Origin of the sequence: Streptomyces sp. NPDC004111 (assembly GCF_042874215.1) — a bacterium.
GTDB lineage: Bacteria > Actinomycetota > Actinomycetes > Streptomycetales > Streptomycetaceae > Streptomyces.
This window is the reverse complement of the sequence record NZ_JBIAMU010000025.1, coordinates 1-56,213: the sequence shown is the minus strand read 5'-3', so window position 1 is coordinate 56,213 and position 56,213 is coordinate 1. Positions and strand designations below refer to the sequence as shown.

Below are 56,213 nucleotides of genomic sequence, written 5' to 3'. Positions count from 1 at the left end.
TGACGCGTACGGCACCACATGTACGCGCTTACGCGGGAAGGTGCGTGGTCGCAGTGTGTGGGGCCGGTCGCTCGCGCGGCCGGCCGGGTGGTTACTGTGCAGTCACTTAGCTGGTGACGGCACAGTCAACCGATCCCGGAGGCACCCCATGGCTTCGCTCGACCCCGTACTCGACAAAGACGGCGTGCAACTCACCGTCGAGGACGCCGTAGCCACGGTGACCCTGGCCAACCCGGCCAAGCGCAACGCCCAATCTCCCGCTCTGTGGCGGGCGTTGACGGAGGCCGGGAGGGTATTGCCCGGGAATGTCCGGGTGGTCGTGCTGCGCGGAGAGGGCAAATCCTTCTCCGCCGGTCTCGACCGGCAGGCGTTCACTCCTGAGGGCTTCGACGGTGAGCCGTCCTTCCTCGACCTCGCGCGTGGTTCCGACGCGGACCTCGACGCGGAGATCGCCGCCTACCAGGAGGCTTTCACCTGGTGGCGCCGCCCCGACCTCATCAGCATCGCCGCTGTCCAGGGCCATGCGATCGGGGCCGGTTTCCAGCTCGCCCTCGCCTGCGACCTGCGGGTCGTCGCCGAGGACGTGCAGTTCGCCATGCGCGAGACCAGCCTCGGTCTGGTGCCCGACCTCACCGGCACCCACCCCCTGGTGGGTCTCGTCGGCTACGCCCGTGCGCTGGAGATCTGCGCCACCGGCCGCTTCGTCCACGCGGCGGAGGCCGAGCGCACCGGCCTGGCCAACCTCGTCGTGCCCGGCGACGAACTCGACGGCGCCGTCAGCGACTTGGCCGCCGCCCTCCTCGCCGCACCGCGCGACGCGGTCGTCGAGACGAAGGCCCTCCTCCAGGGGGCCGCCGGCCGTACGTACGAGGAGCAGCGCACCGCCGAGCGGGCCGCCCAGGCACGCCGCCTGCGCGACCTCGCGGGCCTCTCCGACTGATCCACGGAAAACGGGCCGGACCGGTCCACCCGGGGCCACCGGACCCGGCGGCCCCGGACCGGGACTGCTCCGCCCGCCCGGACCGCGGGGCCGCCCCGGTGCCTTCTCCGGCCTCACTCCGTCACATCGGTGACCAGCACGGACACCGACGGACGTCCCGGCACCGCGTCCGCCACCGCGGCACGGACCGCCAGCGCCACGTCCAGCGCCCGGTGCCCGCCGGTCACCGCCAGTTCGACCCGGACGTGCGGCCCGGCGGGCGCCGCCGCGTCGTGGTGCACCGGGCGGCCGCCGAGCACCGGGGACAGCCGGGCCACCCCCGGGACGGCCGCGGCGGCCCGAGCGGCCAGGGCCTCGGGTCCTTCGCCCCCGGCGGGGTCCTCGGGGCCGGCCGGGGCCCCGGGCGGTGCCTGCGCCGGGCCGGATCGCCCGGTCGGCCCAGTGGCGGGCGGCCCTTCCCCGGATGCGTCCAGCAGCCCCGTCACCCGCAGATCCACCTCGGTAACCACCAGGCCCAGCCGCTCGGCCGCGGCCGTGTGCAGCACGGCCCGCAGCCGCCGCGCCGTGGCCGGCAGGGGCTCCTCGGGCGCCGCCTCGCACTCCGCCCGTACGGCCAGCGGGCCCGGCGGCAGTGAGCCGGGCGGGGGAGGGACGACGGGGCTGCCCCGCTCCGCCCCCGGCTCGGCGGGGCCCACCCTGAGCGGGCCCAGGACCACGCCGTCCACCGTCGCGCAGGCACGGCGCAGCACCTCCACGGCCGCGCTCTCCGCGAGCCAGCAGCCGTCCGCCGCACCGCCCAGTGGCAGCAGCCTCCCCAGGCCCAGCCGCTGCCGTACCGCCCGTGCCAGTCCACTGTCCGGTGCTGTGGGTGCCATGTCACCAGCCTGCCGCATCCCCGGCGCGATATCGGGCAATCGGACCTAATGTGGCAACGGAGTCCAGTACCGCGTACCCCTAGGAAAGGGATGAACGGCGATGGCTGACACCGAACGACAGAGCGCCACCCGGCCCGGCGGCCTGGCGAAGGAGGTACCCGGCGGCGGCCGGTCCGCGGCGGCCTCCGGGGCGAGCACTCCGCAGCGCGGTGGCGGCGATCCGGCGACTCGGGGCCGCACCACCATCGCCGACGGCGTGGTCGAGAAGATCGCCGGGCTCGCCGCCCGCGAGGTGCTCGGCGTCCACGCGATGGGCGGCGGCCTCTCCCGTACCTTCGGCGCGGTCCGCGACCGGGTGCCCGGCGGTGGGGCCAAGGCCGTCACCCGGGGCGTGAAGGCCGAGGTCGGCGAGGTGCAGACGGCGCTCGACCTGGACATCGTCGTCGAATACGGCGTCTCGATCGCCGACGTGGCGCGCGCGGTCCGGGAGAACGTGATCTCCGCCGTGGAGCGGATGACCGGCCTGCAGGTCGTCGAGGTCAACATCGCGGTCGGCGACGTGAAACTGCCCGACGAGGAGGAGGACGAGCCGGAGCCGAGGCTCCAGTGACGTCCCGCCGCACCGGATCCCGGCGTACGGCGCCCCACGGCTGCCGCGCGGGGACACCGCGGCCTCGTCCACCGCGCGTACCGGCGCTCCTTCCCTGAGCGCCCCGGCCGCGCGTACTCCGTCCACGGGCACCTCGTCCATGGGCATCACGACCACTACGAGCACTTCGCACACACAGGAGTGAGGGCGGTTCGATGAGTCTGTCCCTGGTCGGCCTCGCGGTCGGCATCGCGCTCGGTTTCGCCGGTTACTTCGGCGGATTCGGCGCCTTCGTGATCGTCGCCGCACTGGGCCTGATCGGCTTCCTGGTCGGCCGGTACCTGGAGGGCGACCTCGACCCCGGCGACCTCTTCCGGTCGCGCGACCGCGACCGCGACGACCGGCCCCGGACCAGGCCCCGGCCGCGGTGACCCCGGTGGCGGCCGACGGGGCGGCGGCACCCGGGCCCACGGCCGCCCACGGCGCCGTGCCGCCCGGTGAACGCGGTGCGCTGCGGATCGCGGACCGGGTCGTCGCGAAGATCGCCGGACGGGCGGCCCGCGAGGTGCTCGACGCACCGCCCGAGGAGGGCGGCGCGCCGCACGCCGAGGTGGCCGTGCGCGATGGCGTGGCGCGGGTGCGGCTCGGTGTCGAACTCGGCTACCCGGCGGACATCGCCGGGCAGTGTGCCCGAGTGCGTCGCCAAGTCGTCTCCCGGGTAAGCGAGTTGGCGGGCATGGAGGTGCCCGAGGTGACGGTGACGGTCGAGCGGCTGCACCGGGTGGCCCCGGAGAGCGGGAGGACGCGGTGAGCGAGCACGTGCCCACGCTGGGGACGGAGAAGAAGCCCGGGTCCGAACGGCGGCCGGGCGGCCGGCGGTTCTGGTCCGCGCGCCGCGTTCCTGCCCTGCTCGCCGCGGCGGTGCTGCTCGGCGGCTGCGGGCTGCTGCTCTACGACGTGGTGTCGGTACGGTCCGGGCAGCCCGGTATGCGCTGGCGCCGCGAACTCGCCCACTCGCTGTCCCAGCGGCCGTTGGACCAGATGTGGGTGCAGGTCGGCGCGGGACTGGCGGTCGCCCTCGGACTGTGGCTGGTGGTGCTCGCGGTGACGCCGGGGCTGCGGTCGCTGCTGCCGATGCGGGCGGACAGCGCCGACGCGGAGGTACGGGCCGGGCTCCAGCGGGGCGCGGCGGCACTGCTGCTGCGGGACCGCGCGATGGCGGTGCCCGGGGTGCAGGGCGCCCGGGTACGGGTGGGGCGCGGCCGGGTGACGGTACGGGCGGTCTCGCACTTCCGGGAGATCGCCGACGTGCGCGAGGACCTGGGCGAGGCCATGCGGGCCGGGATCGCGGAGCTGGGTCTCGCCCGTGAACCCGGGCTCGCGGTGCGGGTGGAGCGGGGCACGGCGGGCGGAAAGCGGTGAGGCGGCCATGCTGAAAACGGTGAACAGGGTGCTGCTGGGTCTGCTGGGGCTGGTGCTTCTGGCTGGCGGCGGGGCGGCGCTGGTGGCGGGCCTCGGGGTGGACGTGCCGTCCTGGTGGCCCTTCTCGGGACGCCAGGACGTGCTGCTGAGCGCGGCGGACCGGACCCGGTGGCGGGACGAGGGCTGGTGGTGGCCGACCGTGATCGCCGTCCTGGCGGTGGCCGTCCTGCTGGCGGCGTGGTGGCTGCTGGCGCAGCTGGGCCGGGCGCGGCTCGCGGTGGTACGGGTGCAGGGCGGGGACACCGGTCCGGTGCTGCTGCGCGGCCGGGCGCTGGAACGGGTGCTCGGCGAGGACGCCGGGGCGATGCCCGGTGTGGCACGGGCCCACGTCGCCCTGACGGGCCGTCGGGACACGCCGCAGGTACGGATGGGGCTCACACTGGGCGATTCGGCGGCACCGGCGGAGGTGGTGGCGGAGCTGGCCAGGGTCGGGGTGGTGCGGGCGCGGGGATCGGTGGGGCTGGAGCGGTTGCCTACGGAGGTTCGGGTGCGGGCGGGGCGGCGGAATCCGCATCGGACCGCGTGAATTTTTCGGCGGGGGCGGGGGGTGCGGGGCCGGTGCCGGTGGCGGGCGGGACCGGGAAAGGGGTGCGGCTCCGGCGGGGGCCGCCCCCTTGCCCGCCCGTTCCGCCCCCGGGGAGCGGCCCCGCCGCCCAAGGGGGCTCGGGCGGCCCCGCCGCCCAAGGGGGCGGGGCGGGCGGGGGTGGGGGATTAGAAGCCGTGGCGGGCGCCGCCGTCTACGGGGAGCATCGTTCCTGTGAGGTAGGAGGCCGCCGGGGACAGCAGGAACGCTGCCGTCCGGCCGAACTCCTCCGGCGTTCCGTACCGGCGCAGCGGAATCTGCGACTCGTTGTGGGCGCGGGCCGCCGCCGGGTCGGGGGCCAGGCCGTCCAGCGAGCGGACGCGGTCCGTGTCGATGCGGGCCGGCAGCAGTCCGACCACCCGGATGCCCCGCGGCCCCAGCTCGTCGGAGAGCGACTTGGCGAATCCGGCCAGTCCGGGCCGCAGGCCGTTGGAGATGGTCAGGCCGGGGATCGGCTCGTGGACGGAGCCCGAGAGCACGAAGCCGATGACACCGCCTTCGCCGAGCGCGTCCGCGGCCGTACGGGCCAGCCGTACCGCGCCCAGGAACACCGCCTCGAAGGCGTCCCGCCACTGGGCGTCCGTGTTGTCCGCGGCGGACCCCGCCGCAGGTCCGCCCACGCTGATGAGGATGCCGTCGAAGCCGCCGAACCTCGACCGGGCCTCGGCGATCAGCCGCTCCGCCGTCTCCGGGTCCGCGTTGTCAGCGGCGAACGGCTCGGCGTTCGGGCCGAGTTCGGCAGCCGCGTCCGCGAGTGCCTGCTTGTCGCGCGCCGTCATGACCACCTTCGCGCCGTCCGCCGTCAGCTCGCGCGCGGAGGCGAGACCGAGACCCCGGCTCGCTCCGGTGACGACGTACACACGGTCCTTCAGTCCAAGATCCATGGCGCTATCCTGCACCCTCGGCGTCGTCGGCCGCCTGCCGGGCCTCCTCGCGGGCCAGCGCGAGCGCCGTCCCCACCAGACCGATGTGGCTGAACGCCTGCGGGAAGTTGCCCAGCTGCCGGCCGGCCACCGGGTCGTACTCCTCGGCGAGCAGCCCGACGTCGTTGCGCAGCGAGAGCAGCCGCTCGAAGAGCGCGCGGGCCTCCTTCACCCGGCCGATCAGCAGCAGCGCGTCCGCCAGCCAGAACGAGCACACCAGGAACGCGCCCTCGCCGCCCGGCAGCCCGTCCACCCGGTGGCCGCGCGACCCCTCGTCCGAGCTGTAGCGGCTGATGAAGCCGCCCTCGCGGCCGAGTTCGGCGCGTACCGCCTCCACCGTGCCCACCACCCGGGGGTCGTCCGGCGGCAGGAAGCCGACCTGGGGGATGAGGAGGGTCGCGGCGTCGAGTTCGGTGGAGCCGTAGGACTGGGTGAAGGTGTTGCGTTCCGGGTCGTAGCCCTTCTCGCACACCTCGCGGTGCACCTCGTCGCGCATCGCCCGCCAGCGCGCCGCGTCGCCCGGCAGCGAGGGGTCCTCCTCCAGGGTGCGCACCGCACGGTCGGCGGCCACCCAGGCCATCACCTTGGAGTGCACGAAGTGGCGGCGCGGGCCGCGCACCTCCCACAGCCCGTCGTCGGGCTCGCGCCACATCGACTCCAGGAAGCCGAGCAGACTGAGCTGGAGGTTCCAGGCGTGCGGCTTGGCGGCGAGACCGGACTTGCGGGCCACGTAGAGGGAGTCGACGACCTCGCCGTAGACGTCGAGCTGGAGCTGGTCGGCGGCGACGTTGCCGATGCGGACCGGGGCCGAGCCCTCGTACCCGCTCAGCCAGGGCAGTTCCAGCTCCGGCAGCCGCCGCTCGCCGGCCAGCCCGTACATGATCTTCAGGTCGGCGGGGTCGCCGGCCACCGCGCGCAGCAGCCAGTCCCGCCAGTCCGCGGCCTCGTCGAGGTACCCGGCGGACAGCAGCGACCCCAGGGTGAGGGTGGAGTCGCGCAGCCAGCAGTAGCGGTAGTCCCAGTTGCGGACGCCGCCGATCTCCTCGGGCAGGGAAGTGGTGGGGGCGGCGACGATACCGCCGGTGGGGGCGTACGTGAGGGCCTTGAGGGTGATCAGCGAGCGGCGCACCGCGTCCTGGTAGGGGCCGGTGTACGCGCAGGTGCCGGACCACTTCTCCCAGTCCTCCAGGCTGTGTTCCAAAGCCTCGTACGGGTCGATGAGGTCCGGGCGGGGCTCGTGGGACGGGTGCCAGGTGAGGACGAACGCGACCCGTTCGCCCTCGCGGACGGTGAAGGAGGAGCGGGTGCTGTACTGCTGCCCCCACGTCTTGACCTTGACCTCGTCGGGCTGCGGCACGGTGCGCAGCCAGATCGCGTCGGGGCCGGCGACCGCCACCCGGTGGCCGTGGGTGCGCCGCATCCACGGGACGATGTTGCCGTAGTCGAACCGCAGCCGGAGCGTGGAGCGCATGGTGACCTCGCCGGACAGCCCCTCGACGATGCGCACCACGTCGGGTGCGGTGTCGCGCTGCGGCATGAAGTCGGTGACCTTGACCGTGCCGCCCCGGCCGGTGCCCGGACGGGTCTCCCACACCGAGTCCAGGACCAGTGAGTCGCCCCGGTAGGAGCGGGAGGTGCAGGCGCCCTCGCCCTCGGGAGCGAGGCGCCAGTGGCCGTTCTCCTCGTCGCCGAGCAGCGCCGCGAAACAGGCGGCGGAGTCGAAGCGGGGCAGGCAGAGCCAGTCGAGGGAGCCGTCGCGGCCGACCAGGGCCGCGGTCTGGAGGTCCCCGATGAGCGCGTAGTCCTCGATGCGTTGGGTCACGCTCAGGCGTCTTCCCGGTGCCGGACGGGATTAACCAGTACGTCCGAGGGGTGGGCGGCAGCGGGGGACGGGCGGGCCGGTGCGGCGGTGGGCGGGGGCCCGGGACGTGCCGGGCGGAGGCGTTACGCCGAAGTGGTGGCGGGCTTCTCCGCCGGGTCGGCCGGGTCCGCCGGGTCGGCCGGTTCCGTCGGGCCGGCCGCACCGGTGGCGTCCCCGGCAGCCGCGGCGGCGTCCCGGTCGCGCTTCTCCCGGCGCACCAGAACCACCAGTCCCACGGGGACCGCCGCCGCGAACAGCCACCACTGGATCGCGTAGGCCATGTGCGGGCCGATCGACTCCGAGTCCGGCTCGGCGATCGGTTCGGGGCTGTTGTCCGCCGGGGCCGGGTCGGTCAGTTCGAGGTAGCCGCCGAGCACCGGGTGGCCGAGCAGCGCGGACTGCTGTGCGCTGTTGATCAGCATGACGTGCCGGGGCGGCAGCCCCTTGAGGTCCTTGATGCCGCTGCCGGCGGCCGTCTCGTCGGCCTTGAGGCGTCCGGTGACGGTGACCTCGCCCTTGGGCGGGGCCGGAATGTGCGGGAACGCCTGCTGGTCGGGGCCGAACGGCACCCATCCCCGGTTGACCAGGACGGTGCCGCCGCCCTTGAGGTTCATCGGGGTCAGGACGTGGAAGCCGACCTGGTCGTCGGTGGAGGTGCGGCGCCGTACGACGACCTCGTGCGCGGTGTCGAAGGTGCCCGTCGCGGTCGCGGTCCGCCAGTAGTCGGCGCGCGGCACGGTGTGGCCCGGCGAGGTCAGCTCGCCCACGGGCTTCGGCTTCGCCGCGACGTTGCCCGCGATCAGCTGGTTCTGCGCGACCTTGTGCTCGTGGCGGTGGAGCTGCCAGAAGCCGAGCTCGACCATCGTGGGGACGAGGACGAGAACCAGGAGGGTGAGGATCACCCACTGCCGGGACAACAGGAAGCGGTACACGCTTTGACGGTACCTGGCGTGGAAAGGCCCCCGGTGGGCGGGTTGCCCCCGGGGGCCGTGGGAGGGACGGGCGGGGGCTCAGACCTTGTCGACGATGCCCACCTTCCCCTCCGCGCGGGAGCAGTGCGCACCGCAGTACCACTGGCCCTCGACCTCGACGCCCTGGCCGATGATGCGGCACCGGCAGTGCTCGCAGATCGGGGCCATCCGGTGGATGGCGCAGGAGAAGCAGTCGAAGACGTGGATCGCGCCCTGCGCGTGCACCTCGAAGGACATGCCGTAGTCGTTTCCGCAAACCTCGCAACGTGCCATGCGCCACAGGGTGCAGTGCGGGCCCCGGGAAGGCGCGCGGGGCACGCCCGGCCGGCACCCGCGCGTCACCCGTCCGACGGTGCGGAACCGGCCGTCACCCGTCCGACGGTGCGGGCGCCACGTCGCGCAGCAGGTGTGTGTACGCGGCCTCGTCGACGACCGGGGTGCCGAAGGACTTGGCCTTCACCGTCTTGGAGGTCGCCGAGTCGGGGTCGTTGGTGACGAGGAGGCTGGTGAGCCGCGACACACTCGTCGCGACGTGCAGCCCCGCCTCGACCGTACGGTCCTCCAGCAGGTCCCGGTCGACGGAGGTGTCGCCGGAGAACGCCACCCGCATCCCCTGCATCAGCGGCTTGTCCGCCTGGTAGCGGCCGGGGTTGGGGTAGGGGCAGGCGGGCCGCTTGCGGGACGGCCGCCAGCTCGCCGGGGTGCCGCCGAACCCGCCGCCCGCCGAGCCGCTCCCGCCGTACGAGGCCTGGTAGCCGATCCGGGGCCTGGCGGGCGCGTCCGACCACTCGGTGAGCGGCCGGCACTCCAGCAGCGGCAGCCGCACCCCGCCCTGCGCCGCCGCGTGCAGGCTCGGGCGGAACGCCTCGGCGAGCACCCGCGCGTCGTCGAGCGCGTGGTGGGCGTTCTGCTGCACGACGCCGAAGTGCGCGGCCAGTGAGGCCAGCTTGTGGTTGGGCAGCGGCAGCGCCAGCTCCTTGGCGAGCGCGATGGTGCACAGCCGCTGCCGCACCGGGGCGGTGTGCCCGGCCCTCGCGTACTCCCGGGCCAGCATCGACCAGTCGAACATCGCGTTGTGCGCGACGAGCACCCGGCCGTCCAGCCGTGCGGACAGCTCGCCCACGATCTCCGGGAACAGCGGCGCGCCCTCAAGGACTTCACTGGTCAGCCCGTGGATCCAGGTGGGTCCGGGGTCCCGCTCGGGGTTGACCAGGGTGTACCAGTGGTCGATGACGTCGCCGTGGGTGTCCAGGCGGTAGACGGCGGCGGAGATTATCCGGTCGTCGCGGGAGAGACCGGTGGTCTCCACGTCGACGACCGCGTACCCGTCCGGGTAGGCGGTCGGCCAGGTTGCTGCCGCGGTGGTCTGGTCATCGAGCATGGTCACAGAGAATACGGGCCGGGACTGACAGTCCCCTATTCGGCCGGGGCGGCCACCCGAAAGGGGCCCGCCGGGGCCGCCCCGTACGCGCCGCCCCGTTTGTTCCTTCTCGTCCCTTATTGTTCCGCCCGGTCTGCGGGGCTCCCGCCCCCGCTTCCCGCCCCCTCCAGCAGTGCCCCCGCCAACGCCCGTACGGACAGCACGAACAGCCGCTCCGGGTCGGCAGGCCGGGCCAGGGCGCGGGCCAGGGCCGGATCGTGCTCGGTGTGGTCCGAGGACCACAGGGTCTCCGCGCGGCCTGCCGACCACAGGTCGCTCTCGGCGGGGGACTGCACGGGGGAGCGTTCCCGGTTCCGCTCCACCAGGACGTGCCCCACCACCTGGAACTGCACCGCGCGCACCGCCTGCGCGGCCCGCGCCCCGCGCAGCCCGGCCGCGTGCACCTCGTGCACCAGGGCCCGCTGGGCGGGCAGGAACATCCGCTCGGTGAGCCCGCGTTCGTGCACCATCGCGATCAGGTGCGGCCGGGCGCGCAGCTCCCGGCGCAGGGCGCGGGCCACCGAGACGACCCTCTCGACGGGGGTGCGGCCGCGCGGGGTGAGTGCGCCCATCTCCCGCACGGTCCGCTCGACGAGCGCGTCCAGCAGCGACTCGCGGTTGCCGACGTGCCAGTAGATCGAGGTCACCGCGGTGCCCAGCTCGGCGGCCAGCTTGCGCATGGTGAGGTGCTGCGGGCCGTGCTGCACCACGAGCCGTGCCGCGGTGTCCAGCACGTCCTCGCGCGTCAGTGCGGATCTGGCCATCGCTTCCCCCAACTCTCCCTCGTGCACGGGCCTTTACCCTTCACGCTCGCTGTTGTAACAGTGTTACAGCAGACCCGACCTGTCCGGGGCGGCAGCCCCGGACGACCCGAGGACAAGGGTGGTACGGCATGGCACGCGTACGGTACGGACCGCGCACCGAGGCCGAGATCACGAAGGCCCGCGCCAAGAGCTCCAAGCTCCCCGACATCTGGTCCACCGGTGTGGTCGCCGTGTGGGAGAGCGACCCCGACGTGGTGGCGGCCGTCCTGCCGCCGCCCCTCAAACCCACCGGACGCCCCCTGGTGCGGGCCAACATCAGCAAGGTCGACCTCCCCGGCTACCCGCTCGGCGCCGGCTCGGTGGCGGTCGCCGCCGAGTACGGGGGCCGCGAGGGCTGGTACCCGCTGGTGATGCCGATGACCCACGAGCGCGCCCTGATCGGCGGCCGGGAGGTGTTCGGCGAGCCCAAGAAGCTCGGCGAGGTCACCGTCGAGCGGGACGGCCTGGTCGTCAGCGCCTCCCTCGCCCGGCACGGCATCGCCTTCGTCGAGGTGCGCGGCGCGGTGAGCGAGCGGCTGGCGGTTCCCCCGGAGCCGGTGGAGAAACTGGACTTCTACTTCAAGTTCCTGCCCGCCGTCGACGGGCGGGGCTTCGACGCCGACCCGGTCCTGGTGCAGTGCACCCGCCACGAGAAGGTCCGCAGCCTGGAGCGGGTCTCCGGCGACGTGGTGCTCCGCGAGTCGATGTACGACCCCGTCGCCGACCTCCCGGTACGGCGGCTGGTGGAGATCACCATCGGTGAGAAGACCAGCGACCAGAGCGGGAAGGTGGTCGAACGGGTCGACGCGCAGGCCCTGTTGCCGTACATCCACCAGCGCTACGACGACCCGCAGCAGATCCTCGACGGCCCGCCGGAAGGGAGCGTCTGATGGAGCTGCGCAGGGATCAGGTCGCCGTCGTCACCGGGGCGGCGAGCGGCATCGGGCTGGCGATGGTGCGCCGGTTCGCCGCCGAGGGGCTGCGGGTGGTGCTCGCCGACGTGGAGGAGGACGCGCTGGAGAAGGCCGCCGCGGACCTGCGCGCGGACGGCGCCCGGGTGCTGGCCAGGGTCGTCGACGTCAGTGAGCGCGACTCCGTCGTCGCGCTGGCGGACGCGGTGTACGACGCCTTCGGCGCGGTGCACGTCCTGTGCAACAACGCGGGCGTCGGCTCCGGCGCCGAGGGCCGCATGTGGGAGCACGACCCCAACGACTGGAAGTGGGCCTTCGCGGTCAACGTGTGGGGCGTCTTCCACGGCGTCCAGGCGTTCGTCCCCCGGATGCTGGAAAGCGGCGAGGCGGGCCACGTCGTCAACACCTCCTCCGGGGACGGCGGCATCGCACCGCTGCCCACCGCGTCCGTGTACGCCGTCACCAAGTCGGCGGTGGTGACCCTCACGGAGTCGCTGTACGCCCACCTCAGGGCGGAGCGCGCCGAAGTGGGCGCCTCGGTGCTGTTCCCCGGACCGCACATGCTGCGCACCGGACTGTGGGAGTCGCACCGCAACCGCCCCGAGCGGTACGCCAAACAGCGCCCGCGCAGGACGCCGTACCGCAGCCTCGACCAGTGGGAGGCGGCGATGAAGGAGGCGGGGCACGAGATCGAGTTCACCCCCGTCGAGGACGTCGCCGCCACCGTCGTGGACGGGATCCGGGCCGACCGCTTCTGGATGCTCCCCGCCGGCGAGCACAGCGACCGGCAGATCCGGGCGAGGTCGCAGTCGATGCTCGACCGCGCCAACCCCGCGTACCTGGAAAAGTTCATCCTCGATTAGGAGGTGGGCACCGTGAGTGCCGATCGCGACCCGTACCTGATCATCTCCTCCGACTGCCACGCCGGACTCCCCACCGAGCAGTACCGGCCCTATCTGGACAGCGCCTTCCACCGCGAGTTCGACGAGTTCCTCGGGCAGCGCGACGCCCGCCGCGAGGCGATGACCCGGCTCGGCATCCGCAACGAGGCATTCGCCGACAAGTGGTTCAAGGACAACGAGGAAGGGCTGCGCGGCGGCTGGGACACCGCGCAGCGGCTCAAGGAACTGGACGGCGACGGGGTGGCCGCCGAGGTGGTCTTCCCCGACGCGGACGCCGTCGACAGCCAGACCGCCGCGCCCTTCGGCGTCGGGCTCGGGCTCTCCGGCGACCAGGACCCGGAGCTGGGCATGGCGGGCGCGCAGGCGCACAACAGGTGGCTGGCCGAGTTCGTCGGCGAGCACCCCGAACGGCACTGCGGGGTCGCCCTGCTGCCGATCACCGGCGACGTCGACAAGGTGGTCGCGGAGGTGCACCGGGCCAGGGAGTCCGGGCTCGGCGCGCTGATGATCCCCTCGATGTGGGTGGACCGGGCGCCGTACCACGACCGCAGGTACGACCCGGTGTGGGCGGCGGCGGCCGAGACCGGGATGCCGGTGGTCACCCACTCCGGGGCCGCGCCCCGCCACGAGTACGGCGACCACCTGGGCATCTACGTCAGCGAGGTCACCTGGTGGCCGTCCCGGCCGCTGTGGTTCCTGCTCTGGTCGGGGGTCTTCGAGCGGCACCCCGGGCTCCGGTTCGGGATCGCCGAGTCGGGCTGCTGGTGGCTGCCCAACCAGCTGTGGTTCATGGACCGGCTCTACCTGGGCGCGCACGGCGGGAAGAAGCTGTCGCCGTTCGCCGAGCTGAAGCGCCCGCCGAGCGAGTACCTCGACCGCCAGGTGTTCGTCTGCGCCACCAACACCAAGCGCCGCGAACTCGCCCAGCGCTACGAGATCGGCGTCGACAACATCCTGTGGGGCAGCGACTTCCCGCACCCCGAGGGCACCTGGCCCAGGACCCGCGAGTGGCTGCGCAACACCTTCCACGACATCCCGGTGGCGGAGACCCGCCGCATGCTGGGCCTCGCGGCGGCCGACGTCTTCGGCTTCGACACCGCGAAGCTGGCCCCGCTGGCCCGCCGGATCGGCCCGACCCCCGGGGAACTGGGCCAGCCCGAGGACCAGACGGCCGTCGAGCTGAGCTGGTCCAGGTCCCGCGAAGTGGGCCGCCACTGGATCACCGAGCACGACTTCCCGCAGATCGGGGTCCTGTGATGGACCGCTACACCGTCATCTCCGCCGACTGCCACGCCGGCGCCGACCTCCTCGACTACAGGCCGTACCTGGAGAAGAAGCACCACGCCGACTTCGACGCCTGGGCGGCCACCTACGTCAACCCCTACGAGGACCTCCTCGCCGACACCGCCGACCGCAACTGGAACTCCGCCCGCCGCCTCGCCGAGCTGGAGGCCGACGGCATCGTCGCCGAGGTCGTCTTCCCCAACACCATCCCGCCCTTCTTCCCCGCCGCGGCTCTCCTGGCCCCCGCGCCCACCCGCGCCGAGTACGAACAGCGCTGGGCGGGACTGCGCGCCCACAACCGGTGGCTGGAGGACTTCTGCGCGGACGCCCCGGGCCGCCGGGCGGGCGTCGCACAGATCCTGCTGAACGACGTGGAGGAGGCGGTACGGGAGATCAGGCGCACCAAGGAGGCCGGCCTCACCGGCGGCGTCCTGCTGCCGGGCGCCCCGCCGGGCTCCGGCGTCCCCGAGCTCTACTCCGCCGTCTACGACCCGATCTGGGCGGTCTGCGAAGAACTCGACGTGCCGGTCAACCACCACGGCGGCTCCGCGTCCCCGCCGCTCGGCGACGAACCGGCGGCCCGCGCCGTGTTCATGGTGGAGACGACCTGGTTCTCCCACCGGGCGCTCTGGCACCTGATCTTCGGCGGCGCCTTCAAACGGCACCCGGGGCTGAAACTGGTCCTCACCGAGCAGGGCTCCGGCTGGATCCCCGGCATCGTCGAGATGCTGGACTACTACCACGCGCGGCTCGTCTCGGCCGCGACGAGGGCGGCCACCGCCGAGTCCAAGTTCGGGGCCGGGCTCGCCGGCTCGATGGGGGCCAGCCCCAGCGAGGTCTGGCGCGACAACTGCTTCGTCGGCGCCAGCTTCATGCGCCCGCACGAGGTGCCGCTGCGCGACCGGATCGGCCTCGACAAGATCATGTGGGGCAGCGACTACCCGCACGACGAGGGCACCGCCCCCTACTCCCGCGAGGGCCTGCGCATCGCGTACGCCGGACTGCCCCGGGAGGAGGTCGCCGCCATGGTCGGCGGCAACGCCGCCCGGGTCTACGGCTTCGACCTGGCGGCCCTGGACGCGCTCGCCGCCAAGGTCGGCCCCACCGTGGCGGAGATCGCCCGGCCGCTGGAGAAGGTGCCCGCCGACGCCACCAGCCCCGCCTTCGCCCCCGGCGGATCGGTGCGCGTCTGGTGACCCGGTGACGCGCCTTCGCACCGCCCGGCACGCACCCCGCGGTGTCGGTACCTCCCCGGCGGGCCCGCACCTGGCATCGTCCCCGGCATGACGGACGACACCAGCACGGACAGCGGCCCGGTGGAACCGCACCACGAGGACCTCGGCTCCCGCCTGAACTGGCTCAGGGCCGGGGTCCTCGGTGCGAACGACGGCATCGTCTCCACCGCGGGCCTGGTCGTCGGCGTGGCCGGCGCCACCGACTCCCGCGAGGCACTCCTGACGGCCGGACTCGCGGGACTGCTCGCCGGCTCCCTGTCGATGGCGGCGGGCGAGTACGTCTCGGTGTCGACCCAGCGCGACTCCGAGAAGGCCGCCATCGCCCTGGAGAAGCGCGAACTGCGCGAACAGCCCGAGGAGGAGCTCGACGAACTGACCCGGCTCCTGACGGACCGGGGCCTGGCCCCCGAGCTGGCCCGCGAGGCCGCCGAGCAGCTCACCGAGCGCGACGCGCTGCGCGCCCACGCGCGCGTGGAGCTGGGCATCGACCCCGACGAGCTGACCAACCCCTGGCACGCCGCCTGGGCCAGCTTCATCGCCTTCACCGTCGGCGCCCTGCTCCCGCTCCTGGCGATCGTGCTGCCCCCGCAGTCCTGGCGGCTGCCGGTCACGGTCCTCTCGGTGCTGGCCGCGCTGGCCGTCACGGGCTGGGGAAGTGCCCGCCTCGGCGCCGCCCCGGTGCGCCCCGCGGTGTGGCGCAACGTGGCGGGCGGTGCGCTCGCGATGGGTGTGACGTACCTGGCGGGCACCCTGCTGGGCGCGGTGGGGGCCTGACGGCACGCCCCGGCAGCACGGCGGTACCGGCCCGTGGCGCTGTTCGCACGGTTCCGTCCCGGCCTGGGTTCGGCCACCATGGGACGTATGCCGAACCACGCGCGAAACGAGACAACTCCCCGTCCCACTCCGCGATTCGAGGCACTGGTCGCCGAGGCGGGCCGGATAGCCGTCGGCCTCGGGCACAGTCACACCGGCGCCGAGCACCTGATGCTGGCCCTGCTGCGCGACCCCGACGCCGTACCGACGCAGGTGCTCGCCGAACTGGCCGACCCCGCCCAGGTCGACAAGCGGCTGCTCGACCTGGTCACCTCACCGACGTACCACGAGAACCGGCACACCGACCGCCCCCACCCCTGAGGCACACCGGCCCCCAGAGGACGCACACACTCCTGACGGAACTTCTTACATACTCATAGGTAACAACCTCTAGTCGGGCCCCCGTCCACGCCTCTATCGTGCGGACATGCCGAACCTGCCCGATGTCGTGCTGTGGTCGATACCCGCCTTCGTCCTGCTCACCGTGCTCGAAATCGTGAGCTACCGCCTCCACCCGGACGACGAGTCCGAGGGGTACGAGGCCAAGGACGCCGCCACCAGCATCACCATGGGGCTCGGCAGCATCGGCTTCGACTTCCTGTGGAAGATCCCGATCGTCGCGATCTACACCGCGGTGTACGAGCTGACGCCCGCCCGCATCCCGGTGCTCTGGTGGACGATCCCGCTGATGCTGCTCGCCCAGGACTTCTTCTACTACTGGTCGCACCGGGGCCACCACGTGGTGCGCATCCTGTGGGCCTGCCACGTGGTCCACCACTCCAGCCGCAAGTTCAACTTCAGCACCGCGTTGCGCCAGCCCTGGACGTCCCTCACCGTCTGGCCGTTCTACCTGCCGCTGATCGCCTGCGGCGTGCACCCGGCGGCGCTCGCGTTCTGCTCCTCGGCGAACCTGGTCTACCAGTTCTGGGTGCACACCGAGCGGGTCGGCAAGCTGCCGCGCCCCTTCGAGTACGTCCTCAACACGCCCTCCCACCACCGGGTGCACCACGCCTCGCAGGGCGGCTACCTGGACCGCAACTTCGGCGGCATCCTGATCGTCTGGGACCGGCTCTTCGGCTCCTTCGTGAGCGAGACCGAGCGCCCGGTGTACGGGCTGACCAAGAACATCGGCACCTTCAACCCGCTGCGCGTCGCCACCCACGAGTACGCCGCCATCGCCCGCGACGTACGCGCCGCCAACTCCTGGCGCGAGCGCGCGGGCCGGGTCTTCGGCGGTCCGGGCTGGCAGCCCGCGGGCACCGCCCCGGCCCCCGCGCCCGCCACCGCCCCGGCGCCCGCCGAACCGGCCGCCGCCGAACCCGTCACCGCCCCGGCCACCGCCGCCGCCTCCGCCGGCACCCCGGCCACCACCGCCCCGCAGCAGCCGGAGCCCGCCGCATGAGCACCCCCACCGGCGGCCCCGCCGACGCCGACAGCACCACGGACGACGCGGCGCACGGCACCACCGGCGGCCCCCCGGCCCCCGGGCCCGGCCGCGACCGCCTCGCCCGCGTCCTCCTCGGCGCCTTCCTGCTCGCCACCGCCGTCGACCTCGCCGGACTCCTCGCCGACGTGTGGACGGTGCACGCGGTCGCCAAACCGCTGCTGATGCCGCTGCTCGTCGGCCACGTCGCCGCCCGCGGCGCCCCCCGCCTGCTGATCGCGGCGCTCCTCTTCGGCTGGGGCGGCGACGTGGCCCTGCTCTTCGACGCGGACCCGGCCTTCATGATCGGCATGGCCTCCTTCGCCGTCGGCCACGTCTGCTACCTGCTGCTCTTCAGGGGCGCGCCGATGAACCGCCCGCTCGGCGCCCTCTACGCCCTGGCGCTCGTCACGCTGGTCGTCCTGCTGTGGCCCGGCCTCCCCGCGGAGCTGCGCATCCCGGTCGCCGGGTACAGCCTGCTGCTCACCTTCATGGCGTTCCGGGCGAGCGGCCTGGGCCGCACCCCGTTCCTCTCGGCGGCGGGCATCGGCGGAGCACTCTTCCTGCTCTCCGACACCCTGATCGCCACCGGGGTCGCCGACTGGCCGCAGCTGCCCGCCCCGGACTTCTGGGTGATGGCCACCTACGCCGCCGCCCAGCTCCTGCTCGCCCTGGGCGTGCTCGGCGCGGGCCCCGGCCCGGCCCGCGCCGCACGCCGCGCCGAGCCCGCCCCCACCGCGTACGGTGAACGGAGCACTGCCCTCTGACCAGCAAGGACGCACCACATGCGGGCCACCGTCATCCACGCCCCCGGCGACATCCGGATCGAAGAAGTACCGGACCCACGCCTCCAGCAGCCGACCGACGTGGTGGTACGGGTGCTCCGCGCCTGCATCTGCGGCAGCGACCTGTGGGCCTACCGGGGCGAGTCCGCGCGCAGGCCGGGACAGCGCATCGGGCACGAGTTCCTGGGCGTGGTCGAGGAGGCGGGCGCCGAGGTGCGGGCCTTCAAGGCCGGTGACCTGGTCGTGGCGCCCTTCGTCTGGTCGGACGGCACCTGCGACTTCTGCGCCGAGGGACTGATGACCTCCTGCCCCGAGGGCGGCTTCTGGGGCTCGGTGGGCTCCGACGGCGGCCAGGGCGAGGCGGTCCGGGTGCCCTTCGCCGACGGCACCCTCGTCAAACTGCCCGCCGACGCCGCGTCCGACGACCGGCTGCTGACCGCGCTGGTCACCCTCGCCGACGTGATGGGCACCGGCCACCACGCCGCCGTCGGCGCCGCCGTGCGCCCCGGCTCCACCGTCGCGGTGGTCGGCGACGGGGCGGTCGGCCTGTGCGGGGTGCTGGCCGCCAAGCGGCTGGGCGCCGACCGGATCGTCGCGATGGGCCGCCACCGCACCCGTACCGACCTGGCCCGCTCCTTCGGCGCCACCGACGTCGTCGCCGCCCGCGGCGAGGAGGCGGTCGACGCGGTCCGCGAGCTGACCGGCGGCCAGGGCGTGCACGCGGTGATCGAGGCCGTCGGCACCGAGCAGTCCATGCGCACCGCCGTGGCCGTCGCCCGCGACGGCGGCGCGATCGGCTACGTCGGCGTCCCGCACGGCAGCGCCACCGGACTCGACCTGGGCGTCATGTTCGGCCGCAACATCGCGCTGCGCGGGGGAGTGGCCCCGGTCCGCGCCTACCTCCCCGAACTGCTCGCCGACGTGCTCGACGGCAGCCTCGACCCGTCGCCCGTCTTCGACCTCACCGTCGGCCTCGACGAGGTGCCCGAGGGCTACCGGGCGATGGACGGCCGCAGCGCCCTGAAGGTGCTGGTCAAGCCGTAGCGGTACGCGCGAGGGGCCGGCCGGTCCCGGACCGGCCGGCCCCTCCTCGTACGTCGTGCGGTCGCCCGCGGTCCGTTACTGGCGCACGGCCCGCAGGGCGTCGATCAGACCGGCTCCGTAGAAGCCGTTGTCGTTGGTCGAGCCCTTGCAGACGGCGTCGATCTTGCCGTCCTTGTTGATGTCGTACGGGTCACCGCACGGCACGCTCTCGGCCTGCGTCGTCAGCATCCGCTCCAGCTGGCGCGGGGTGGCGTTCGGGTGCGTCGACTTCAGCAGCGCGAGGACGCCCGAGACGTGCGGGGACGCCATCGAGGTGCCGCGCTTGTAGCCGTAGCCGCCGCCCGGCAGGGTCGAGAGGATGTTGCCGTCCACGGCCGGACCGTCCGGGGCCTGGTACTTGGTCTGGTCGCCGCCCGGCGCGGTGATGTCGACGACGCCCTTGCCGTAGCTGGAGTACGACGCCTTGATGCCCTTGGCGCCGGTCGCCGAGACCGTCACCACGTCGTCCAGCTGCATCGGGATGTCGAGGCACTTCTTCGGGTCGATGGTGCGGGAGACCGGCGTGCCGTCGTTGGGGCTCGACGCGTCCACGATCTCCTTGGCGTCGAGGTCGTAGTTCGAGTTGCCCGCCGAGGCGACGCTGATGGTGCCCTTGTTGTACGCGTACCGCTGGGCCCGGTCGACGGCCTCCACCAGGGCGCCCTGGTCCGGGTCGTCCTTGCAGTTGAACATCCACGGGTCGGTGAAGTAGCTGTTGTTCGTGACGTCCGCGCCGTGCTCGGCGGCGTACACGAAGGCACAGACGACGGCCTCGGTGTAGAACTCGCCGGTGGCGTCGGCGACCTTGATGCCGGAGACCCGCACGTTCGGCGCGACACCGGTGACGCCGACGCCGTTCTTCGCGGCGGCGATGGTGCCCGCCACATGCGTGCCGTGGTCCGACTCGTCGGCCTTCGGACGCCAGACGCCCGCCGTGGTGTCCGCCTTGCCGCCGACGCAGCTCGCGGAGCCCTTGGCGTCGAAGTTCGGCGCCAGGTCCGGGTGGGTGTCGTCCACGCCGGTGTCGATGACCGTGACGTTGACCTTCTTGCTGCCCAGGGTCTTCTGGTGCGCCTTGTCCGCGCGGATCGCGGGCAGCGCCCACAGCAGCGGCTCCAGCGGGTCCTCGGCGCGGGTGGCCTTCTTCGCCGCGGCCTGCGCCTCGCTCGCCGACAGACGCTCGGTGGCGCCCTCGTCGGTGGTGCCGGCCGTCTTGATCGGCGCGGTGCGGGTGGCACCGGCCGACTCCACGCCGCGGACCGTGCGTATCTGCTTCCCGAAGTCCGGGTTCTGGGACGTGACGACAATGACGCCGATCTTGTCGTAGCTGACCACGACCGTGCCGCCGGCCCTGGCTATCGCCTTCTTCACCGACTTCGCGGTGGAGCGGCCGCCGTCGACGTTCACCACGTACGACAGTTTCGGGCCATCGGCCCGGGGCGCCGGAGCGGCTGCCGCGGCGTCCTGCGCGGGCGCCGCCGTGGCCGAGGTCATCGGCAGGAAGCCGAGCGAGGCAGTCAGTGCCAGACCGACGGGCAGCGCCAGTGCGCGCGACCGTCTGGTTCCCAGATGAGCCATGGGTTCTCCACATCATCCGTGCCGAACGTCCCACCGCACGACTGCGGTTGGACGGGTACATGACCAGCGAAACTATCCCTGATCGAACCGCCGGATCAATGAGTTCGGAAAAGAAAACGGCCGGGTTGAACCGAGTCGCGCCGCGCGCCGTGCCGTTGTCAGGGGGAGGCAGCACCATCAGCCCCTTCCCAGTGAGGTCCTCTTGCCCCACCCCACCACCACACCCGCGTCGCGAGGAGAGTCCGTGACCACCGATGCACCACCGCCCCAGGGCGGCCCGGACACCAGCCCTGCCGGGCCCACGACGGAGCAGTTCGTCGAGGTGCAGGAGAGCGCGGAATTCGGCGAACTGCGCCGTGCCCACCGCTCCTTCGCCTTCCCCCTCACCATCGCGTTCATCGCCTGGTACCTGCTGTACGTACTGATGTCGAACTACGCCGGCGGCTTCATGGGCACGAAGCTCTTCGGCAACATCAACGTCGCACTCGTCTTCGGACTCGCCCAGTTCCTGACGACCTTCCTCATCGCCTGGTTCTACTCGCGGCACGCGGCGAACAAGCTCGACCCGAAGGCCGCAGCGATCAAGTCGCGCCTGGAGGCCGGAGAATGACCCTGCAGAACCTCGGGTGGCAGCACGCCACCCCCGACAACTTCGGCTGGCAGCTCGCCGCCGGCGGCGGGGCCAGCGAGCACCGCGGCCTGATCATCACCCTCTTCGGCCTGTTCGTCGTCGCCACCCTGGTCATCACCGTCTGGGCCGGCAAGCAGACCAAGAGCGCCTCCGACTTCTACGCCGGCGGCCGTCAGTTCACCGGCTTCCAGAACGGCCTGGCGATCTCCGGCGACTACATGTCCGCCGCCTCGTTCCTGGGCATCGCCGGATCCATCGCCCTCTTCGGCTACGACGGCTTCCTGTACTCCATCGGCTTCCTGGTCGCCTGGCTGGTCGCGCTGCTCCTGGTCGCCGAACCGCTGCGCAACTCCGGCCGCTACACGATGGGCGACGTCCTCGCCTACCGCATGAAGCAGCGCCCGGTCCGCACCGCGGCCGGCACCTCCACCATCGTGGTGTCGATCTTCTACCTGCTGGCGCAGATGGCGGGCGCGGGCGTACTGGTCTCGCTGCTGCTCGGCATCACCAGCGACGGCGGCAAGGTCGCCATCGTCGCCCTGGTCGGCGTCCTGATGATCGTGTACGTCACCATCGGCGGCATGAAGGGCACCACCTGGGTGCAGATGGTCAAGGCCGTCCTGCTGATCGCGGGCACCCTGCTGATCACCTTCCTGATCCTGCTGAAGTTCAACTTCAACCTCTCCGACCTGCTGGGCGCCGCCGCCACCAACAGCGGCAAGGAGGGCTTCCTGGAACCGGGCCTGAAGTACGGCGTCAGCGCCATGTCCAAGCTGGACTTCCTCTCGCTGGGCATCGCGCTCGTGCTCGGCACCGCCGGCCTGCCGCACATCCTGATCCGCTTCTACACCGTGCCCACGGCCAAGGCCGCCCGTAAGTCCGTGAACTGGGCGATCGGCATCATCGGCGCCTTCTACCTGATGACCATCGTGCTGGGCTTCGGCGCCGCCGCCCTGCTCAAGCCGGGCGACATCACCGCCTCCAACAAGGCGGGCAACACCGCGGCCCCGCTCGCCGCCCTCGAAATCGGCGGCGGCGCGGGCTCCACCGGCGGCGCGATCCTGCTCGCCGTGATCTCGGCGGTCGCCTTCGCGACCATCCTCGCGGTGGTCGCCGGGCTCACCCTCGCCTCGTCGTCCTCGTTCGCCCACGACATCTACGCGAACGTCATCAAGCGCGGCAAGGCCACCGAGAAGGAGGAGATGAAGGCAGCCCGCTGGGCCACCGTCCTCATCGGCATCGTCTCCATCGCGCTCGGCGCGCTCGCCCGCGACCTCAACGTGGCCGGTCTGGTCGCGCTCGCCTTCGCGGTCGCCGCGTCCGCCAACCTGCCGACGATCCTCTACAGCCTCTTCTGGAAGAAGTTCACCACCCAGGGAGCGCTCTGGTCGATCTACGGCGGTCTCTTCGCCGCGGTCTTCCTGGTGCTGTTCTCGCCGGTCGTCTCCGGCAAGCCCACCTCGATGTTCAAGGGCGTCGACTTTGCCTGGTTCCCGCTGGAGAACCCCGGCCTGATCTCGATCCCGCTGGGCTTCCTGCTCGGCTGGCTCGGCTCGGTCCTCTCCAAGGAGGCCCCCGACAAGGGCAAGTACGCCGAGCTGGAGGTCAAGTCCCTCACCGGCACCGGGGCGCACTGACCGCGTCCCTCGTACATCTCACCAGGGCCGCGTCGTAGAGTCCTACGACGCGGCCCTGCCGTGCCTCGTGGCAATCGGCCCACGGGGGTTGTCAGTGCCGTCGCGTAGTGTCGAAAGCAACAGACACCCAATCGGGGAGGGGGCCCACAGTGCTCATCGACACCTACGGTCGGGTCGCCACCGACCTGCGCGTCTCACTCACGGACAAGTGCAACCTGCGCTGTACGTACTGCATGCCCGAAGAGGGCCTCCAGTGGCTCGGCAAGCAGGAACTGCTCTCCGACGACGAGATCGTCCGGCTCATCCGCATCGCCGTCACCGACCTGGGCATCACCGAGGTCCGCTTCACCGGCGGCGAGCCGCTGCTGCGGCCCGGACTCGTCGGGATCATCGAGCGCTGCGCCGCCCTGGAGCCCCGCCCCCGGATGTCCCTGACCACCAACGGCATCGGCCTCAAGCGCACCGCCGCCGCCCTCAAGGCGGCCGGCCTGGACCGGGTGAACGTCTCCCTGGACACCCTGCGCCCCGACGTCTTCAAGACCCTCACCCGCCGCGACCGCCACCAGGACGTCCTGGACGGCATGGCCGCCGCCCGCGCCGCCGGCCTCACCCCGGTCAAGGTCAACGCCGTACTGATGCCCGGCCTCAACGACGACGAGGCCCCCGACCTGCTGGCCTGGGCCGTCGACCACGGCTACGAGCTGCGCTTCATCGAGCAGATGCCGCTCGACGCCCAGCACGGCTGGAAGCGCGACGGCATGATCACCGCCGGTGACATCCTGACCTCCCTGCGCACTCGCTTCACCCTCACCGAGGAGGGCGAGCGCGAGCGCGGATCGGCGCCCGCCGAGCGCTGGGTGGTGGACGGCGGACCGCACCGGGTCGGCGTGATCGCCTCGGTCACCCGCCCCTTCTGCGGCGCCTGCGACCGCACCCGGCTCACCGCAGACGGCCAGGTCCGCACCTGCCTGTTCGCCCGCGAGGAGTCCGACCTGCGGTCCGCCCTGCGCTCGGACGCCACCGACGCGGAGATCGCGGAGCGCTGGAAGGTCGCCATGTGGGGCAAGAAGGCGGGCTCTGGCCTCGACGACCCGACGTTCCTCCAGCCGGACCGGCCGATGTCCGCGATCGGCGGCTGACACCCGCGAGCGGGTCAGCGCCCTTCTTCGGCAGGGTGCTCCCGCCGCACCCACTCGGCGAACGGCACGACGTCCTTCAGGAAACCGCGCAGATCCAGGAAGTGCGACAGGTGCTCGCGGTGCTCCTCGCACGCCAGCCACGTCTTGCGGCGCTCCGGGGTGTGCAGCTTCGGGTTGTTCCAGGCCAGCACCCACACGGCGGGCGCACGGCAGCCCTTGCCGGAACAGATGGGGGTTTCGTCACTCACAGCAGATTTCCCAACAGGGGCCACCGGAAAAGGGCCCTCACAAAGGCGACGCCGAGCAGCCACGGGGGGAGCTGCCCGGCGTCGGTCCGTCGCTCCGACGGGGGATGCGGAGCGCCTACGAAGTATGTCATGGGGTACGGGGTGCGGTGCACCGGAACTTCATGATTGATCTGAGCTTTTCTTGAGCTTGGGCGGAGCTAAGTAGTCCGCCCCTGTGGGTCGTTGACCGTTTCGGCGGGCTCCGGGTCCATGATCCGGCCCTCCAGCGGCGGCCCCAGAGCGGGCCGCACGGGAGGCGCCACGAAGGTCGTCGGGAGCGCTTTCACAGTCTCCCGTCCCGCGTTCGCGATCACCACCGCGACGTACGGCAGCAGCACGCCCAGGGCGAGCGCCACGATCGCCACATGGCGCTCCACGTTCCACAGCACCGCCGCGGCGATGACCGCGACCGTCCTGATCCCCATCGAGATGACGTAACGGCGCTGCCTGCCCCGCACGTCCTCGGCGAGTCCCTGCCGTGCCCCGGTGATCCGGACGACCTCGGCTCCGCGCAGCTTCCGCATACGTTCCACCACCCGATTTCCGCACCGGGCGCTCCCCGGCCCGGACCCTGTCCACGGTACGCCCGTGCTGCGACGCGCGGCAGACCGGGGGCGGCCCGGCCCGACCGGGACCGTTCCGGCGTACCGCGTATGGCGGTGTCCGACATGCGCCGTACGGGGGACAGCCCCAGACTTGATCGCAGCGCACATCCGCGCCGGTACGAGGAGGCGACATGAGTTGGTTGTGGGCAATCATCGTCGGGCTGGTGCTCGGCCTGATCGCCAAGGCGATCATCCCGGGCAAACAGCAGATCCCGCTCTGGCTGACGACCGTCTTCGGCATCGTCGGAAGCGTGCTCGGCAACTGGCTGGCGACCAAGTTCGGCATCAACGACACCAAGGGCATCGACTGGGGCCGGCACCTGCTCCAGCTGATCGGAGCCGTGGTCGTGGTCGGTGTGGGCGACGCCATCTACGCGTCGCTGCGCGGCAACAGACGCACCACCTAGAACCCGCCGCGTACCGGGAGCGGATCAGACGCCGGTGACCTCGACCGCCGCCAGGTTCTTCTTGCCCCGGCGCAGCACCAGCCAGCGGCCGTGCAGCAGCTGGTCGGCGGTGATCTCCGCGTCCTCGGCGGTCACCTTGACGTTGTTCACGTAGGCGCCGCCCTCCTTGATGGTGCGCCGGGCGCCGCCCTTGCTGGGCGCGAGACCGGCCGCGATCAGCAGGTCCACCACCTGGCCCAGACCCTCCGCACTCGCGTGCGGCAGCTCGGACAGCGCGGCCCGCAGGGTGGGCTCGTCGAGCTCGGTCAGCTCGCCCTGCCCGAAGAGCGCCTTCGACGCGGCGATGACGGCCGCGCACTGGTCCGCCCCGTGCACCAGCGTCGTCAGCTCCTCCGCCAGCGCACGCTGCGCGGCACGGGCCTGCGGACGCTCCTCGGTCTGCGCCTCCAGCTCCTCCAGCTCCGCCTGGGTGCGGAAGCTGAGGATGCGCAGGTACTTCGAGACGTCCCGGTCGTCCACGTTCAGCCAGAACTGGTAGAACGCGTACGGCGTGGTCATCTCCGGGTCCAGCCAGACGGCCCCGCCCTCGGTCTTGCCGAACTTGGTGCCGTCCGCCTTCGTCATCAGCGGCGTCGCCAGCGCGTGCACCTCGGCCTCCGGCTCGACCCGGTGGATCAGGTCGAGACCGGCGGTCAGGTTGCCCCACTGGTCGCTGCCGCCCTGCTGGAGGGTGCAGCCGTAGCGGCGGTACAGCTCCAGGAAGTCCATGCCCTGGAGCAGCTGGTAGCTGAACTCGGTGTAGCTGATGCCCTGCTCGGACTCCAGCCGGCGGGCCACCGAGTCCTTGGTGAGCATCTTGTTGACCCGGAAGTGCTTGCCGATGTCCCGCAGGAACTCGATCGCCGACAGGCCGGCGGTCCAGTCCAGGTTGTTCACCAGGGTCGCCGGGTTGTCGCCCTCGAAGTCGAGGAACGGCTCGATCTGCGACCGCAGCCGGTCCACCCACTCCTTGATGGTCTCCGGGTCGTTCAGCGTGCGCTCCGCGGTCGGCCGCGGGTCGCCGATCTGGCCCGTCGCCCCGCCCACCAGCGCCAGCGGACGCAGGCCCGCCCGCTGGAGCCGGCGCATGGTGAGCACCTGCACGAGGTGTCCGACGTGCAGGCTCGCCGCCGTGGGGTCGAAGCCGCAATAGAACGTGACGGGGCCGTCCGCGAGCGCCTTGCGCAAGGCGTCCTCGTCGGTGGACTGGGCGAAGAGGCCGCGCCACTTCAGCTCGTCGACGATGTCCGTCACGATTCTCGTATCTCCTCGGATGTACGTAAAACTTTCCTGTTCGAGGTTATACGCCCCGGCTCACGGAACTCATATTGAAGTCCGGCACCCGCAGTGCGGGCATCGCCGCCCTGGTGAAGTAGTCCGCCCACTCGCGCGGCAGCGTCTTCTCCGTGCGCCCCGCCTCCGAGGCGCGCGACAGCAGGTCCACCGGCGACTCGTTGAACCGGAAGTTGTTCACCTCGCCGACCACCTCGCCGTTCTCCACGAGATAGACGCCGTCCCTGGTCAGACCGGTCAGCAGCAGGGTCGCCGGGTCCACCTCGCGGATGTACCACAGGCACGTCAGCAGCAGCCCCCGGCCGGTCGCCGCCACCATCTCCTCCAGCGACTTCGTGCCGCCCGCGTCCAGCACCAGGTTGCCGACGTCCGGCGCGACGGGCAGCCCGGTCAGGGCGGCGGAGTGCCGGGTGGTGATCAGCCGCTCCAGCTTCCCGTCCCTGACCCAGTCGGTCGCGGCCAGCGGCAGCCCGTTGTCGAAGACCGAGGAGTCGCCGCCCGACGAGTGCGCCAGCACGAACGGCGCGGACTCCAGCCCCGGCTCGGCCGGGTCGCTGCGCAGCGTCAGCGGCAGCCGGGACAGGGTGTCGCCGATCCGGGTCGCACCGCCGGGCCGGGAGAACACCGTCCGCCCCTCCACCGCGTCCCGTGCCCCCGACGACCACATCTGGTAGACCAGCAGGTCGGCCACCGCGGTCGGCGGCAGCAGCGTCTCGTAGCGCCCGGCGGGCAGCTCGACGCGGCGCTCGGCCCACCGCAGCCGCTGCGCCAGCTCCTCGTCCAGGGCCGCCGGGTCGACGTCCTTGAAGTCCCGGGTGGAGCGGCCCGCCCACGCCGACCGGGCGCGGTCGGGGGACTTGGCGTTCAGCTCCAGGGTGCCGTTGGGCTGGTCGTGGCGGAGCCTGAGCCCCGTCGACGTACCCAGGTAGCTGGAGGTCGTCTCGTGGTTCGCGAAGCCGTACAGCTCCCGGCCGCCGGCCCTGGCACGGGCGAAGGCCTCGCCGAGGGCGGGCGCGAACGCGTCGAAGACGGCCGACGACGTCTCGGCCGGCGCGTCCCGGAAGTCCGGCGACACCGGCACCCCCTCGACCAGCGGCTGCGCGTCCTCCGCGGGCCCGGCCGCGCGCGCCGCAGCCTCCGCGGCCCGCACCAGCGGCTCCAGCTCGTCCGTGGTCACCGCCGACCGCGAGACCACCCCGGACGCGGTGCCCCGCCCACCGTCCACGGTCGCGATCACCGTGAGGGACCGGCCGCGGGTCACCCCGTTCGTGGTGAGCGCGTTGCCCGCCCAGCGCAGATTGGCCGACGACTCCTCGTCGGCGATGACCACGCACCCGTCGGTGGTGGACAGCTCCAGCGCCCGCTCGACGATCTCGTACGGCTTGCTGCTCGCGCGGCTCATCGACCGGCCTCCTGCGTGGTGTTCAAGATGTTGACGCCCCTGAAGAGGGCGGACGGGCAGCCGTGCGACACCGCCGCGACCTGGCCGGGCTGGGCCTTGCCGCAGTTGAAGGCACCGCCCAGGACGTAGGTCTGCGGGCCGCCGACCTTCTCCATCGAGCCCCAGAAGTCGGTGGTCGTGGCCTGGTAGGCGACATCGCGCAGCTGGCCCGCCAGTTTCCCGTTCTCGATGCGGAAGAAACGCTGACCGGTGAACTGGAAGTTGAAGCGCTGCATGTCGATCGACCACGAGCGGTCGCCGACCACGTAGATCCCGCGCTCCACCCCGCCGATCAGGTCCTCCGTCGACAGCCCGCCGGGATCCGGCCGCAGCGAGACGTTCGCCATCCGCTGCACCGGGACGTGGCCGGGGGAGTCGGCGTACGCGCACCCGTTGGAGCGCCCGAGCCCGGTCAGCTTCGCGATCCTGCGGTCGGTCTGGTAGCCGACCAGCGTCCCGTCCTTCACCAGGTCCCAGGACTGCGCGGCCACCCCCTCGTCGTCGTAGCCGACCGTCGCGAGCCCGTGCTCGACGGTCCGGTCACCGGTGACGTTCATGATGTTCGAGCCGTACGCCAGCTTGCCCAGCTGGTCGAAGGTGGCGAAGGACGTCCCGGCGTACGCCGCCTCGTAGCCCAGCGCCCGGTCCAGCTCGGTGGCGTGCCCGATCGACTCGTGGATGGTCAGCCACAGGTTGGAGGGGTCCACCACCAGGTCGTAGGAACCCGCTTCGACGCTCGGCGCCCGCATCTTCTCGGCGAGCAGCGAGGGGATCTGAGCCAGCTCGCCCTCCCAGTCCCAGCCGGTGCCCGTCAGGTACTCCCAGCCGCGCCCCACCGGCGGTGCGATCGTCCGCATCGAGTCGAACTCGCCGGACGTCCCGTCCACGGCGACCGCGGTCAGCTGCGGGTGCAGCCGCACCCGCTGCTGCGTGGTGACGGTGCCTGCCGTGTCGGCGTAGAACTTGTTCTCCTGCACGGTCAGCAGCGAGGCGTCGACGTGCGCCACCCCGTCCGCCCGCAGCAGCCGCGCGCTCCAGTCGGCGAGCAGCGCCGACTTCTCCTCGCCCGGCACGTCGAACGGATTGATCTCGTACGAGGAGATCCAGGTGCGGTCCTCGTGCACCGGCTCGTCCGCGAGCTCCACCCGCTCGTCGGACCCGGACGCCCCGATCACCTTCGCCGACAGCTTCGCCATCGCCACGGCCTGCCCGGCGACCCGCGCCGCGGCGTCCATGCTCAGGTCCACGCCCGAGGCGAACCCCCAGGCCCCGCCGTGCACCACCCGCACCGCGTAGCCCAGGTCGGTGGAGTCCGAGGACCCGGAGGGTTTGGCGTCCCGCAGCCGCCAGGAGGCGCTGCGCACCCGCTCGAACCGGAAGTCCGCGTGGTCGGCGCCCAGCGCACGGGCCCGCGCGAGGGCGGCGTCGGCCAGGGCGCGCAGCGGGAGCGCCAGGAAGGAGGCGTCGATCTCGTGCGGCGATGGGGAGGACGAGGGAGGCCGGGGGGATTGCAGGGGCACGAATGTCTCCTGTCGTCGGGACGGGTCGGCACGATCATGTCGTGCCAGGGGCCGGTATGCCCAGTGCCTTTCTGTAGAGACCCGACAGTGGTCGGATGACGTCGCTGTCAGGGCCCGATTCTCCGTACGAGGCCGGGTACCGATAGTTTCGGTCGGTACCAGACCGCTATCGAAAGGGTGATCCGTTGAGCCGCTCGGTTCTCGTCACCGGAGGAAACCGGGGCATCGGCCTCGCCATCGCCCGCGCTTTCGCCGACAACGGCGACAAGGTCGCGATCACGTACCGCTCGGGCGACACCGCGGAGCTCGAAAAGGCGGGCCTGCTGCCCGTCAAGTGCGACATCACCGACACCGAGCAGGTGGAGCAGGCCTACAAGGAGATCGAGGAGAAGCACGGTCCCGTGGAGGTGCTGGTGGCCAACGCCGGCGTCACCAAGGACCAGCTCCTGATGCGCATGTCCGAGGAGGACTTCACGTCCGTACTCGACACCAACCTCACCGGCACCTTCCGCGTCGTGAAGCGGGCCAACCGCGGCATGCTGCGCGCCAAGAAGGGCCGCGTCGTGCTGATCTCCTCGGTGGTGGGCCTCCTCGGCTCCGCCGGGCAGGCGAACTACGCCGCCTCCAAGGCCGGTCTGGTCGGCTTCGCGCGCTCGCTCGCCCGCGAGCTGGGTTCGCGCAACATCACCTTCAACGTCGTGGCGCCCGGGTTCGTCGACACCGACATGACCCAGGTGCTCACGGAGGAGCAGCGCAAGGGCATCGTCGCCCAGGTGCCGCTCGGCCGCTACGCGCAGTCCGAGGAGATCGCCGCGGCGGTCAGGTTCCTCGCGTCCGACGACGCGTCGTACATCACTGGAGCCGTCATCCCGGTTGACGGCGGATTGGGCATGGGTCACTGATCGCCATGAGTGGAATCCTCGAAGGCAAGAACATCCTCATCACGGGTGTCCTGATGGAGTCCTCCATCGCCTTTCACGCGGCCAAGGTGGCCCAGGAGCAGGGTGCCAACGTCATCCTGACCGCCTGGCCCCGCCCGACGCTGACCGAGCGCATCGCCAAGAAGCTCCCGAAGCCGGCGAAGGTCATCGAGCTGGACGTCACCAACCAGGAGCACCTGGACCGCCTGGAGGGCCTGGTCCGCGACGAGCTGGGCTCGCTCGACGGCGTCGTGCACTCCATCGGCTTCGCGCCGCAGGACGCGCTCGGCGGCAACTTCCTCAACACCCCCTTCGAGTCGGTCGCCACGGCCATGCACGTCTCGGCCTTCTCGCTGAAGTCCCTGACGATGGCCTGCCGCCCGCTGATGAGCGAGGGCGGCTCGATCGTCGGCCTGACCTTCGACGCGCAGTTCGCGTGGCCGCAGTACGACTGGATGGGCCCGGCCAAGGCGGCGCTGGAGGCCACCTCCCGCTACCTCGCCCGCGACCTGGGCGCCGAGGGCCTGCGCTGCAACCTGATCTCGGCGGGCCCGCTCGGCTCGATGGCCGCGAAGTCCATCCCGGGCTTCTCGGAGCTGGCCGCGGTCTGGGACACCCGCTCCCCGATGAAGTGGGACATGGGCGACCCGGAGCCGGCCGGCCGGGGCATCGTGGCCCTGCTGTCGGACTTCTTCCCGAAGACGACGGGCGAGATCATCCACGTCGACGGCGGCGTCCACATGATCGGCGCCTGACCCCACCCTTCACGGCCCCGCCACCCTTCTGGGCGGCGGGGCCGCACCTTTCCCCCCGCCCCCTTGGGCGGCGGGGCCGCCCCCGGGGGCGGAACGGGCGGGCAAGGGGGCGGCCCCCGGCGGAGCCGCACATTCGCCCCCGCCCACCCCGGTGGAGCCGAACCCCCACCCCGGACGCCCCGGCGGAGCCACCCCCCCCGGACCCCCCGCCTCACACGCCCCGCCCCGCCAACCGCCAAAGCCGCAACGCCACCTGCAGCTCCAGCGCCCGCGCCGGCGAGTTCCAGTCCGGCCCCAGCAGCCTCCTCACCCGCTCCAGCCGCTGCGTGACCGTGTTCACGTGCACATGCAGCTCGTCCTTGGCGCGGGACAGCGACGCCCCGTGCGCGTAGTACGCCTCCAGCGTGCGGACCAGCTCGGTGCCCTGCTTCGCGTCGTACTCCAGTACCGGCCCCAGCACGTGCCCGGTGTACGCCCCCACGTCCGCCCGGTCGCCCAGCAGCACCCCCAGGAAGCCCAGCTCCGTCACGTCCGCCCCCTCGCCGGCCCGGCCCAGCGCGTGCAGCGCGTTCAGGCAGCGCACCGCCTCGGCGTGGGTACGGGGCAGATCCTCCGTTCCGTCGGCCGGACCGGCCGCGCCCACCGTGACCGGGGAGTTCAGCACCCTGCCCAGCTCCTGGGCCAGTTCGCGGGCGAGCCCCGCCACTCCGCCGCGCCGCGCCGGGGCGACCAGCACCACCTGCCCGTCCCGCAGCCCGGCCAGCGCCCCCGTCGACCTCGCCCGCCGGGTCGCCTCGGCGGACAGCCGGGCCCTGACCCGCGGCGCACAGTCCAGTACGGCCACGGCGTGCGGTCCGGCGAGGTCCACACCGAGCCGCCGGGCCCGCAGCAGCACCGGGCTCCCGCCGCCCACGCGCCCCGCCGGGGCGGCGGTGAGCAGGTCGTCCAGGAGTTCGCCGCGCACCCGGTCCTCGGCCTCGGCCACCGACCGGCGCAGCAGCAGCACCAGGGCGGTGACCAGCGCGGCCCGCTCGAAGAGCCGCAGGTCCGCGTCGGCCAGCAGGGCCCCGTACGCGATACCGCCGCGCACCCCGTCCCCGTCACCCGGCCCACTGCGCCCCGTCAGCACCAGGCACCCCAGCAGTTCCGTGCCCGCGACCACCGCGCAGGTCCAGCGGCCGTCCGCGTACACCGCCCGCCCACTGGTGCGGGACTCGGCCAGGCCGCGGGCCGGCGGCGCGGGTTCGCCCCCGCCCACCCGGGCCAGCTCCGTACCGTCCGCGTCGTGCACCGCGAGCCCGCCGCCGAGCAGGGCGGCGATCTCCGCGGCCACGTCCGCCACCCCGCCGCCGCGCAGCACCAGCTCGGTGAGCCGGTCGTGCGCGTCCGAGGCGCGGCGCAGGGCCTCGCTGTGCGCGCGGGCGGTGGCGTTGGCGGCCTCCAGCCCGGTCAGTGCCGCCCGGGTCTCCTCCATCAGCCGGGCCCCGTCGATGGCGACCGCGGCGTGGTCGGCGAGCGAGCCGAGCAGCGCGATGGCGTCGGGCGTGAACTCGCGCGGCGCCCGGTCGGCCGCGAACAGCACCCCGATGACCCGGTCGCCGAGCCGCAGCGGCACCCCGAGGATGCCGCGCAGCCCCTCCTCGCCCACCCCGACGTCGATGGTCCCGGTGTGCCGGAAGCGGTGGTCGGTGCGGTAGTCGCGGCTGGCGTACGGCCGCGCGGTCTGCGCCACCAGCCCGCCGAGCCCGTCCCCCATGCCCAGCCGCAACTGCTGGAAGGCCGCCGACACCGAACCGTCGGTGACCCGCATGTAGGTGTCGCCGGCCGTCGGATCGTTGAGGGTCAGGTACGCCACGTCCGCCGCCAGCAGCGTCCTGGCCCGCCGGACGATGGCCCGCAGCACCGCGTCCAGCCCGCGCAGTGCCGCCAGGTCGCCCGCGGTGTCGAACAGCGCGGCCAGTTCCGCCTCCCGCCGCCGGTGCTGGTCCAGGGTGCGGCGTACCGCGAGCGCGGCGTCGGTGGCCTCGGCCAGCCAGGCGGACCCCGACGCGTCGGCGGCCCGCGCCCGTGCGGCGGGACCGGCCAGCTGCTCGGCGGGCGCCCCGGCGGCCAGCAGGTCGAGCAGCTCGCGCAGCGCGGCGGCGGGCCCGGAGGGGCCGGTGGCCCCGGGCGGGGGGAAGTCGGTCATGGCGGCGGGCGGTCCCTTCGCACGGGAGGGGGAAACGGCAGGCACCCCAGCCTCCCGCGCCCGGGGCGGACGCGGGGGACCAGGGTGCCGGTGGAGCCGACGCTGCCGAAGGGCCGACCCTTCAGCCGCGCCCGGCCTTCTCAGCCGCGCCCCGCCGCCGTGCCCGCCCGTGCGGCCGGGGCCGCCGGGGTCCGCTCCGGTGCCGTTTGCGACAGGTCCCGGCCCCTGGTCTCCCTGGCGAAGAACACCGTCACCGAGGTGACCAGCGCTGCCCCGCCCAGGTACAGGCTCAGCGGCAGCGTCGTGTCGAAGTCCTTCAGCAGCTCGACCGCGACGATCGGCGCCAGCGCACCCGCCACGATCGACGCGAGCTGGGAGCCCATCGACGCCCCGGAGTAGCGCACCTTGGTGTCGAACATCTCGGAGATGAACGCCGCCTGCGGCCCGTACATCGCCCCGTGCAGCAGCAGCCCCGCCGTCACCGCCAGCGTGATCACCGTGAACGACTTCCCGTCCAGAGCCGCGAAGAACACGAACGCCCACACCGCCATCCCCACCGAGCCGATCAGCGTCACCGGCCGCCGGCCGATCCGGTCCGACAGCGCACCCCACAGCGGGATCGTCACGAAGTGCACGGCGGAACCGATCAGCACCGCGTTGAGGGCGGTGGACTTGGGGAGACCGAGGTGGGTGGTGACGTACACGAGGAGGAAGGAGGTGAGCAGGTAGTACGAGATGTTCTCGCCGAAGCGGGTGCCGATGGCGGTGAGGACCTCGCGCCAGTTGCGGCGGAACACCTCGACCACCGGGGGCTGTTCCTTCAGGCCGCGCGCCGCCTCGGCCTGTGCCTTGGCCTGCGCGGCCAGGAAGACCGGGGACTCCGACACCGAGACGCGGATCCACAGGCCGATCACCACCAGCACGCCCGACAGCAGGAACGGTATCCGCCAGCCCCAGGACAGGAACGCCTCCTCCGTCTGCACGGCAGCCAGCAGGGCGAGTACGCCGGTGGCCAGGAGGTTGCCGCCCGGCGCGCCCGCCTGCGGCCAACTCGCCCAGAATCCGCGGTGCTTGTCGCCGCCGTGCTCGGAGACGATCAGTACGGCGCCGCCCCACTCGCCGCCCAGCGCGAAGCCCTGGACCAGCCGCAGCACCGTCAGCAGGATCGGCGCGCCGACGCCGATCGTCCCGTACGTGGGCAGCAGACCCATCGCGAAGGTCGCGCCGCCCATCATCAGCAGGCTGAGCACCAGCAGCTTCTTACGGCCGATCCGGTCGCCGAAGTGCCCGAAGACCACCCCGCCGAGCGGCCGGGCGACGAAGCCGATCGCGTACGTCACGAAGGCGATCAGCGTGCCCACCAGGGGGTCGCTCGTGGGGAAGAAGAGCGTGTTGAAGACGAGGGCGGCGGCCGATCCGTAGAGGAAGAAGTCGTACCACTCGACGGTCGTGCCGATCAGGCTCGCGCCGACGATACGGGCGATGCCGGTGCGCGGCGCGGCGGCCGGGTCTTCGGCCGCGGGGCCCCGGGCGGAGGTGTCGGTCATGGCGGGTCACCGTTTCGGGAGAGGTGGGGGACGGGCGTGCGGAGACGGGGCGGGGCGGGTGCGGAGCAAGAAGGAGAAGGGAGGAGCCGGGACGAGAAGGACCGAGAAAGGACGAGCAGGGGCGAGCGGTAGGAGCCGGGAAGAGCGGGAATCGCTTGTGGTGGGCCGTTTCAGCCCGCGGTCCAGCCGCCGTCCAGCGGCAGCGAGACACCGGTGACCGACGCGGCGTGCGGGGCGCACAGCCACAGCACGGCCGCCGCCACCTCGTCGGCCTCCAGCAGCCGTTTGACGGGCGAGCGGGCCAGCAGTACGTCCGCCAGCACCTGGTCGGGCGCGATGCCGTGGGCGGCGGCTTGGTCGCGGATCTGCCCCTCCACCAGGGGCGTGCGCACATAGCCGGGGTTGACGCAGTTGCTGGTCACGCCGTACGGGGCGCCCTCCAGCGCCGCCACCTTGCTCAGCCCCTCCAGCGCGTGCTTCGCCGCGACGTAGGCGCTCTTGTACGGGCTGGCGCGCAGGCCGTGGACGCTGGAGACGTTGACCACCCGCCCCCACCGCCCCGCGTACATGTGGGGGAGTGTGCGGCGCAGCAGCAGGAACGGTGCGGTGACCATCACCCGTTGGATCAGCTCGAAGCGCTCCGGCGGGAACTCGGTGAGCGGGGCGACGTGCTGGAGTCCCGCGTTGTTGATCAGGATGTCGACCGCCGTGGGGAGGGTGTCGACGGCGGCGGGGTCGGCCAGGTCGACCACGTGGGGCTGTCCGCCGGTCTCCCCGGCCACCGCCTTGGCGGTCTCGCCGTCGCGGTCCACCACGTGCACGGTGGCCCCTGCCCCGGCGAGGGCCAGCGCGCAGGCCCGGCCGATGCCGCTGCCGCCGCCGGTCACCAGGGCGGTGCGGCCGGGCAGGGAGACGGCCGGGAGAGGGGCCGGGGCAAAGGAGTCGCTCGTCATGGCGGGAACAGTAGGGAGGCGCCCGCCCGCCTCCCATGTGGCGGACCACCACAATCGGCGCCGCATCCCTGGTGGTTGCTCCCATGTGCCGCGGGCACGGCTCGCGCTGCGCGAGCCGTGCCCTGTCCGGCGGGTCCGGCGACGGCTCCGCTCGCGGGCGGTCAGCCGTCCAGCAGTCTTCGGGCCGTGGCCAGCCGGTCCTGCGACATGCGGATGCGCACGCCGTGGAAGTCCGGGCCGCGGGTGGCGTCCAGGGCCATCCGGGACGTGGTGCCGTCGGCCGTCGACGACGGGTCGAGCGGGCTGCCGGGGAGGCCGTCCACCACGAAGACGTCCCGGTGCGGCTGCAGGTGCGTGGCCATCGCCCACAGCACCTGCGAGTCCTGCGTGACGTCCACGTCCGCGTCGACCGCCACGACCGTCTTCAGGTACGGGTCCCAGCCCAGCAGCCCCAGCATGATCTGCCGCGCCTGCCCGGGGCGGGACGCCCGCATCGCCACGTACGCGTGGAAGTGCGTCCCGGACGTCGGGTAGTACAGGGCCGTGACCTCGGGGAACCGCTCCCGCAGCTTCTGCGCCATCTCCGACTCGCGCGGAATCCGGGCCAGGTTCAGATGCTCGTCGGTGTTCCCGCCGACCACGTCCAGCAGCAGCGCGTCGGAGCGCCGCAGCACCGTCTCCACGGTCAGCACGTCGTTCGTCGACCGGTCGGAGGAGTACCCGGAGAACTCCCCGAACGGGCCCTCCTCCGCGTGCCGGGCCGGATCGAGGTACCCCTCCAGCACGATCTCCGCGCCGGCCGGCACCCGGATCCCGTACTTCGGTGTCCGTACCACCTCCAGCGGTGCGCCGAACAGCCCGCCCGCCACGTCCCGTTCGTCCCGGTCCGCGCCCAGCCTCGCCGAGGCGGCCAGCATGAACAGCGGATGCCCGCCGATCACCATCGCCACCGGCAGCCGCTCCCCGCGCTCCTCCGCCATCCGCAGCAGCTGCCACAGGTGGCCGCGCGAGTGCAGGCTCGTCGCCAGTTCGTTTCGGCCGTGCACCATCGAGCGGTGGTAGCTCAGATTGCCGGCCCGGCCGGGCGGCGCGTACGACGGCGCCTCCACCGCGATGATGCCGCTGGTGATGTACGGGCCCCGGTCGGAGGCGAAGTGCCGGATCAGCGGCAGTGCGCTCAGGTCCACGTCCGTCCCGGACTCGACCACTTCCAGCACGGGCCCTGCGGCCACCACCCGCGGCGCGCACGCACGGGCCGAGGCCGCCTGGTACGCGGCGTGCAGCCCCGCGGCGTCGGTGCCCAGCAGCCGGGCCACCCGCCGCCGGGAGGCGAAGACGTTGGTGACGACCGGGGTGCCCAGCCCGGCCACGTTCCGGCAGACCATCAGCTCCTGCCGGCCGCGCAGCGCCAGCTCCGCCACCAGCGCCGCCACGTCCTCGCCCTCGATCTTCTCCTCGACGGTGAGGACGTCCCCGGGGTGCTCCGCCGCGTACGCGCGCAGGAACTCCCGCAGGTCCTGCGACGGTTGCGCCGCGGCGGACTCAGTGCGCGTCACAGCACACCCCGGCCGGCTTCTCCGCGCCGAACATCTCGCCCCACTCCGGCGCCGTGACCGACAGCCCCAGCAGGTCGAGTCCGGTACGGATCGCCACCCGCGCCCCGTCGTACACCGGCTTGCCCAGCTCCCGCTCCATCAGCGCCGCCACCGGTGCCACCGGCAGCTCCGTCCCCGCGACCACGATGCACTGCGCGTCCAGCGAGTCCGCCGCCTTCAGCACCCGGCGCACCCGGGAGACCGGCAGCTCCGCCGCCTCCCGCGCGTTCGCCAGACCCAGCGCGGTCACCGAGGCGATCTTGAAGCCGGCCGCGAGATAGGTGTCCGCGAGGCGCCCTGCCGTCTGCTCGTTGCCCGCCGACACCAGCGCCAGCGACACGATGTCCCGGCGCGAGAGCAGGTCGATCTGGCCGAGGGTGACCGTCGAGGCCCGTACCCCCGTGACCTCCTCCACCCAGCGCGCCATCGCCCGCCCGTGCGCCGCGCCGTGCAGATCGGCGGAGCTGCCGCTCCACACCACCGCGCTCACCCCGGCGTCCGCCAACTGGGAGGCGGCCCGGGTGAGTTCACCGGACTGCGAGGGAGCGATCGCCGGGCCGCTCATCACCTCGGGCAGCGAGGCACGGGCGATCGGATGGGCCACCTCGACGGAGACCGGCTTGCAGATCTGGGCCACCCAGCGCTCGACGCCGACGCTGGTGGAGGGAACGAGATGACCGATGCGCTGCTGCATGGCGACACCACTTTTCTCAGACGGAACTTTTCTCAAACGGAGAGTTGTACGAAGAAGGGGGTGGCCCCGAGCCTCCCGAGCTTCGGAGCCACCCCCGGCCCGGGGAGCTACGCGCGCATCTCCGCCGCCGACTTCGCCGACGGGTTCTCCAGCGTCGCGTACGAGCTCTTCAGCCGCAGCTGCGCCTCCTCCTGGTCCCGCGGCGGCGGCGTCGGGTCGATGCCCAGCAGCTTCGCCACGTTGTTGCCGAGGTACCCCTCCAGGTGCTCCTCGCTCAGGTTCATCCCCTGCGGCGGCGGGCCCATCAGGACCTCCAGCTCCCGCGCCCACATGCCGGGTTCGTTCGGCGGCGAGTCGGTGCCGAAGACGAGCTGGTGCTTCTCCATCTGCTGCGCGAACTCCACGATGCGCGACTGGAGGAGCCAGCCGGACTCGCCGTACACGTTCGGCGAGTCGAGGATCATGTAGAGCGCCTCGAAGCAGTACACGCCACCCGTCTGCACACCGAAGTGGCCGAGGATGAAGTTGACGTTCGGGAACTCGCGGATGATCGGGTAGAACTGCGTCGGGATCGAGTACGGCCCGTCACCGGTGTGGATCAGGACGAGGACACCGAGCTCGTCGCAGACCCTCAGCACCGGACGCAGCCAGTCCAGTGCCCGGTCCGGACGGTAAGCGTGCATGTTGGCATGCAGCTTGACCATCTTGTAGCCGTATTCCTTGACGTGGTGCCGCAGCTCCGCCGCGCCGTTCTCCGGCCCGAAGCGCGGGTTGTACATGAAGTTCCCGATGAAGCGGTCCGGGTACGTCGTCACCAGGTGCGTGATGTACGACATGTAGTCCCGGATGCCCTCCCGCCCACCGCGCATCCCGTCCTGCCACACGGAGTTGCCGGGCGGCGGCATGATGCAGCCCATGTCGATCCTGCGCGGCTTCCCGTTGATCATGTAGGGGCCGTCCATCATCTCCAGGGTGCGCTCGCCGGTGAACGGCGTGCCGTCGTGCCGCCAGGCCTGGTCGACGATGTTCGTCGGGTGCATGTGGGTGTCGATGATCAAGGTGCTGTTCCTTCCCTGCTGGTTCTGGTCGTACGTGGTGCTGTGTGTGGACCGTGGTGAACCGTTCGGGGACCCAGGGCAGGGCCCGCCTCACCTCCCTTCGGTGTGCGTGAAGTCGTCGGGCCGCACCGGCACCCTGCCCAGCTCCAGCCCGGTCGCGTCGCGCAGGGCGTTCGCGATGGCCGGCGTGGAGGAGAGGGTCGGCGGCTCGCCCACCCCGTTCAGGCCGTACGGCGAGTCGGGGTGCGGCAGTTCGAGAAGGTCTATGGGCACGGACGGCATGTCCGCGATGGTGGGGATGAGGTAGTCGGTGAAGGAGGGGTTGCGCACCTTGCCGTCCTTCACGTGCAGCTCCTCCATCAGGGCCAGTCCCAGCCCCTGGGCGCTGCCGCCCTCGATCTGCCCCTCCACGGCCAGCGGGTTCATCGCCTTGCCGACGTCCTGCGCGGTCGCCAGCTCCACGACCTTCACCAGGCCGAGTTCGGTGTCGACGTCCACCACGGCGCGGTGCGCCGCGAACGCGAAGGCGATGTGCGCCTGGCCCTGCCCGCGCTCCGGGTCGACGGGGTAGGTGCGCCGGTGGGAGTACTCGTACTCCTCCTCCAGCGGGCCGTGGGCGGCGAGGAGCCGGCCGAGGTCACCGTCGCCCCCCAGCTCGGTGATCCGTTCCCGGAGCGCCTTGCAGGCGCCCTGCACCGCGCCGCCGCTCATCCAGCTGATGCGCGAGGCGGAGGAGGAGCCGGCGTCGCCGACCTGGGTGTCCGCGGGCAGCACCGTCACCTGCTGGACGCCGAGTTCGGTCCGTACGATCTGGGCCTGGACGGTGACGATGCCCTGCCCGCACTCCGCCGCCGAGGTGTGCACCTGCGCCACCGGCTCGCCGTCCGCCAGCGAGAGCCGGACCCGGGCCACCGAGCGGTCGTCGACGCCGCCGGAGAAACCGATCGCCTTGACCCCGATCGCGTACCCGACACCGCGCCTGATGCCCTCGCCGTGGCTGGTGTTGTTGAGCCCGCCGGGCAGACCGAAGGCGCCCTCGGCGGGCGGCGGGAGCGGCCGGGCGCGCAGGCGTTCCAGCAGTTCCGCGGCGGGCGCCGGACCGTCCACCTGCTGGCCGGTCGGCAGCATCGTCCCGGTCGTCATGGCGTTGCGCAGCCGCAGCTCCACCGGCTCGATGCCCAGCGCGCGGGCCAGCTTGTCCATGTTGGACTCCACGCCGTAGCAGGACTGCACGGCACCGAAGCCGCGCATCGCGCCGCAGGGCGGGTTGTTGGTGTAGACGGAGTAGCCGTCGATCTCCACGTGCGGCACCTCGTACGCCCCGGCAGCGAAGTACGAGCCGTTGGCGATGACGACCTGCGAGGTGGAGGTGTACGCGCCGCCGTCGAAGACCAGCCGCGCCTTCACGTAGACGATCCTGCCGTCGCGGGTCGCCCCGTGCTCGAACCACATCTTCGCCGGGTGGCGGTGGACGTGCCCGAAGAAGGACTCCTCGCGGTTGTAGCTCATCTTCACCGGCCGCCCGGTGTGCAGGGCCAGCAGCGCGGAGTGGATCTGTACGGAGACGTCCTCACGTCCGCCGAACGCCCCGCCGACGCCCGACATGGTCAGCCGGACCTTCTCCGGCGGCAGGCCGAGCGCCGAGCACATCTGGTGCTGGTCGTCGTAGAGCCACTGGGTGGAGACGTAGACGTCCACGCCGCCGTCCTCGGCGGGTATCGCCAGGCCCGACTCGGGCCCCAGGAACGCCTGGTCCTGCATGCCGACCTCGTACGTCCCCGAGACGACGACCTCGGCGAGCCGCTCGGCCTCGGCCATGTCGCCGTGCCGGATGCGCACATGGCGCACGACGTTGCCCAGCTCGTCCTTGCCGTCCACCCGCCGGGCGTGCACCCGCGGCCCTTCGCCGCCGACCGCCTGCTCGGAGTCGGTCAGCGGGGTGCGTATCTCGTACTCCACCTCGATGAGCCGGAGCGCCCGGCGTGCGGTCTCCGGGTGGTCGGCGGCCACCAGGGCCACCGGCTCGCCCTGGTAGCGGACCACGTCCTGGGCGAGCACCGGCTGGTCGGCGACCTTCATGCCGTACAGCGGATGCCCGGGGACGTCCTCGTGGGTGAGGACGGCGACCACGCCGGGGAGCTTCAGCGCCCTGCTCGCGTCGAGGCGGACGATACGGGCGGAGGGATGCGGGCTGCGCAGGGTCGCGCCCCACACCATGTTGTCCGCGTGCAGGTCGGAGGAGTACGCGAAGTCCCCCTTGACCTTCAGCCGGCCGTCGGGCCGCCGGACGCTTTCGCCCACCCCGTCCCGGATTCCGGTAGCGGTGCTCACGATCGATCACTTCCCTTCCACGGCAATGGGGTTGGGTGGTGCGATGTGGTGCGATGTGGTGCGGGTGGTGCTGGAGGTGCTGGAGGTGCTGGAGGTGCGTACCGCCCGGGTGCGGCGGCGGGGCTCGGGCGGCGGTGCTCAGGCGACCGGATGGATCCCCGGGCCCCGCGGCTCGTCCTGGTCGGGCCCGGCGGCCACCGCCTGGGAGAGCCGGATGCGAAGCCGTCTGATGTGCTCCCGGGCGGCCAGCTCAGCGGCGTCCGGATCGCCGGTCGTCATCGCCTCGAAGATCCGGCGGTGCTCGGCGACCGCCAGCCGCGGCCCCTCCGGACTGCGCCACAGCGAGTGCAGCGCCAGGTGCGCCTTGCCCTGGATGGTGTCCAGGGCGGAGGAGAGGTGGGTGTTTCCGGCCACCTCGCGGATCAGGCTGTGGTACGCCATGTCCATCTCGATGTGCGCGCGCTCGTCGTAGTCCGAGGTGACCACGCGCTCGTGCCGCTCCAGCAGGTCGCGCAGCTCGCCGACCTTGGTGGCGTCGAGCCGCTCGGTGGCCAGGCGGGCCGCCAGCCCCTCCATGACCTCGCGGACCACGTACAGCTGACGCACGTCCTCCAGGTCGACGGTGGAGACCACGGCGCCCCGGTGCGGGACGTGGGAGGCGAGCCCGTCGTGGATGAGCCGCTGCACGGCCTCCCTGACGGGGCTGCGGCTGATGCCCATCTGCGAGGCGAGCGCCGGCACGGACAGCGCGTCGCCCGGCCTGAGGCGGTTCGCCAGCACGGCGGCCTTCAGTTCGTCGTACGCGCGGTCCGCCAGCAGACTCCCGGCCGCGACCGGATTCACAGCCTGCTGTGCCTTGTCGGTCGCCATCCTCGCCTCCCCATCCCTGTGTCCTTCGGTCCGTGCTTCCCGGTTCCCGGCGCGCCGCGCGGGGTGTCGCGCGGTGCGCCGTCGGCCGGTCTACACGGGGTCCTTCTCCGTGTAGACTTCATGTTGCATGTAATGTTCCGGCGGGTCAACGGGTTCGACCGCCGCTTTCTTCCTGCCGGGCAGCCGCAGGTGGTGGAAGAACAGGTTGAGCAGCACGGCGGTGACGGTGCCGAGGATGATCCCGCTCTCGAAGAGTGCATGCAGCTGCCGGTTCGGCATCTGCTCCGCGAACTGCGGGAACGCGGTCGGCAGGAACCCGATGCCCATGCTGGCGGCCACCAGGATGGTGTTCCGCTGGTCGGTGAGGTCCGCCTGGAGCAGGATCTGGATGCCCACCACCGCGATCGTCGCGAACAGCACGATCGTCGCGCCGCCGAGCACCGAGGCCGGCATCGCTGCCACCACCGCGCCCACCTTCGGCACCAGGCCGAACACCATCATGATCACGCCGGCCGACGCGATGATCCACCGGCTCTTCACCCGGGTCAGCCGGATCAGGCCGATGTTCTGCGAGTACACCGTGCTGGGGAAGGAGTTGAGGGCGCCGGCGACCGCCGTGGCCAGCCCGTCCGCCCGCAGCGCCCGGGTGACGCCCTTGCCGTCCACCTCACGGCCGACGATCTGGCCGACCGCGAAGAACTGCCCGATCGACTCCACCGCCACGATGATCATCACCATGAAGACGGCCAGGATCGCGAGGGTGTCGAACCGGATGCCGTAGTGCAGCGGCGCCGCCATCCCCAGCCACGACGCGTCCCCGATCCGGGAGAAGTCGGTCTTCCCCGCGAGCGCCGCGACCGTGGTGCCGACGAACAGCCCCACCAGCACCGCCACGGTGGCCAGGAAGCCGCGCGAGAACTTGTGCAGCAGCAGGATGACCACGAACGTCACGGCGGCCAGCCCCAACTGCGCGGGCGAGCCGAAGGTGCGGGCACTCGGATCGCCACCGCCCACCTGCCGGGCGGCCACCGCGAGCAGCGTGATCCCGACGATCGTCACGATGGTGCCGGTGACCAGCGGCGGGAAGAACCTCACCAGCTTGCTGAAGACGGGGGCGATCACGAACAGGGCGAGCCCGGCCGCGATCACCGCCCCCAGCACCGTCGGCATCCCGGCCTTCGCGCCGCCCGCCGCCAGCCCCACCGAGACGAGTGAGGGCACCGCCGTGGTCGAGGTGCCCTGCACGATCGGCAGCTTGATGCCGACCCCCCTGAAGCCGACCGCCTGCATCAGCGTGGCGATGCCGCAGGTCAGCAGTGACGCGTTGACGAGCAGGCCGATGTCCTCGTCCGGCAGCCCGATGCCCTGCGCGACCAGCAGCGGCATCACCACCGCGCCGGCGTAGAAGGCGAGCACGTGCTGGAACCCGTAGACCGCGAGCCGCCAGAACGACGGCACCGCCTCCACCGGGTCCTGCGCGTGCGGGGCCGGGTCCCGGTCGTCCTTCCGGTCGTCCGTACAGCCCTGATCTGTGGTGCGGGACATGTGCGTTCTCCCTCCACCCGCCTCGGCGGCGGGGGTCCTTGTATGCGCACGTACGAGGCCGCGGACGGGCAGCCGGGGTCCTTCGTGGGGGGCTTTCCGTGGGGTCTGCGGATTCGGGAGGCTGGGTTTCGGGAGGCTTGGGCGGAGCGTCGGGGACGGGGATCGGGAACAGGGGTCGGGGTCGGGGGACAGGGGTCTGGAACAGGGGTCGGGGATCGGGGACAGGGGTCGGGGTCGGGGACGGATCGGGCGGGGGATCGGAGGTACGGGGCCCCGTTCGGGCACCGGCCCGGCCCGGCCCGGTCGCGGGGCCGGGCCCGGCGGAGGGTCAGTGGTGCCAGGAGGCGCGCAGCGCGTCGAACCCGGCCCGGGAGACCAGGCGTTCGGCCCGCTCCTGGGCCTCTTCGAGCAGCGCCGCCTCGTCGACGAGCACGCAGCGGCCGTCCTCGAACACCACCCGCCCGTCGACGACCGTCATCTCCACGTCGCTGCCGCGCGCCGCGTAGACGAGCGTGGCGACCGTGCGGTGCACCGGCCGCAGGTGCGGCCGGTCGAGGGCGACGACCACGAGGTCCGCGGGCGCGCCCACGCTCAGGGTGCCGGTGCCCGTACCGGCGTACCGGCCGCCCTCGCGGGTGGCCAGTTCCAGTGCCTCCTCGCAGCGGACGGAGGCCGGGTCGAGGTGCTGCTGCCGCTGGCCGAAAAGGGTCTGCTTCATCACCTCGAACATGTCCTGCCGGTGCCCGGCGCTCGGTCCGTCGGTGCCCAGCGACACCACCGCGCCCGCGTCCCGCAGCTCCCGCAGCCGCATCGTGCCGGAGGCCAGATAGGCGTTGGACGTCGGGTTGTGGGAGACTCCGGCCCGGCGCTCGCCGATGTGCTTGACCTCGGCGTCGTCCAGCCAGATCGCGTGCGCCAGGGTGGCCCGCTCGTCGAGCAGCCCCTCCCTGGCCAGCCACTCGACCGGCCGCACCCCGTACGCCTGGAGGTAGCTCGCCGGGTCCTTGGCCCCCTCCGAGCAGTGCGTGTGCCAGCGGGTGCCGAACTCGGCGGCCAGCTCCACCGCGCCCCGGACCAGGTCCTGGTCCACGTAACTCAGATTGAGCGGTGCGGGCCAGACCTCGACCATCGAGGTGCGCGGCGGACGGCGCTGCATGCAATCGCGGGTGATGTCCAGCTCCTCCTGCGTGGAGTAGCGGTACAGCGCGTCGGGCAGCCCGCGCGACTCGGCGACCGCGGTCCTGCGGCCGAGCATGCCGCGGGCGACGGCGCCGCGCAGCCCGGCCGACTCGACGGCCCGCGCGACGGCCAGGACGGTCTCCGGGTCGGTCGGCGCGTAGTGGTTGTCGATCACGGTGGTGATGCCCGAACGCAGCGCCTCCACCGCCCCCAGCGTGGCCGCCACCCGGGCGTCCTCGGGGTCCACGGCTATCGAGTACGGCCACATGAACTCGCAGAGCCAGGGCCAGATGGAGAGCCCTTCGCCCATGCCCCGGGCGAGCGCCTGGAACAGGTGGGAGTGCCCGTCGACGAAGCCCGGCAGCACCGCCCGGCCCCGGCAGCCGACGGTCCGCCGGGCCTGCCACTGGGCGTCGACCTCGGCGGCCGGACCGACCGCCACCACCCGGCCGCCGAGGACCGCCACCGAGCCCGGCTCGTGCACGGACCGCCGGCCGTCGACCGTGACCACCCGGCCGCCCGACAGCAGCAGATCGCATTCCAAGGGACGTGCGGGGTCCACGGGACGCGTGGGTTGCATGGAAGTCCTCCCGGAGGGTCGGCGACATGCTCAATGTTGCATGTAACGTATTCAGGCCTTTCGGCCTGTCAACCCTCTCCGACGGAACGTGCTCGTCAGGAGCCCTTCAAGTCGAAAACCCCACGAAATCACCGCAGACTGAGCGAACCGGGACGATCCCGGCCGCTCATCCGGTGCGGGGAGGAGGTGGAGCGCGATGCCCGGCCACGGCAGCAGAGGGGCGGTGCTGGTCGCTTCCTCGGTCCTGGCGGTCGCCCTCGCGGGGGCCGTCTCCTACGCGGCGCTCCCCGGCGCGGCACCCGCCGGGTCCGCGCCGCGGGCCGCCGCGACCGACCCCGGCAGGCCCTTCGGCGCCACCTGCCGGACGGCGGTGGAGGGCTCGGGGGTCGTCTCTTACTGCCACAACCCCTACCCCGAGCCGGACCACGTCCGGCTGCACACCGAATGCGTGCGCTGGTGGGACATCGACGGCGACTCGGCCGCCACGGCGGTGGGCCCCGCCCAGACCGTGCGGCTGACCGGACGCTGCTGGAAGGAGATCGGCAGCGCCTGGGTCACCCACTCCCGCACCCCGGCCGGCCCCGCACCCGCGCCGGGCGCGCGGCCGGACACCCCGGCCGGACCCGCACCCGCCCCGTGAGCGCGGCCGGACACGGACCCCGCGAGCGAGTGCGGCCCCAACTCAGCCCGTGAGACACCTGCGGTCGGCCAGGCACTTCAGCGAGTACCCGGCGGCCTCGGCGGCGGCCGTCTCCGCGTCGCCCGCCCGGATCGCCTCGATCAGCCGGGCGTGGTCCATGTGGTCCTCGGGCCGCAGCTCCTGCCCGATGTCCTCGCGCAGCCAGTCCCGCAGCAGATCGCCCAGATCGGCGTAGAGCCCGATCAGCACGTCGTTGTGCGAGGCGGCCACCACCGCCAGGTGCAGCGAGGCGTCCGCGGTGACGAACTGCTCCGCGTTCCCCGAGGCCCACGCCTCCTCGCGCCGCGCCAGCAGCCCGTCCAGGTTCCGTACGTCCTTGTCCGTACGCCGCTGGGCGGCCAGCCGTCCGGCCGAGGACTCCAGCGTGGAGCGCAGCTCGGCGATGTGCAGCGGATCGGCGTCCGCGAACCGGCGGTGCATCACCCCGGCCAGCTCGCTCGTCGCCAGTACGTACGTCCCCGAGCCCTGCCGGATGTCCAGCAGCCCGTTGTGCGCGAGCGCGCGCACCGCCTCGCGGACCGTGTTGCGGGCCACGCCCAGCTGCTCGACCAGCTCGGGCTCGGTCGGAATCCGTGACCCCACGGGCCACTCGCCGGACGTGATCTGGTTGCGCAGCGCGCTGATCACCTGGTCGGAGAGTGCGGAACGCCGGGGAGAGGTCAGCGTCATGGTGCTCCTCGTTCGGAGTCGAAGTCGGTAGGGGCGCGGCAGGAAGCGGTCGGTTACGAGTGTGCGGTCTGTCCGGGATCGATTGGACAACCAATCATCCCATGATTCTATGATGGCTCCATGCCAGTCGACGAAACCCGGACCCTGAGCCCCGAGCCCAGCACCGCACAGCAGCCCGCGACCACCGAGAAGACCCGCACCGCCACCCCCGCGAAGCAGACGGCCCCGTACTCCGTCTGGCTCGTGCGGCTCATGGTCGTCGGACTGGTGCTGGCCGCGCTCAACCTGCGCCCCGCCATCACCAGCCTCGGCCCGCTCCTCGCGGAGGTCCGCCAGGGGCTCGGCATGAGCGGGACCGTCGCCGGCCTGCTCACCTCGGTACCGTCCGTGTGTTTCGCGATCTTCGGCATCATGGCCCCCCGGCTGGCCCGCCGCTTCGGCCCGGCCACCATCGTCTGCGCGGGCATGGCCGCCATCGGGCTCGGTCTGTTCCTGCGCCCCTTCGCCGGCGGCACGGCGGGCTTCCTCGCCGCCAGCGCCCTCGCCCTGGTCGGCATAGCCGTGAGCAACATCCTGCTGCCGGCCATCGTCAAGCAGTGGTTCCCGGACCGGGTCTCCACCATGACGGGCCTGTACTCGATGGCACTGGCCATCGGCACCTCGCTGGCCGCACTGTCCACCGTGCCCCTGACCAAGGCGCTCGGCGGCAGCTGGCAGACCGGCCTCGCCGTGTGGGGCGTCCTCGCGGTGCTCGCGCTCTGCGTCTGGCTGCCGCTGGCCGTCCGGCACGGCCGCGACCGGCGCGCCGCAGGTACCCGGGCACAGAAGGAGACCCCGGACGTCGAGGCCCTCGAATCCGCCGCCGAGGCCCCCGCCAGGACCGCCGCCCCGGCCCTGTCGATGGCCCGCAGCCGCACCGCCTGGGCGCTGGCCTGCTTCTTCGGCCTCCAGGCCACCGCCGCGTACATCACCATGGGCTGGATGCCGCAGATCTTCCGCGACGCCGGCATCTCCGCCGGCACGTCCGGCATCCTGCTGGCCCTCACCATGGCGATGGGCATCCCGCTCGCCTTCGTCATCCCGCGCGTCGCGACCCGGCTCACCAACCAGGGCCCGGTGGTGCTGGTCCTCGGCCTGTGCGGACTGACCGGTTACGCCGGCCTCTTCCTCGCCCCGGCGGGCGGCGCCTGGGCATGGGCGCTGCTGCTCGGCATCTCCAACTGCTCGTTCCCGCTGGCGCTCACCATGATCGGGCTGCGCGCCAAGACCCACGCGGGTGTCGTCAAGCTCTCCGCCTTCGCACAGAGCATCGGCTACCTCATCTCCATCCCGGGCCCGCTGCTCATCGGCATGCTGCACGACGCCACCGGCGGCTGGGGCGTGCCGATCGCCCTGATGGCCACGCTGATGGTGCCGCAGATGGTGGTCGGCGTCCTGGCCGGCCGCAACCGCACGGTCGAGACCGAAGCCGCCGCCTGACCGGGGCGCCGCCCGGCGGGAGCACGGGGAGTACGGGGGAGGGGCGGCACGGGCCGTGACAAAGGGTGCGAGACTGACCCCATGCCTGTGCTCGACCCGAACCCCCCGAACGGCCACAAGAAGCTGCTGATCGTGCTCGGCGCGATGCTCGCCGTCACCGTGATCATCGCCGTCATCGCGACGCTCGCCTCGCCGTAGCACCCGTACGGTCCGCGGCGCCCGGCCGGCACCCGGTCGGCCCCGCCCGGCGGACCTTCGCAGGGCCGCAGGGGTGGGGTTGTCCCCACCATCCCCTAGGGGGCTGGGATCAGGGTCGAGTGGGGAGTCCACCGGATGGGCGCGGGCGCCCGCACTCCGTAGGTTCGAGGTGTCCCGTTCGGATACCGCTCACCCCCGGAGGCGGCCATGTCGGCCCCCACGCACACCGCGCACCGCACCACCGAGACGGGCAGGCGTCTGACGTGGTGGTCCGTAGCCCTGCCGGTCGCCGCCTTCGTCGTCCTGCTCACCCTGGTCACCGGCCCCGGCCGGGCCAGTGCCGCGGCCGGCCCGGCGGACGCCACGGGCGTCGCCTACCTGCTGGAGCGCATCCTCTCGCTGCTGCCCCTGTGACCCGCCCGGCCCGCCGTTCACCCGTGCCGGGGGAGCGCGTCAACACCCCGGGCCCCGGAGTGCATTTCGTGCGAAGCTGGAGTGCATGAGCGTCGATACACCCCGCAGGATCGTCCTTCTCCGGCACGCCAAAGCCGACTGGCCGCAGGTGTCCGACCACGACCGGCCGCTCGCCGACCGGGGCCGCCGGGACGCCGCCACCGCAGGCCGCAAACTGGCCGACACCGGCATCCCCTTCGACCTGGCCCTGTGCTCGACCGCCGCCAGGACCCGGGAGACCTGGAAGCTGGCCGTCCAGGAAATGCCGCAACGGCCCAGGACCGTCTACGAGGACCGGCTGTACGAGGCCTCCCTCGGCGAGATCCTCGCCCTGCTCAACGAGGTGCCCGACGAGGTGGCCGAACTCCTGGTCATCGGCCACAACCCCGGAATGCACGCGGTCGCCGACGCGCTGGCGGGCAAGGCGGACCCGGACGCGCTGTCCCGGATGACCAAGGGCGGCTTCCCCACCGCGACGTACGCGGTGATCGAGTTCACCGGCTCCTGGAAGTCGGTGGAGCACGGTGTGGGCAGGCTGACCGATTACTGGGCGCCGCACGACTGACGGGCCCGCCCCGTCCCACCGATCGTCAGCACCACAGGGCAGGGCCCCGGGAACGGCTCCCGGGGCCCTTTCGACGTACCTGGCGGCCGACTCCCGGCCGGCCCGGCATTCTCAGTGCAGATGGACGGCGTCCCCGTCCGCGGCCTCGACCTCTTCGCGCGTGATGCCCAGCAGATAGAGGACGGTGTCCAGGAACGGCACGTTCACCGCGGTGTCGGCAGCCTGCCGCACCACCGGCTTCGCGTTGAACGCCACGCCGAGACCGGCCGTGTTGAGCATGTCGAGGTCATTGGCGCCGTCGCCGATCGCCACCGTCTGATCCAGCGGAACACCGGCCTCCGACGCGAAGCGGCGCAGCAGCCGGGCCTTGCCCGCCCGGTCCACGATCTCGCCGGTCACCCGGCCGGTGAGCCTGCCGTCGACGATCTCCAGGGTGTTGGCGGAGGCGAAGTCGAGCGACAGCTCCTCCTTGAGCGCGTCGGTGACCTGGGTGAAACCGCCCGACACCACACCCACTTGGTACCCGAGCCGCTTGAGCGTCCGCACCAGGGTCCGGGCGCCGGGCGTCATCCGCACCTCGGAGCGCACCTTCTCCACGACCCCGGCGTCGAGCCCCTTCAGCAGCGCGACCCGCGCGTGCAGCGACTGCTCGAAGTCCAGCTCCCCGCGCATGGCCTGCTCGGTGACGGCGGCGACCTGAGCCTCGCACCCGGCGTGCGCGGCGAACAGCTCGATGACCTCGTCCTGGATGAGCGTCGAGTCCACGTCCATGACGACGAGCCGCTGGGCCCGCCGGTGCAGCCCGGCCGACACGACGGCCACGTCGACGCCGATCTCCGCGGCCTCGGTGGCCAGCGCGGTCCGCAGAGGTTCGGTCTCGGCACCGGAAACCGCGAACTCCACCGCGGTGACCGGGTACTTGGCGAGTCGGAAGATACGGTCGATGTTGCCGCCGGTGTCGGTGATCCTGGCCGCTATGGCGGCCGTGCACTCGGCGGTCAGCGGGTGGCCGAGCACGGTGACGTGCGAACGGCCGCTGCCGCGCGGCCGGTTGTCGCCCGTACCCGAGATGATCTCGGCCTGGAGCTTGAGTGAGTCCGCCCAGCTGTGCACGGTCGCCCGAAGCTCGCCGGCGGCGGCGACGGTCGGCTCGGTGATGAGGACGCACAGGACGATGCGGCCCCGGGTGACGACCTGCTCGATGTCCACGACATCGACGGAGTAGGCGGCGAGGGTGTCGAAGAGCCCGGCGGTGATCCCGGGACGGTCCTTCCCGAAGATCTTGACGAGAAGGGTGGGGACGTCGGTATTCGGCAATACGCTCATGGTCCCCCCACCGTATCGGCCCCCCGCCCCGCCCTCACCCACCGTCCCGCCCACCGGACAAACAATCCGCGAGCCCCCTCAGGGGCGCGAGGAACTGCGCGAGCAGCCACCCACGCGTCCGCAGGCAAACACCGGCCGCGCGGCCGGCGGTCCAGGGAAGGGGCGAGCGCCCGCCGCAGGCGTCCCCCGCCCGCACGCTTCCCACCCCACCCCGCGCGAACCGCACCCCCACCCCTCCTACTTCCTCCTCGGCGGGCCCGGCCTCCCCGGCGGCGGAGGCCCCTCCTCCTCCGGCGGGGACGAGGGCCGGGGCGGCGGAGGGGGAGCGCCCTTCCGCCTCCCCCCACTCCCCGGCGGAGCCGCCGGCGGCTCTCCCGGCGGCGAGGGCATCCCCGTGATCGTCGGCGCCGCATGCCTCCCGTCCTTCGTCCTGCGGTGCGGCACGGACCCGAGCGACCCCGCGGGCGGTGGTGTCCGCTCCGACCGCCACCCGTCCCGCGGCGCGGGCCGCCCGTCCCGCGGTACGGGCTCCGTGGGCGGCCAAGCCGACGGACCACCACCGGCCCCGGACCCGGCACCCGCCCCCGCCCCGGCAGCCGTCCCCGACCCCGACCCCGACCCCGCCCCGGAACTCCCGCGACCCCCGTCCCCCACTTCCCGCAAGTACGGGTTCGTCCCCTCGTCCCCGCCCTCCCCGTACCGGGGCGACGGGTTGTACGGACCCGGTACGTACGCCAGGTCCGGATACGTCCGGTCCCCGCGCCCCGGCACCCCGCCCCACGGCCGCGCCAGCACCGCCGCCCGGCGGCCGTCCGCCCCGGCCGCGCACGCCAGCAGCGCCCCGAGCGCCCCGGCCGCCGCGCCCCAGACCACCCCGAGCAGCAGCGCCATCGCCACGTTCCCGCGCAGCGAGATGCCCGCCCCGAAGGCGTCGAAGCCCAGCACCGAGAGCGACGCGTCCGCCGACACCCCCGTCAGCCACACCAGCAGCGGCAGCCCCAACCCGGTCACCGTGCCCAGCGCCACCGCGGCCTGCCCCGCGTACGCCGCCACCGACAGGCCGTCGCGCGGGGTCCGGGCCGCCGCGAGCACACCGGCGTACAGCATCAGCAGCGCGGCGGCGACGGCCAGCAGCCACACCCGCCCGTCCAGCTCGGCGAGCCGGGACACCGACAGCGGCCGGTCCGCGGTCGCGGAGAGCAGCTCGTCGAAGGGCGCGGGCAGCACGTTCACCAGCTGTCCCGTCGCGTGCCCCTCCCACGGCACGAACAGCCCGAGCGGCACCGCCAGCCACACCCCGTTCGGCGCTCCGAGCAGCGCGGCTCCCAGCACCCGCCCCGGGTGGTCGTCCCCGATCGCGGCGTAGAGGGCCGCCACCACGCCCGCCAGTACCGCCACCAGGAACACCGCGACCAGCGCGGACGCGGCCGGCCGCAGCACCCGGTGCACCGCGTCCCACCCCTGCGGCAGCGGTGTGCGGCGCGAGGCGAGCAGCGCGATCAGCAGCACCCCCACCACCCACACCGCACCGCCGAGCAGCGAGGGCCCCGTATTTACACCGAATCCGACCGTCGCTTTCGCATCCACCAGATCGGAGAGCCGGTCGGGCAGCAGTCCGCCGATGCCGCCGAGCGCGTCCGGGAGCTTGTCCGCGATGTCGCCGGGAAGATCGTTTCCGGGAATCCGGTCGAGTCCGAGCTTCCCGCCGTCAATCGTGATGACGTCGTGACCCGCCCAGCTGATGACACCGAGAGTGACGACGAACAACACCGCCACCGAACCGGCGCGCACCGCCAGTTCGGTGCCGGGTATCACCTTTCCCGCACTCCGCAGCGACCTCAGGAAGAAGAAGGCGAGCAGCAGCGCGCCGACCAGACCCACCCCAAGTGGCGCAATATCGACGGCTGTTCGTGCCGCGGCGCCCTCGATCCCGAAGGCCGAGACGTTTCCGGTGGGGGTGACCGAGCCGCCCACCGCGAGAACCACCACGGCCGCCGTCAGGGCCCGTAACGACCCGGCGGCGTCCGCCCCCAGCAGATGCAGCCCCAGCGCGGCGACGCCCGCCATTCCCGCCAAAGCCCAGCTCACAGAGGCAATCGAGGCCAGCAGGACATCGCCCCACCGCACACCGACCCGGCCGTTCGCATCCATCTGGCCACCCGATCTGTACCGGTAAATCCCAGTTGCCCAGCTCGCGCATGATCCGTACGCAGACATACGGACTCATGGGCGCTTACCACTCTCCGGGGGTGTTTCGACTGAGTCAACGGGCGCGTACCGGTCGTGCGCACCCCCTTTTCACATGGCCCGACTTTCGGATTCGAGCCGGAGCCTGAAATAGTTCCCCACGATGTTCACCATCCCTAGACTCCCGGTGACGGGCGTAACTACGGGGGACAACTAGTGGGGCATGGAGTGCCGGAACTCGTACTGGAATTGAATGGAAGGACCTGGACGCTCGACTCGTCCAGGTCGTACACCCTTGGTCGCGATCCCCAGGGTGATGTGGTCATAGACGACGCCAGGGTGTCGTGGCGGCACGCCTCGATCAGCTGGGGCGGCCGTAGCTGGGTGATCGAAGACCACGGCAGCACCAACGGCACGTACGTGCAGGGCCAGCGGATCCATCACACGGAGATCGGCCCCGGCTCCGACGTGCACCTGGGCAACGCCACCGACGGACCGCAGCTGATCCTCACGGGCGCGGGAGCGGGAGCCGCGCCGCAGCAGGCACAGCAGCCGCAGCCCTCGCACCAGCAGGCGGCGCCGCAGTCGCAGCAGCCCAGCTGGCAGCAGCAGGCACCGCAGGGAGCGCCGCCCCAGCAGCAGCCGAGCTGGCAGCAGCAGGCGCCGCACCAGGCACCGCAGCAGGGCAGGCCCGCGCAGCCCCAGCAGGGGCAGCAGCAGCCGAGCTGGCAGCAGCAGCCCGCCGCCCAGGCCCAGGTGCCCGCGCAGGGCAACAAGCCCGGTGGTGCCGCGGGGGCCCCGCCGGTGTACGGCGACCGCAGCCCGACCACGTTCCACCAGATGGCACTGGGCCGGGTCATGCGCATCGGCCGTGCGCTGGAGAACGAGCTGGTCGTCTCCGATCTCCAGGTCTCCCGGCTGCACGCCGAGTTCCACTCGACGCCCGACGGCCGCATGGAGATCCGCGACCTCGGCTCGCACAACGGCACGTACATCAACGGCCAGCCGATGCAGAAGTCGGGCACGGCGCTGCTGGGCCCCAACGACATCGTCGGCGTCGGCCACTCCACCTTCCGCGTCGTCGGCGACCGGCTGGAAGAGTTCGTCGACACCGGTGAGGTCTCCTTCTCCGCCCGCCACCTCACGGTGACGGTCGACGGCGGCAAGGACATCCTCAAGGACGTCTCCTTCGGCGTCCCCGAGAAGTCCCTCATCGCGGTCATCGGCCCCTCCGGCTCCGGAAAGTCGACCCTCCTCAAGGCGCTCACCGGTTACCGGCCCGCCAACAAGGGCGACGTCCTCTACGACAACCGGAACCTGTACAAGCAGTTCGCCGAGCTGCGCCAGCGCATCGGTCTGGTCCCGCAGGACGACATCCTGCACAAGGAACTGACCGTCAAGACGGCCCTCAAGTACGCCGCCAAGCTGCGCTTCCCCGCGGACACCAGCGAGGCCGAGCGCCAGCAGCGGATCAACGAGGTCCTCGGCGAGCTCAAGCTGGACATCCACAAGGAGAAGAAGGTCACCTCCCTCTCCGGCGGCCAGCGCAAGCGCGTCTCGGTCGCCCTGGAGCTGCTGACCAAGCCCTCCCTGATCTTCCTCGACGAGCCGACCTCGGGCCTCGACCCGGGCATGGACCGCGACGTCATGCAGCTGCTGCGCGGCCTCGCCGACGACGGCCGCACCGTCCTGGTCGTGACCCACTCGGTCGCCGAGCTCGCGATCTGCGACAAGCTCCTCGTGATGGCCCCCGGCGGCTCCGTCGCCTACTTCGGTCCGCCGGAGGAAGCCCTCAACTTCTTCGGCTACAGCACCTGGGCCGACGTCTTCTCCGCCTTCGAGAACTACCGCGACTACGACTGGGCGGGCCGCTGGCGCGGTTCGCAGCACTACCAGATGTACGCGGCGGACATCGACGCCGTCGCCGCCCAGTCCGTACACATGCCGCCCCCGCAGCAGATGCGCCCGCCGAAGCCGCAGGGCTGGGGCGCGCAGCTGATCACGCTGATCCGGCGGTACGTCTCCGTCATCGCGTCGGACAAGGGCTTCCTCGGCCTGATGGTCATCCTGCCCGCGGTGCTCGGCCTGGTCAGCGTCGTGATTCCGGCGGACTTCGGCCTCGGCCCGCCCAAGCCGCCGTCGAGGTTCAACGGCGACGCAGGAACCATCATGCTGATCCTCGCGGTCGGCATGTGCTTCTCCGGCGCCGCGAACTCGGTCCGTGAGCTGATCAAGGAACGGGTCATCTACGAGCGCGAACGGGCCACCGGCCTCTCCCGCTCCGCGTACCTGATGTCCAAGGTCATCGTCCTCGGCGTCATCACGGCCATCCAGGGCGTGATCATCTGCGCGATCGGCTTCTCCACCCGGGACCTCCCGAAGGAGGGCCTGATCATGCCGCCCGCGGCGGAGATCTGCGTCTCCGTCATCGCGCTCGGCTTCACCTCGATGATGTTCGGCCTCGTCATCTCCTCGCTGGTGAAGACCTCCGAGAAGACGATGCCGCTGCTGGTCATGTTCGCCATCGTCCAGGTGGTCTTCACCGGCATCCTCTTCAAGGTGTACGGACAGATCGGCCTGGAGCAGTTCGCCTGGCTGATGCCGTCCCGCTGGGCCATCGGCGCCGCGGGCACCACGCTGGACCTGGCGCACCTGATGCCGCCGTGGGACCAGAAGAACCCGACCGACCTCGACCCGCTGTGGGAGCACACCGCCTCCCAGTGGGGCATCAACATCGCGGTCCTGCTGGCCCTCGGCGTGATCTGCGGCTTCGCCGTCGCCCGCCTGCTGCGCCGGCACGAGCCCGAGGTCATGCGCAAGTGACGCGCTGAGCGCGGACAGCACGAAGAGGGGCGGGGGCCCCCCGGGACGCGCGGGGGGCGCCCCAGGCTTGACCCCCACCCGGCCACCGGGGTCATCATGCCGCCGGGGCGGTTTGGTTTCGGGCCGAGAGGCCGCGCG

53 protein-coding genes are annotated in these 56,213 nt (G+C 72.4%); 27 read left to right on the top strand and 26 right to left on the bottom strand.

Annotated elements, in window-relative coordinates; genetic code table 11:
- The first annotated feature begins 148 nt into the window (after positions 1-148).
- Complete coding sequence (locus ACFYVL_RS37380) at positions 149-940, top strand: enoyl-CoA hydratase/isomerase family protein (protein WP_389253146.1); 792 nt, start codon at positions 149-151, stop codon at positions 938-940.
- Between the two features lie 113 nt (positions 941-1,053).
- On the opposite strand, the gene ACFYVL_RS37375 is transcribed toward ACFYVL_RS37380, so the two are convergent.
- Positions 1,054-1,815: a nucleopolyhedrovirus P10 family protein gene (locus ACFYVL_RS37375; RefSeq protein ID WP_389253144.1), complete on the bottom strand. Its 762-nt coding sequence runs from the start codon at positions 1,813-1,815 to the stop codon at positions 1,054-1,056.
- Between the two features lie 100 nt (positions 1,816-1,915).
- Between ACFYVL_RS37375 and ACFYVL_RS37370 the strand changes: the two genes are divergently transcribed.
- The 5 genes from ACFYVL_RS37370 (at position 1,916) to amaP (ending at position 4,412) form a co-directional block, all read left to right on the top strand.
- On the top strand, positions 1,916-2,425 hold the full coding sequence (locus ACFYVL_RS37370; protein WP_389253142.1) for an Asp23/Gls24 family envelope stress response protein: 510 nt from the start codon (positions 1,916-1,918) through the stop codon (positions 2,423-2,425).
- Between the two features lie 194 nt (positions 2,426-2,619).
- On the top strand, positions 2,620-2,835 hold the full coding sequence (locus ACFYVL_RS37365) for a hypothetical protein (protein ID WP_389253140.1): 216 nt from the start codon (positions 2,620-2,622) through the stop codon (positions 2,833-2,835).
- Positions 2,836-2,840: 5 nt separating this feature from the next.
- Positions 2,841-3,215 carry a hypothetical protein gene (locus ACFYVL_RS37360; RefSeq protein ID WP_389253138.1) on the top strand — a complete coding sequence of 125 codons (375 nt, stop codon included), beginning with the start codon at positions 2,841-2,843 and terminating at the stop codon, positions 3,213-3,215.
- Entirely contained in the window at positions 3,212-3,826 is a 615-nt protein-coding gene (locus tag ACFYVL_RS37355) for a DUF6286 domain-containing protein (protein ID WP_389253136.1), read from the top strand. Before ACFYVL_RS37360 ends, ACFYVL_RS37355 begins: the two co-directional genes overlap by 4 nt.
- Positions 3,827-3,833: 7 nt before the next feature.
- Entirely contained in the window at positions 3,834-4,412 is a 579-nt protein-coding gene (amaP, locus tag ACFYVL_RS37350) for an alkaline shock response membrane anchor protein AmaP (RefSeq protein ID WP_389253133.1), read from the top strand.
- A gap of 185 nt (positions 4,413-4,597) precedes the next feature.
- Here amaP and ACFYVL_RS37345 read toward each other — a convergent pair whose 3' ends face one another.
- From ACFYVL_RS37345 to ACFYVL_RS37320, 6 genes are all read right to left on the bottom strand, one after another.
- Positions 4,598-5,353 carry an SDR family oxidoreductase gene (locus ACFYVL_RS37345; RefSeq protein WP_389253131.1) on the bottom strand — a complete coding sequence of 252 codons (756 nt, stop codon included), beginning with the start codon at positions 5,351-5,353 and terminating at the stop codon, positions 4,598-4,600.
- A gap of 4 nt (positions 5,354-5,357) precedes the next feature.
- Positions 5,358-7,214 carry a glycoside hydrolase family 15 protein gene (locus ACFYVL_RS37340; protein ID WP_389253129.1) on the bottom strand — a complete coding sequence of 619 codons (1,857 nt, stop codon included), beginning with the start codon at positions 7,212-7,214 and terminating at the stop codon, positions 5,358-5,360.
- A 122-nt stretch (positions 7,215-7,336) separates the two neighbouring features.
- The gene (locus ACFYVL_RS37335) at positions 7,337-8,185 is read right to left on the bottom strand and encodes an SURF1 family protein (protein WP_389253127.1); all 849 of its coding nucleotides are present in this window, start codon (positions 8,183-8,185) and stop codon (positions 7,337-7,339) included.
- Between the two features lie 78 nt (positions 8,186-8,263).
- The gene (locus ACFYVL_RS37330; protein WP_389253125.1) at positions 8,264-8,497 is read right to left on the bottom strand and encodes a hypothetical protein; all 234 of its coding nucleotides are present in this window, start codon (positions 8,495-8,497) and stop codon (positions 8,264-8,266) included.
- 94 nt (positions 8,498-8,591) lie between these two features.
- Positions 8,592-9,611, bottom strand: coding sequence for a DEDDh family exonuclease (locus ACFYVL_RS37325; RefSeq protein ID WP_389253123.1), 1,020 nt, complete (start codon positions 9,609-9,611; stop codon positions 8,592-8,594).
- A gap of 110 nt (positions 9,612-9,721) precedes the next feature.
- On the bottom strand, positions 9,722-10,408 hold the full coding sequence (locus ACFYVL_RS37320) for a TetR/AcrR family transcriptional regulator (RefSeq protein ID WP_389253121.1): 687 nt from the start codon (positions 10,406-10,408) through the stop codon (positions 9,722-9,724).
- Between the two features lie 128 nt (positions 10,409-10,536).
- Between ACFYVL_RS37320 and ACFYVL_RS37315 the strand changes: the two genes are divergently transcribed.
- The 9 genes from ACFYVL_RS37315 (at position 10,537) to ACFYVL_RS37275 (ending at position 18,844) form a co-directional block, all read left to right on the top strand.
- Positions 10,537-11,337: an acetoacetate decarboxylase family protein gene (locus ACFYVL_RS37315; protein WP_389253119.1), complete on the top strand. Its 801-nt coding sequence runs from the start codon at positions 10,537-10,539 to the stop codon at positions 11,335-11,337.
- Entirely contained in the window at positions 11,337-12,221 is an 885-nt protein-coding gene (locus ACFYVL_RS37310; protein WP_389253117.1) for an SDR family NAD(P)-dependent oxidoreductase, read from the top strand. The genes ACFYVL_RS37315 and ACFYVL_RS37310 overlap by 1 nt, the downstream gene beginning before the upstream one ends.
- Before the next feature lie 12 nt (positions 12,222-12,233).
- Positions 12,234-13,517: an amidohydrolase family protein gene (locus ACFYVL_RS37305; protein ID WP_389253115.1), complete on the top strand. Its 1,284-nt coding sequence runs from the start codon at positions 12,234-12,236 to the stop codon at positions 13,515-13,517.
- Positions 13,517-14,740: an amidohydrolase family protein gene (locus tag ACFYVL_RS37300; RefSeq protein ID WP_389253113.1), complete on the top strand. Its 1,224-nt coding sequence runs from the start codon at positions 13,517-13,519 to the stop codon at positions 14,738-14,740. Before ACFYVL_RS37305 ends, ACFYVL_RS37300 begins: the two co-directional genes overlap by 1 nt.
- A gap of 87 nt (positions 14,741-14,827) precedes the next feature.
- Positions 14,828-15,553, top strand: a complete 726-nt coding sequence (locus tag ACFYVL_RS37295; RefSeq protein WP_389253111.1) for a VIT family protein — start codon at positions 14,828-14,830, stop codon at positions 15,551-15,553.
- Between the two features lie 87 nt (positions 15,554-15,640).
- Entirely contained in the window at positions 15,641-15,913 is a 273-nt protein-coding gene (locus ACFYVL_RS37290) for a Clp protease N-terminal domain-containing protein (RefSeq protein ID WP_389253109.1), read from the top strand.
- A 106-nt stretch (positions 15,914-16,019) separates the two neighbouring features.
- Positions 16,020-16,994 (top strand): sterol desaturase family protein, encoded by a 975-nt coding sequence (locus tag ACFYVL_RS37285; RefSeq protein WP_389253107.1) that lies wholly within the window; start codon positions 16,020-16,022, stop codon positions 16,992-16,994.
- Positions 16,991-17,782, top strand: coding sequence for a lysoplasmalogenase (locus ACFYVL_RS37280; RefSeq protein ID WP_389253105.1), 792 nt, complete (start codon positions 16,991-16,993; stop codon positions 17,780-17,782). The genes ACFYVL_RS37285 and ACFYVL_RS37280 overlap by 4 nt, the downstream gene beginning before the upstream one ends.
- A gap of 18 nt (positions 17,783-17,800) precedes the next feature.
- A complete protein-coding gene (locus ACFYVL_RS37275; RefSeq protein WP_389253103.1) occupies positions 17,801-18,844 on the top strand; it encodes a zinc-dependent alcohol dehydrogenase family protein in 1,044 nt (347 codons plus the stop codon).
- Between the two features lie 75 nt (positions 18,845-18,919).
- Here ACFYVL_RS37275 and ACFYVL_RS37270 read toward each other — a convergent pair whose 3' ends face one another.
- Entirely contained in the window at positions 18,920-20,461 is a 1,542-nt protein-coding gene (locus tag ACFYVL_RS37270; RefSeq protein WP_389253101.1) for a S8 family serine peptidase, read from the bottom strand.
- A gap of 244 nt (positions 20,462-20,705) precedes the next feature.
- Between ACFYVL_RS37270 and ACFYVL_RS37265 the strand changes: the two genes are divergently transcribed.
- From ACFYVL_RS37265 to moaA, 3 genes are all read left to right on the top strand, one after another.
- On the top strand, positions 20,706-21,071 hold the full coding sequence (locus ACFYVL_RS37265) for a DUF485 domain-containing protein (RefSeq protein ID WP_389253099.1): 366 nt from the start codon (positions 20,706-20,708) through the stop codon (positions 21,069-21,071).
- The gene (locus ACFYVL_RS37260; RefSeq protein WP_389253097.1) at positions 21,068-22,729 is read left to right on the top strand and encodes a cation acetate symporter; all 1,662 of its coding nucleotides are present in this window, start codon (positions 21,068-21,070) and stop codon (positions 22,727-22,729) included. Before ACFYVL_RS37265 ends, ACFYVL_RS37260 begins: the two co-directional genes overlap by 4 nt.
- Positions 22,730-22,878: 149 nt before the next feature.
- Entirely contained in the window at positions 22,879-23,868 is a 990-nt protein-coding gene (moaA, locus tag ACFYVL_RS37255) for a GTP 3',8-cyclase MoaA (protein ID WP_389253095.1), read from the top strand.
- Between the two features lie 14 nt (positions 23,869-23,882).
- On the opposite strand, the gene ACFYVL_RS37250 is transcribed toward moaA, so the two are convergent.
- Together ACFYVL_RS37250 and ACFYVL_RS37245 are read right to left on the bottom strand one after the other, a co-directional pair.
- Positions 23,883-24,116, bottom strand: a complete 234-nt coding sequence (locus ACFYVL_RS37250; protein ID WP_389253093.1) for a hypothetical protein — start codon at positions 24,114-24,116, stop codon at positions 23,883-23,885.
- Positions 24,117-24,313: 197 nt separating this feature from the next.
- Positions 24,314-24,679: a DUF3099 domain-containing protein gene (locus ACFYVL_RS37245; RefSeq protein WP_389253091.1), complete on the bottom strand. Its 366-nt coding sequence runs from the start codon at positions 24,677-24,679 to the stop codon at positions 24,314-24,316.
- 212 nt (positions 24,680-24,891) lie between these two features.
- On the opposite strand from ACFYVL_RS37245, the gene ACFYVL_RS37240 reads away from it, so the two are divergent.
- Positions 24,892-25,167, top strand: coding sequence for a GlsB/YeaQ/YmgE family stress response membrane protein (locus ACFYVL_RS37240; protein WP_389253089.1), 276 nt, complete (start codon positions 24,892-24,894; stop codon positions 25,165-25,167).
- A gap of 24 nt (positions 25,168-25,191) precedes the next feature.
- Here ACFYVL_RS37240 and tyrS read toward each other — a convergent pair whose 3' ends face one another.
- Genes tyrS through ACFYVL_RS37225 form a run of 3 tightly spaced genes read right to left on the bottom strand, consistent with a single transcriptional unit; the run spans position 25,192 to position 29,454 of the window.
- A complete protein-coding gene (tyrS, locus tag ACFYVL_RS37235) occupies positions 25,192-26,460 on the bottom strand; it encodes a tyrosine--tRNA ligase (RefSeq protein ID WP_389253087.1) in 1,269 nt (422 codons plus the stop codon).
- 46 nt (positions 26,461-26,506) lie between these two features.
- A complete protein-coding gene (locus ACFYVL_RS37230; RefSeq protein WP_389253085.1) occupies positions 26,507-27,901 on the bottom strand; it encodes a metallopeptidase TldD-related protein in 1,395 nt (464 codons plus the stop codon).
- Positions 27,898-29,454: a TldD/PmbA family protein gene (locus tag ACFYVL_RS37225; protein WP_389253328.1), complete on the bottom strand. Its 1,557-nt coding sequence runs from the start codon at positions 29,452-29,454 to the stop codon at positions 27,898-27,900. The genes ACFYVL_RS37230 and ACFYVL_RS37225 overlap by 4 nt, the downstream gene beginning before the upstream one ends.
- A gap of 191 nt (positions 29,455-29,645) precedes the next feature.
- Between ACFYVL_RS37225 and fabG the strand changes: the two genes are divergently transcribed.
- Together fabG and fabI are read left to right on the top strand one after the other, a co-directional pair.
- Positions 29,646-30,362, top strand: coding sequence for a 3-oxoacyl-[acyl-carrier-protein] reductase (gene fabG / locus ACFYVL_RS37220; protein WP_389253083.1), 717 nt, complete (start codon positions 29,646-29,648; stop codon positions 30,360-30,362).
- 5 nt (positions 30,363-30,367) lie between these two features.
- On the top strand, positions 30,368-31,135 hold the full coding sequence (fabI, locus tag ACFYVL_RS37215) for an enoyl-ACP reductase FabI (RefSeq protein WP_389253081.1): 768 nt from the start codon (positions 30,368-30,370) through the stop codon (positions 31,133-31,135).
- 211 nt (positions 31,136-31,346) lie between these two features.
- On the opposite strand, the gene ACFYVL_RS37210 is transcribed toward fabI, so the two are convergent.
- From ACFYVL_RS37210 to ACFYVL_RS37165, 10 genes are all read right to left on the bottom strand, one after another.
- On the bottom strand, positions 31,347-33,323 hold the full coding sequence (locus ACFYVL_RS37210) for a helix-turn-helix domain-containing protein (RefSeq protein WP_389253079.1): 1,977 nt from the start codon (positions 33,321-33,323) through the stop codon (positions 31,347-31,349).
- A gap of 140 nt (positions 33,324-33,463) precedes the next feature.
- Positions 33,464-34,870 carry an MFS transporter gene (locus tag ACFYVL_RS37205; protein WP_389253076.1) on the bottom strand — a complete coding sequence of 469 codons (1,407 nt, stop codon included), beginning with the start codon at positions 34,868-34,870 and terminating at the stop codon, positions 33,464-33,466.
- 170 nt (positions 34,871-35,040) lie between these two features.
- Positions 35,041-35,823: a 3-hydroxybutyrate dehydrogenase gene (locus ACFYVL_RS37200; RefSeq protein WP_389253073.1), complete on the bottom strand. Its 783-nt coding sequence runs from the start codon at positions 35,821-35,823 to the stop codon at positions 35,041-35,043.
- Positions 35,824-35,984: 161 nt separating this feature from the next.
- Positions 35,985-37,379 carry a UbiD family decarboxylase gene (locus tag ACFYVL_RS37195; protein ID WP_389253071.1) on the bottom strand — a complete coding sequence of 465 codons (1,395 nt, stop codon included), beginning with the start codon at positions 37,377-37,379 and terminating at the stop codon, positions 35,985-35,987.
- Positions 37,366-38,112 carry a hypothetical protein gene (locus ACFYVL_RS37190; protein ID WP_389253069.1) on the bottom strand — a complete coding sequence of 249 codons (747 nt, stop codon included), beginning with the start codon at positions 38,110-38,112 and terminating at the stop codon, positions 37,366-37,368. Before ACFYVL_RS37190 ends, ACFYVL_RS37195 begins: the two co-directional genes overlap by 14 nt.
- Before the next feature lie 107 nt (positions 38,113-38,219).
- Complete coding sequence (locus ACFYVL_RS37185; RefSeq protein ID WP_389253067.1) at positions 38,220-39,170, bottom strand: amidohydrolase family protein; 951 nt, start codon at positions 39,168-39,170, stop codon at positions 38,220-38,222.
- Between the two features lie 90 nt (positions 39,171-39,260).
- On the bottom strand, positions 39,261-41,501 hold the full coding sequence (locus ACFYVL_RS37180) for a molybdopterin cofactor-binding domain-containing protein (RefSeq protein WP_389253065.1): 2,241 nt from the start codon (positions 41,499-41,501) through the stop codon (positions 39,261-39,263).
- A 138-nt stretch (positions 41,502-41,639) separates the two neighbouring features.
- Entirely contained in the window at positions 41,640-42,371 is a 732-nt protein-coding gene (locus tag ACFYVL_RS37175; RefSeq protein ID WP_389253063.1) for a GntR family transcriptional regulator, read from the bottom strand.
- A 90-nt stretch (positions 42,372-42,461) separates the two neighbouring features.
- A complete protein-coding gene (locus tag ACFYVL_RS37170) occupies positions 42,462-43,916 on the bottom strand; it encodes a nucleobase:cation symporter-2 family protein (RefSeq protein WP_389253061.1) in 1,455 nt (484 codons plus the stop codon).
- A 328-nt stretch (positions 43,917-44,244) separates the two neighbouring features.
- Complete coding sequence (locus tag ACFYVL_RS37165) at positions 44,245-45,675, bottom strand: amidohydrolase family protein (protein WP_389253059.1); 1,431 nt, start codon at positions 45,673-45,675, stop codon at positions 44,245-44,247.
- Between the two features lie 196 nt (positions 45,676-45,871).
- Here ACFYVL_RS37165 and ACFYVL_RS37160 point away from each other — a divergent pair, with 196 nt between their 5' ends.
- A complete protein-coding gene (locus ACFYVL_RS37160; RefSeq protein ID WP_389253057.1) occupies positions 45,872-46,315 on the top strand; it encodes a hypothetical protein in 444 nt (147 codons plus the stop codon).
- Between the two features lie 42 nt (positions 46,316-46,357).
- On the opposite strand, the gene ACFYVL_RS37155 is transcribed toward ACFYVL_RS37160, so the two are convergent.
- On the bottom strand, positions 46,358-47,044 hold the full coding sequence (locus ACFYVL_RS37155; protein WP_389253055.1) for a FadR/GntR family transcriptional regulator: 687 nt from the start codon (positions 47,042-47,044) through the stop codon (positions 46,358-46,360).
- A gap of 120 nt (positions 47,045-47,164) precedes the next feature.
- Here ACFYVL_RS37155 and ACFYVL_RS37150 point away from each other — a divergent pair, with 120 nt between their 5' ends.
- From ACFYVL_RS37150 to ACFYVL_RS37135, 4 genes are all read left to right on the top strand, one after another.
- The gene (locus tag ACFYVL_RS37150) at positions 47,165-48,523 is read left to right on the top strand and encodes a CynX/NimT family MFS transporter (RefSeq protein ID WP_389253052.1); all 1,359 of its coding nucleotides are present in this window, start codon (positions 47,165-47,167) and stop codon (positions 48,521-48,523) included.
- 81 nt (positions 48,524-48,604) lie between these two features.
- On the top strand, positions 48,605-48,721 hold the full coding sequence (locus ACFYVL_RS37145) for an SGM_5486 family transporter-associated protein (RefSeq protein WP_389253049.1): 117 nt from the start codon (positions 48,605-48,607) through the stop codon (positions 48,719-48,721).
- 207 nt (positions 48,722-48,928) lie between these two features.
- Positions 48,929-49,135: a hypothetical protein gene (locus ACFYVL_RS37140; RefSeq protein WP_389253046.1), complete on the top strand. Its 207-nt coding sequence runs from the start codon at positions 48,929-48,931 to the stop codon at positions 49,133-49,135.
- A gap of 85 nt (positions 49,136-49,220) precedes the next feature.
- The gene (locus ACFYVL_RS37135) at positions 49,221-49,739 is read left to right on the top strand and encodes a SixA phosphatase family protein (protein ID WP_389253044.1); all 519 of its coding nucleotides are present in this window, start codon (positions 49,221-49,223) and stop codon (positions 49,737-49,739) included.
- 111 nt (positions 49,740-49,850) lie between these two features.
- On the opposite strand, the gene serB is transcribed toward ACFYVL_RS37135, so the two are convergent.
- Both serB and ACFYVL_RS37125 read right to left on the bottom strand, forming a co-directional pair.
- Positions 49,851-51,065 carry a phosphoserine phosphatase SerB gene (serB, locus tag ACFYVL_RS37130; RefSeq protein WP_389253042.1) on the bottom strand — a complete coding sequence of 405 codons (1,215 nt, stop codon included), beginning with the start codon at positions 51,063-51,065 and terminating at the stop codon, positions 49,851-49,853.
- 237 nt (positions 51,066-51,302) lie between these two features.
- Positions 51,303-53,216, bottom strand: coding sequence for a streptophobe family protein (locus tag ACFYVL_RS37125; RefSeq protein WP_389253040.1), 1,914 nt, complete (start codon positions 53,214-53,216; stop codon positions 51,303-51,305).
- 252 nt (positions 53,217-53,468) lie between these two features.
- Here ACFYVL_RS37125 and ACFYVL_RS37120 point away from each other — a divergent pair, with 252 nt between their 5' ends.
- Positions 53,469-56,075, top strand: a complete 2,607-nt coding sequence (locus ACFYVL_RS37120) for an FHA domain-containing protein (RefSeq protein WP_389253038.1) — start codon at positions 53,469-53,471, stop codon at positions 56,073-56,075.
- The last annotated feature ends 138 nt before the right edge of the window (positions 56,076-56,213 follow it).

Excerpts from the sequence above, each read along its gene's own strand:
- ACFYVL_RS37380 (WP_389253146.1), top strand. The coding sequence starts at position 149 with ATGGCTTCGCTCGACCCCGTACTCGACAAAGACGGCGTGCAACTCACC.
- ACFYVL_RS37375 (WP_389253144.1), bottom strand. The coding sequence starts at position 1,815 with ATGGCACCCACAGCACCGGACAGTGGACTGGCACGGGCGGTACGGCAG.
- ACFYVL_RS37370 (WP_389253142.1), top strand. The coding sequence starts at position 1,916 with ATGGCTGACACCGAACGACAGAGCGCCACCCGGCCCGGCGGCCTGGCG.
- ACFYVL_RS37365 (WP_389253140.1), top strand. The coding sequence starts at position 2,620 with ATGAGTCTGTCCCTGGTCGGCCTCGCGGTCGGCATCGCGCTCGGTTTC.
- amaP (WP_389253133.1), top strand. The coding sequence starts at position 3,834 with ATGCTGAAAACGGTGAACAGGGTGCTGCTGGGTCTGCTGGGGCTGGTG.
- ACFYVL_RS37345 (WP_389253131.1), bottom strand. The coding sequence starts at position 5,353 with ATGGATCTTGGACTGAAGGACCGTGTGTACGTCGTCACCGGAGCGAGC.
- ACFYVL_RS37330 (WP_389253125.1), bottom strand. The coding sequence starts at position 8,497 with ATGGCACGTTGCGAGGTTTGCGGAAACGACTACGGCATGTCCTTCGAG.
- ACFYVL_RS37320 (WP_389253121.1), bottom strand. The coding sequence starts at position 10,408 with ATGGCCAGATCCGCACTGACGCGCGAGGACGTGCTGGACACCGCGGCA.
- ACFYVL_RS37315 (WP_389253119.1), top strand. The coding sequence starts at position 10,537 with ATGGCACGCGTACGGTACGGACCGCGCACCGAGGCCGAGATCACGAAG.
- ACFYVL_RS37310 (WP_389253117.1), top strand. The coding sequence starts at position 11,337 with ATGGAGCTGCGCAGGGATCAGGTCGCCGTCGTCACCGGGGCGGCGAGC.
- ACFYVL_RS37300 (WP_389253113.1), top strand. The coding sequence starts at position 13,517 with ATGGACCGCTACACCGTCATCTCCGCCGACTGCCACGCCGGCGCCGAC.
- ACFYVL_RS37295 (WP_389253111.1), top strand. The coding sequence starts at position 14,828 with ATGACGGACGACACCAGCACGGACAGCGGCCCGGTGGAACCGCACCAC.
- ACFYVL_RS37290 (WP_389253109.1), top strand. The coding sequence starts at position 15,641 with ATGCCGAACCACGCGCGAAACGAGACAACTCCCCGTCCCACTCCGCGA.
- ACFYVL_RS37285 (WP_389253107.1), top strand. The coding sequence starts at position 16,020 with ATGCCGAACCTGCCCGATGTCGTGCTGTGGTCGATACCCGCCTTCGTC.
- ACFYVL_RS37280 (WP_389253105.1), top strand. The coding sequence starts at position 16,991 with ATGAGCACCCCCACCGGCGGCCCCGCCGACGCCGACAGCACCACGGAC.
- ACFYVL_RS37275 (WP_389253103.1), top strand. The coding sequence starts at position 17,801 with ATGCGGGCCACCGTCATCCACGCCCCCGGCGACATCCGGATCGAAGAA.
- ACFYVL_RS37270 (WP_389253101.1), bottom strand. The coding sequence starts at position 20,461 with ATGGCTCATCTGGGAACCAGACGGTCGCGCGCACTGGCGCTGCCCGTC.
- ACFYVL_RS37260 (WP_389253097.1), top strand. The coding sequence starts at position 21,068 with ATGACCCTGCAGAACCTCGGGTGGCAGCACGCCACCCCCGACAACTTC.
- ACFYVL_RS37245 (WP_389253091.1), bottom strand. The coding sequence starts at position 24,679 with ATGCGGAAGCTGCGCGGAGCCGAGGTCGTCCGGATCACCGGGGCACGG.
- ACFYVL_RS37240 (WP_389253089.1), top strand. The coding sequence starts at position 24,892 with ATGAGTTGGTTGTGGGCAATCATCGTCGGGCTGGTGCTCGGCCTGATC.
- ACFYVL_RS37230 (WP_389253085.1), bottom strand. The coding sequence starts at position 27,901 with ATGAGCCGCGCGAGCAGCAAGCCGTACGAGATCGTCGAGCGGGCGCTG.
- fabI (WP_389253081.1), top strand. The coding sequence starts at position 30,368 with ATGAGTGGAATCCTCGAAGGCAAGAACATCCTCATCACGGGTGTCCTG.
- ACFYVL_RS37210 (WP_389253079.1), bottom strand. The coding sequence starts at position 33,323 with ATGACCGACTTCCCCCCGCCCGGGGCCACCGGCCCCTCCGGGCCCGCC.
- ACFYVL_RS37205 (WP_389253076.1), bottom strand. The coding sequence starts at position 34,870 with ATGACCGACACCTCCGCCCGGGGCCCCGCGGCCGAAGACCCGGCCGCC.
- ACFYVL_RS37200 (WP_389253073.1), bottom strand. The coding sequence starts at position 35,823 with ATGACGAGCGACTCCTTTGCCCCGGCCCCTCTCCCGGCCGTCTCCCTG.
- ACFYVL_RS37190 (WP_389253069.1), bottom strand. The coding sequence starts at position 38,112 with ATGCAGCAGCGCATCGGTCATCTCGTTCCCTCCACCAGCGTCGGCGTC.
- ACFYVL_RS37175 (WP_389253063.1), bottom strand. The coding sequence starts at position 42,371 with ATGGCGACCGACAAGGCACAGCAGGCTGTGAATCCGGTCGCGGCCGGG.
- ACFYVL_RS37170 (WP_389253061.1), bottom strand. The coding sequence starts at position 43,916 with ATGTCCCGCACCACAGATCAGGGCTGTACGGACGACCGGAAGGACGAC.
- ACFYVL_RS37165 (WP_389253059.1), bottom strand. The coding sequence starts at position 45,675 with ATGCAACCCACGCGTCCCGTGGACCCCGCACGTCCCTTGGAATGCGAT.
- ACFYVL_RS37160 (WP_389253057.1), top strand. The coding sequence starts at position 45,872 with ATGCCCGGCCACGGCAGCAGAGGGGCGGTGCTGGTCGCTTCCTCGGTC.
- ACFYVL_RS37155 (WP_389253055.1), bottom strand. The coding sequence starts at position 47,044 with ATGACGCTGACCTCTCCCCGGCGTTCCGCACTCTCCGACCAGGTGATC.
- ACFYVL_RS37150 (WP_389253052.1), top strand. The coding sequence starts at position 47,165 with ATGCCAGTCGACGAAACCCGGACCCTGAGCCCCGAGCCCAGCACCGCA.
- ACFYVL_RS37145 (WP_389253049.1), top strand. The coding sequence starts at position 48,605 with ATGCCTGTGCTCGACCCGAACCCCCCGAACGGCCACAAGAAGCTGCTG.
- ACFYVL_RS37140 (WP_389253046.1), top strand. The coding sequence starts at position 48,929 with ATGTCGGCCCCCACGCACACCGCGCACCGCACCACCGAGACGGGCAGG.
- ACFYVL_RS37135 (WP_389253044.1), top strand. The coding sequence starts at position 49,221 with ATGAGCGTCGATACACCCCGCAGGATCGTCCTTCTCCGGCACGCCAAA.
- serB (WP_389253042.1), bottom strand. The coding sequence starts at position 51,065 with ATGAGCGTATTGCCGAATACCGACGTCCCCACCCTTCTCGTCAAGATC.
- ACFYVL_RS37125 (WP_389253040.1), bottom strand. The coding sequence starts at position 53,216 with ATGGATGCGAACGGCCGGGTCGGTGTGCGGTGGGGCGATGTCCTGCTG.